The organism is Pirellulales bacterium, from assembly GCA_033762255.1.
Lineage (GTDB): Bacteria > Planctomycetota > Planctomycetia > Pirellulales > JALHPA01 > JANRLT01.
Map to the genome: position 1 here is coordinate 1 of JANRLT010000036.1, position 57,671 is coordinate 57,671.

Below are 57,671 nucleotides of genomic sequence, written 5' to 3' on the forward strand. Positions count from 1 at the left end.
AGAACCTCCATATGGTCGGAGATAAATCCCACCGGGACGACCACCGCCGCGGGGATCCCCTCGGCGTGGACTTGGCGCAAGGCGTCGCCAATGTCGGGTTCGAGCCAGGGTTGGGTGGGAGGGCCGCTGCGACTTTGATAGACTAACTGCCAGGGTCCGCGCCATTGTTTACCATGATGGCTGTCTGTGCATTTCCGTAGTTCCTCGGCAATCAAACGACAGGTTTCTTGCAATTGCGCCTGGTAACGAGTGTTTTGGGCCATGGCCACCGGGATGCTATGCGCGGTAAACAAGACCGCCGCCGAAGCCTGTTGTTCGGAGGATAGTTGCGCTAACGCCGTTTGAGTCTGCTCGAGCATTGGCTCAATAAAGCCGGGATGATTGTAAAACACTCGCAATTTATCGACTTGGGGGGCTCCCGGACCGATGGCATTAGCGGCGGCAAGTATATTTTCACGATATTGGCGGCAGCCGGAATAAGAGCTATAGGCCGAGGTAAAAAATGCTATCGCCCGCTGGATACCATCCGCCCGCATCTGGGCCAATGTGTCAGGGAGCAGGGGGTGCCAGTTGCGATTTCCCCAATAAATCGGGAGATTTGGGCCGTAAGCGGCTAATTCCTGCCGCAAAGCCGCGATTAACGCGCGATTTTGGGCGTTAATAGGACTGACGCCGCCAAAGTGGTGGTAATGCTCGGCAACCTCCAACATCCGCGCCCGGGGGACGTTTCGCCCCAGCAAGACGTTTTCGAGAAACGGCAGGACATCATCCGGGCCTTCGGGACCGCCAAAGGAAACAAGCAAAACAGCGTCGTACATGGGATGGGTTTTGTAAGTGATGATATTACAAGCGCTTAGGTCAAGTGGCGCAAGGTGGATAGGGGAAAAGGTTTCTTTGGGTAAATTCTTCTTTTATCATAGCCGCTGGTCAATTTTCGCAAACGACCCTCCCCCTAGAACTTTTTATGCGGAAAAATTTTATTCCGCCGGAGTGCGGGAATAATGTCAGCTAAAAATAGCGATTCTGAAAAGGCAGCAGCGAATCTACGTTTGGCGACTTCCCCATTATTTTGAAAAAAATTTCCCCGCCGACTGGGCCCTGGGGGAGCATATAATAGCGGATACGGTTACAAAAAGTGTGCTTTTGGGCGAGGTAATCATTCCCATGTTGCTGGTCGCGACGGAAACAACCAAACGCGGAAATGCGGGGGTACAATCCCTGGCGGAGGCTTCCGACCGGGAATTACTGCGGCAATTTGTCCAGGGAGAGGAACGTGCCTTTACCGCGCTGGTCCAACGGCATGCTTCCCTAGTCCAGGGGGTTTGCCAGCGGGTGTTGCGCCGGGCCAGTGAGGCGGAAGACGCTTTTCAGGCGACTTTTATGGTCTTGGCCCGCAAGGCCAATTCCTGGCAGTGGCAAGAGTCGATCGCGGGTTGGCTGCATCAGACGGCGCTGCGTAGTTCCTTAAAGCTAAGGGGTATGTCCGCGCGGCGGCGGCAGGTCGAGCAGAATTCCCCTTCAGCGGACGTCGGCGTGGAGTCCCTGGATCAAACGGATCCCCAGCAGGTCGCCAGTTTGCGCGAGTTGGCGGAACTACTGGATCAGGAATTAGCCAATCTGCCAGCTAAGCTGCGCGAAGTCATGTTGCTTTGCCAAATCGAAGGACTCAGTCGCGATGACGCGGCGGCCCGCTTGGCAATCTCGCCATCCGCGGTAAAAGATCGACTCGAGCGGGCCCGCGAGAATTTGCGCCGCGGGTTGACCCGGCGGGGAGTAACGCTTTCGGCGACTCTGCTAGCGGCGGTTCTGCTGCCGCAGGGGGCTTCGGCCGCGGGATTAACGGCGTTGGCCGGCGCGACCGCGCAATCCGCGACAGCTTTTGCAACCGGATCCTTGGCCGCGGGGACAGTCTCTTCGGCAGTAACTTTGGCACAAGGAGTTTTAAACATCATGGGACTAGAGAAGCTCAAATACGCGGCGATTTGCCTGATGGCCTGTTTGACCGCCGGGACGATTGCCTATGGGATGCTGCAGGATGCGCCCGATCGCTTTGAAAAAGGCCTGCGGGGCGAAGTCATCTCTGTGCAAACCAGCGCCCCCGCCAGCGTGACCGTGCGGCTGGAACATTTTGAAACACCGTTGTCGTTGGGGATCGCGCCCGACGCCAAATGCTGGATTTCGTTTGAAACGCATGACCTCAGCGGCATCAAACCGGGCCAATACGTGGCCCTGAACTTGGCCGAGGATCATCGCACCGTCAAGGAAATCCATGTCCAAGGGGAGCAGCGCCAAGTCCAAGTCCAGGCCGTTTCCGCGGGAAAAATCACAGTCAAAAATATCGACGAAGGAGACGAGGAACAAACCGCGCCGGAAGAGGAATTAAAGCTGGCGGAAGGGGCCATTGTGCGGATTGGCAACTTGCCGGCAACCCTGGCGGAGCTAAAACCGGGCATGCAAATTCCCGTGGAATTTGGGCCTAATGGCAAGACTGTCAACGCCATCGAAGCGGATGCCGCCCCCGAGGATTTGTACGACGGGGAACTACTGTCGGTTGACACTGCATCCTCCACGCTCAAACTCAAATGCGATAAGGATGACCAACCCTTGGAAATCACGTTCCATGTGCGGCCGGAAAGCCAAATCACCCTGGATGGCAAGCGGGCCACTTTGACGGATCTCAAACCGGGCTCTGTGTTGTATCTACGCGAGGACAAATTGCAAAACTATGTCCCGGCGATACGCGCCACGAGTCCCGAACCGGACTCTGTGGAAGTTGCTATGGTGGATGAACCGGAAGAAGCCGCGGCCCCCCAAGACAAAGCCGAACCCGCCGAGGCTGAAAAGGCTGACGAAGCGGCCGAACCCGCCGAGGCTGAAAAGGCTGACGAAGGGGCCGAAGCGGCCGAACCCGCCGAAAAAGATGACGCCGATCAGCCAGAGGCCGAACAAAAAGATCCTGAACAGTCCAAAGCCGAATAACCATAACGCTCTTCAAGAATCGTTATCCGGCTCTTTGTCAGTTCGCTAGATCATCTACATTCCTACCCCCGTCCGAGTCCCGACTCGGCGGGGGTTTATCTTTATGGTTGGCCACCCGGCAAGGTCCTCGAGGGTGTCTAAAGCCACTATTCGCGGGTTTTTTGCTGCTATAAGTCAAATTGCGGTAATGACTTGTGCTCTCTTTATACAACTTTGATACTGTCCCCCCCGGTCTTAACCCCGTTTTGATTTGGGTCTGGATAGGATTAGGTCGAAGTGCAGTGAGGCAAAAGAATTTTTTAATACCGAGGTGTGCGATGTGGGAAATGACAGTAATCGCCGTGGGAGCGGGTTTGTCCCTGGCAATGTTTGGATTGATCGAGCTTTGCGACCATTTACTGGGAGGGACGCGATGAACGCTGGCGAGGTGTTAACCCTCATTTTAGTGGCTGGCTTGGCCATCTGCTTGACTTGTGCGCTGTTAAAGCCGGAGTGGTTTTCATGACCAATTATATGTGGATCCAATTGATACTGTTTGTAGGATTGCTCTTGGCTTTGGTAAAACCGCTGGGCCACTACATGGCGGGCGTCTACCGGGGAGAGTTTCGCTGGGCCGCCCCCGTGGAAGATTGGCTGTACCGCGTGGCGGGTGTGAATCCCCAAACGCAGATGACTTGGCGAGGTTACGCGGCAGCGGTGCTGACACTCAACTTCTTGGGATTTGCCGCGTTGTACGGCATCTTGCAATGGCAGGAAATTCTGCCGGTCAATCCGCAACAGTTTTCCGCGCTGACTCCGGATTTGGCGTTTAACACCGCGATTAGCTTTGTCTCCAATACAAATTGGCAAAGCTATGGCGGAGAGACAACGCTAAGCCATGGATCGCAAATGTGGGGCCTGACAGTGCAGAATTTTCTTAGCGCTGCCACGGGCATGGCGGTGCTTATCGCGCTCGTGCGGGGTTTTACAGGGAAATTAGCCAACACAATTGGGAATTTCTGGGTCGATTTTACCCGGTCCATACTCTATATCTTACTGCCACTATCGGTAATTTGGGCGATATTGCTGATCGCGCAGGGAGTCCCGCAAACGCTGGCCGGTAGTGCGACAGCGCAGTTGATCCAGCCCCTGACGGATGCCAACGGCGCGACCGTGACCGAGCAAACGATTGCCCTGGGGCCGGTGGCTTCGCAAGTGGCAATCAAGCAACTAGGGACGAATGGAGGGGGCTTTTTTAACGTCAATTCCGCCCATCCGCTGGAAAATCCGACGCCCATTTCGAATTTCTTGCAACTGCTGGCCATATTGCTGATTCCCGCGGCATTGTGTTACACGTTTGGCGATCTGGTGGATGATACCCGCCAGGGTTGGGCGATTTTGGCCGCGATGACGATCATCTTTGTGCCGCTGTGTGTGGGAACAATGGCCGCCGAACAATTAGGCGTTCCCGCCTATGAAAAAATGGGAATTGATCAGTCGGCCAGCGAATTTCAGTCCGGCGGCAACATGGAAGGAAAAGAAACCCGCTTTGGCATTGCCAGTTCCGCGCTGTGGGCCACCGCCACGACCGCCGCGTCCAATGGAAGCGTGAATGCGATGCACGATTCGTTTACGCCTTTGGGGGGGCTAATTCCTATGTGGCTAATGCAACTGGGAGAAGTCATTTATGGGGGCGTGGGAAGCGGACTTTACGGAATGTTGGTGTTTGCCATCATCGCTGTGTTTGTGGCGGGACTCATGGTTGGCCGCACGCCGGAATACCTAGGCAAAAAGATCGAAGCGGCGGAGATGAAGCTGGCATCGCTGGTCATACTGATTCCACCGTTTTTGGTGCTGATTGGTACGGCGATTTCGGTGGCGGGGCCAGGGCTGGACTATATCGGGGCCACGCCGGAAGAGATCAAATCCAATTTGAATAACCCAGGCGCGCATGGCTTTAGCGAGGTGCTGTACGCCTGGTCGTCGGCGGGAAACAACAACGGCAGCGCCTTTGCCGGCCTGACCGCCAACGAACCGTTCTACAATACCGGCCTGGGCATCGCCATGTTTTTGGCGAGATTTGCCTTGATCGTACCGGTGTTGGCCATCGCCGGTTCGCTCGCCCGGAAAAAAGTTACTCCCGCCTCGACTGGCACGTTGCCCACGCATACACCCTTGTTTGTGGCGTTGCTGATCGGGGTGGTGCTGCTCGTGGGGGCGCTCACGTTTGTTCCCGCGCTGGCGCTCGGTCCGGTGGTGGAACACCTGCAATTTCTCGGCTAATTTCTCGCATTCCTAAGAGTCTTTTGGGCTTTATACTATGTCCTCGACAACACAACAACGTTCGCTTTTTGATCCGCAGATTTTATGGCCGGCGGTACGCCAGTCATTCGTCAAACTGGATCCGCGTTTGCAAATCCGCAACCCCGTGATGTTTACGGTGTTTTTGGGTAGTATCCTCACAACTTTTTTGGCAATCGCGACGGTTGGACAAACTAGCGGTGAGTCGGTTTGGTTTGTGGGGGGGATCAGTCTCTGGCTGTGGTTTACCGTGTTGTTTGCCAATTTTGCCGAGGCCATGGCCGAGGGACGGGGCAAGGCCCAGGCGGATTCGCTCCGCCAGGCCCGCCAGGACGTCCAGGCACAAAAACTTGACGCTCCCAGAAAGGATGCGGCCCGCACGGCGGTCTCGGCTTCACAACTGCGCAAGGATGACGTGGTTATTGTGGAGGCGGGCAACATGATTCCAGCCGACGGCGAAGTGGTCGTGGGCGTGGCCTCGGTCGATGAAAGCGCGATCACCGGCGAAAGCGCGCCGGTCATTCGCGAAAGCGGCGGGGACCGCAGCAGCGTTACCGGGGGCACACGGGTATTGTCAGATTGGCTGGTTGTGCGGGTGACGGCCAATCCGGGCGAAACTTTTTTGGATCGGATGATTTCCCTGGTCGAAGGGGCCAAACGGCAAAAAACACCTAACGAAATCGCCTTGGATATTCTGCTGGCGGCATTAACATTGGTCTTTTTGGTGGTGTGCGTCACACTGTTGCCATTTTCCAAATACAGCGTTTCCGCGGCGGGGCAGGGGACGCCCATCACCATTGCCGTGTTGGTGGCGCTACTGGTTTGCTTGATCCCCACCACCATCGGGGGGCTGTTATCGGCGATCGGCATTGCCGGCATGGACCGGATGATCCAGGCCAATGTCATCGCCACGTCGGGACGCGCGATCGAGGCCGCGGGGGATGTCGATGTGCTGCTACTCGACAAAACCGGCACGATTACACTGGGTAACCGCCAAGCGGTGGAGTTAATTCCCGCGCCGGGGGTCACCATCGAAGCCCTGGCCGATGCCGCGCAACTGGCCTCTTTGGCCGATGAAACGCCCGAAGGACGCAGCGTGGTGGTCCTGGCGAAGGAAAAGTATGGCTTGCGCGGAAGGGAATTTGCCGAATCACACGCTCAATTTGTGACCTTTAGCGCGCAAACCCGAATCAGCGGCGTTGATCTGGGCGTGCGACAAATACGCAAAGGGGCCGCCGATGCCATTATAAAATTTGTTGAAGAGCAGCGGGGAAACTTTCCCGAAGCTGCCCGTAAAACCGTGGAAGACATTGCCAAACAAGGGGGGACCCCCCTGGTCGTGGCCGAAAACGAGCGCGTCCTGGGGACGATATTTTTAAAGGATATTGTCAAGCGGGGGATCAAGGAACGCTTTTCAGAACTGCGCCGTATGGGGATCAAGACCGTCATGATCACCGGTGATAACCCCTTGACCGCCGCCGCCATCGCCGCCGAGGCGGGCGTGGACGACTTTTTGGCCCAGGCCACGCCCGAGGCCAAGCTCAAACTCATTCGCGAATACCAAGCCGGGGGGCGATTGGTGGCGATGACGGGGGATGGAACGAATGACTCTCCCGCGCTCGCCCAGGCGGATGTCGCGGTGGCGATGAACTCCGGCACGCAAGCGGCGAAGGAAGCGGGAAACATGGTTGATTTGGACTCTAACCCGACCAAACTGATCGAAATTGTCGAGATTGGCAAGCAATTGCTGATGACCCGGGGAGCGCTGACCACGTTTAGCCTAGCTAATGACGTGGCCAAGTATTTTGCCATCATTCCGGCCGCGTTTGCCAGCACCTATCCCGTGCTGAATCGCTTGAATGTGATGCAACTGGCTTCTCCCTCGAGCGCAATCCTGTCCGCGGTCATTTTTAACGCGATCATCATTGTGTTTTTGATTCCCCTGGCGCTCCGGGGGGTCAAATATCAAGCGCTCGGGGCCGACCGCTTGTTGCGCAATAATCTGCTGATTTATGGGCTAGGAGGATTGGTGGTGCCATTTGTGGGAATCAAACTCTTGGACATGATTTTGGTCGGTTTGGGCTTGGCTTAACCGCTGGACGGCTAGTGCATTCATTCAATCTATCACTGAAAATTTTGGGAGACTTTTGGCATGTTTGCTGTGTTACGCGCGGGAATGGTATTTTTGACGCTCTTTACCTTGATAACGGGCGTGATTTATCCGCTGGTGATTACCGGCATTGCCCAGGTGGTGTTTCCAGGCGGGGCAAATGGCAGCCTGCTCACCCAGGGGGGGCGGGTGGTGGGATCGAGCTTGATAGGCCAGGAATTTAGCGATGCCCGCTACTTTTGGGGGCGTCCATCGGCCACAGGGCCGGTCCCCTACAACGCCGCGGCGTCAACGGGGTCAAATTTTAGTCCGACAAATCCCGGGCAGTTGGAAGCGGTGCGGCAGCGGGCGGAGAAGCTGCGCGCCGCCCACCCCGCCGAACAAGGAGCAATTCCCGTGGATTTAGTAACAGCGTCCGGCAGCGGCCTCGACCCCCACATTAGCCCCGCCGCGGCTAACTACCAGGCAGCGCGGGTCGCCGCCGCGCGGAATATACCAGTCGAAAAAGTACGGGAGCTGATTTCAACGCATACGATCTCCCGCAGTCTGGGCGTTTTGGGCGAACCGGGAGTAAATGTACTGGAACTGAACTTGGCGCTGGACGCCAGTAAGTAACATACTTAGGAGTGATATCATGTCCCCAGCGTTACCTGTGATTGAATTGCATGGCGGGCCGCGCGATGGTCTAAGGATCATTTGGCAAGAACCGGATTGCGATATCGAAGATTACCCGATACTTCACGATACAGGGGTTCCGGTGAGTGTGGTATATAATTATGTCTATCGCGAGCCTCGTCGGCTTTCGGTGCCGAACAAGGTTAATCCCGACGAAATGGCCGCATCCCATTGTTTTTCGCCAAACAAATGTGTTCCTTCCATTGGCGGGCGATTAAGCATCAGGCTGCGGGGTTTGTGCCGCGCGGCCTTTTCCGCCGTCCGCGCTTGGCTGTTAAAACCTGTATCGTTTCCCATGGATTTGCGGGCCTACCAAGGCCAACCCCCCCTTGGCCGCGACAATTAATACGCATCCCATGTCCGTAGCCGACCAGCGACCAAATCCCGATCTGCTTTTGACCCAGGTGCAGGCGGAAGATCTGCAAGCGCGGCGCGGTCGGCTGAAAATCTTTTTTGGATACGCGGCTGGCGTGGGCAAGACCTACGCCATGCTCCAGGCGGGACAGCGGGCCAAAGCCGCGGGGGTAGATGTGGTCGTGGGCTATGTGGAACCACATGGCCGCCAAGAGACCGAGGCTCTCTTGGCGGGGTTGGAACAATTGCCCACACGCTCCTGCGAGCACCGCGGCGTGACCCTGCAAGAATTTGACCTGGATCGCGCGCTCGATCGTCGCCCCGCGCTGATTCTGGTCGATGAATTAGCGCATACCAACGCTCCCGGAAGTCGTCATACCAAGCGTTGGCAAGATATCCTAGAGCTGCTGGCGGCCGGGATTGATGTGTATAGCTCGCTCAATGTGCAACATATCGAAAGCCTGAATGATGTCATCGCCGGAGTGACGGGCGTTATTGTGCGGGAAACACTCCCCGACGCCGTTTTGGAAAACGCTGATGAGATCGAGTTGATTGACATTACGCCCGATCAATTGCGGGATCGGTTGCAAGCCGGAAAAATTTACCTGCCCCAGCAGGCCGAGCGGGCCATCAATAATTTTTTTCTGAAAACGAATCTCGTCGCCCTGCGCGAGCTGTCCTTACGGCAGGCGGCCAATCGCATCCGCCGCGATGTTGATTCCGCCCATCAACGTCGCGCGGCCAAGCAGCCCTGGCTGACCAACGAGCGGCTGTTGGTTTGTGTCGGTCCCAGCCCTTCCTCGGCCAAGGTTCTGCGCGCGTCCAAGCGGTTGGCCGCGTCGCTGGACGCGCCGTGGTTGGCGGTCTCCGTCGACACGGGTCACGGCTCCGCCGCAAATTCCACGGTCGCTGCACAAACTTCGGCCCATTTACATTTAGCCGAACAACTAGGAGCGGAAACCCATACCCTAGTCGGCACCAATGTCGCCGAAACGATTTTAAACTATGCCCGCGAGCGCAATGTTAGCAAAATCGTGCTGGGTAAAACAGCCGCTCCCTTATGGCAGCGAATGTGGAAGGCACCGCTGGTGGATCAACTGCTGGCTGAAAGCGGTGAGATCGATATTTATGTGATTCGCGGTGATGAAGCAGAAAGTCGGACTCCCCACCCCGCTCCGGCTGCTCCCGTGCCAGATAAACGACCTTATTGGTATGCGCTCGTGGCTGTCGCGGTTGGCACCATGATCGGGTTTGTGTGCGATTGGTTGGGCATGGGGGAGGGAAACCTCAGCATGCTGTTTCTTTTGTGCGTGGTCTTTGTCGCCACGAGGTATGGCGGCGGACCGGCCATTATAGCCTCGCTCGCGGGAGTTCTTTCATTCGATTTTTTCTTTGTGCCTCCGCGCTGGACCTTTGCCGTCCATGATACCCAGTACATCGTCACGTTTGTGGTAATGCTTTTTGTGGGCCTGCTGGTGAGCCGTCTGACCAACCAAGTCCGCGAGCAACTTCGCGCCGCCCAAGAGCGCGAGCGGCGCACGCACGCGCTGTACCGCCTCTCGCGGCAATTGGGCGAGGCGAACGGATCGGAATTTTTGGTGCAAATGGCCGGCCGCCAATTGCAAGAAATCTTTCAAGCCCAGGTTGTGATTTATTTACCACACGGCCAGGAATTAAGCCTCCGTTTTGGCGGGCATACGCAAATTGCCAAGGATTCCCAGAATTTCACCGTCGCCGAGTGGGTCAGCCGGCAACAACAGCCTGCTGGCTGGAAAACCGACACGCTGCCGCAGGCGACGGCCCTGTTTTTGCCCCTGGTGGGGACCCAACACAACTTGGGCGTGGTGGGAATCCGCCCCCAAGAGGAATGGCGGTTGCAAGATCCCGAGGAACGCCGCTTATTAGAGTCATGCGCCGCGCAAATCGCCCTCGCGCTCGAGCGCGATGAGTTGGCGTTGGCCGCGCATACGGCGGAGTTACGGGTGGAGGCGGAGGAACTGCGGAATTCGCTTTTAAGCTCGGTATCGCATGATTTGCGCACTCCGTTGGCGGCCATTGCGGGGGCGGGGACTAGTTTGCTATCCGCGGCAGACACGATTTCGCCGCAAACCAAGGCCGAGCTACTGGAAACGATTGTTGACGAATCGCAGCGCTTGACGCGGTTGGTCGAAAATTTGCTGGATATGACACGCCTGGAAGCGGGCAAATTGCAGTTGCACTTGCAATGGCAAGTGTTGGAGGAATTGCTGGGTTCGGCCCTGGCGCGGTTAAAAAAGCCGCTGGCCTTACGTCCGCTCAAGGTGGAAATTGCCGAACAATTTCCCTTAATCCAGGTGGATGGGCTATTATTTGAACAAATGTTGGTTAATTTGCTGGAGAATGCCGCGCGGTACACACCCCCCGATTCGCCAATTACCATCGCGGCCAGCATGACCGGCGGGGAGTTGCTATTGGAAGTACGTGATCGCGGTCCGGGATTACCGTCGGGAAAGGAAGAGTTGATTTTTGATAAATTTTACCGATCCGCGGGTCGACTGCCCGATGGACAACGGGGAGTCGGCTTGGGCCTGGCCATCTGCCGGGCGATTGCCACCGCGCATCAGGGGACCATTCGCGCGTATAATCAACCGGGAGGGGGCGCGGTCTTTGAAGTAAGACTTCCCTGCTCGGCCAATCCGCCGCAGGTGCCCAATCTGGAACTACCTGAATCCCCCCTCCCCCTGAAAAACTAATAAATACCCCCCTCGACGCGCCACGGTAATTTTTATGTCCGCGAATATGCCATTAATTTTAGTGATCGAGGATGAAGCGCCAATCCGCAAATTCTTGCGGGTGTCGCTGACGGCCCATGGGTATCACCTGGTCGAGGCGGAGACCGCCGAACAGGGCTTGCGACTGGCGGCGCAGCAGCCGCCGGATTTGGTGATCTTGGATTTGGGTTTGCCAGACCAGGATGGACTGGAGTTGCTGGCTCGGTTGCGGGAATGGTTTCGCGGGCCGATATTGATTTTATCCGCGCGGGGAAATGAGCAAGACAAGGTCAAAGCCTTGGACCAGGGGGCCGACGATTACCTGACCAAGCCCTTTGGCGTCGAGGAATTGCAAGCGCGATTGCGTGTGGCGCTGCGGCATAGCGCCTTGGCACGGCAGCCAACGGCCAGCCCGATCTTTGAAACAGGAGAATTAAAGGTGGATTTGGGGTCGCGGCGAGTCTTTCGCGCGGGAGAAGAAATCCATCTGACCCCGTTGGAATATCGCCTCTTGACGACCATGATTCAGCACGCTGGCAAGGTGCTGACCCACCGCTTTTTATTAAAGGAGGTCTGGGGACCGCAGCAAGTCCAAGAGCATCATTACCTGCGGGTGTATATGGCGGGCTTGCGCCGCAAAATCGAAAAAGATTCCGCGCTGCCGCAGTATTTACTCACCGAGACCGGAGTCGGCTATCGACTGCGGCAGGTTGATACCACTTTCGCGGAAAACGGGGCAAGTGCGCCGCGTGAATGACGCGATGTCGCCAGAACAAAAATTGTCACGCCAGCTCAATTTGAATCTGCCCGGCGGCGGGCAGGCTGACCGCAAATTCTTGCCCTTCGACTCGAATTGTCATTAGCCCGGATTCAGGCTGCAATACCGTAACTTCGCCGACGGTTCCCAGGGCCAGATGACTGGCGGTCAAATATCGTAAAAATTCGGGCGATTGGTCCAGCACCCGCGTGATACGAAACGATTTGCCCGGGGGGCAGGCCGCCAGCGACATCGCCGCCGTCGCCGCCATCGATCCATCCGCCCGCGGGATGGGATCACCGTGGGGATCGACCGCGGGATGACCCAGATAGTCATCGATTCGATCCACCAGCAAATCGCTGACGGCATGTTCCATGTGTTCCGCTTCTTCGTGGACCTCGTCCCACGTCAATTGCAGGGTCTTGGCCAGGAATAATTCGATCAGTCGATGTCGCCGTATCACCCGCAAGGCCAATGCCGAACCGGATTTGGTGAGGCTAACGCCGGAATACGGCTGATAGGTCGCCAATCCGCTTTCGTTCAGCGTCTTGAGCATGCTGGTCACCGTTCCGGGTGAAACGCCCAAGGCCGCGGCCAACTGACCAGTGGCCACGTTTGGCTGGTCCCCGCCCAGGCCAATTTGATAAATGGCCTTAACATAATTTTCCACAGTGAGACTGGGCATGCAATTCGCCTGGAGAGAGGGGAACTTCCCTTTGCCAGATGTCCAAATTCCGGCAAACGGACCTAGGATTTTACACATTTTCCGGCGGTTGAAAAGCTACAGGCCGGGACTTTGCTACCGATGAGGCAGATCAGGAGAATTTGTAACTGTTATTAACATAAAGAATCTTAATACCCCCAGAAGGAATTTTCTAAATGGGTATTATGAGGGTACTGAGAGAATTTTTGCGGGATTTAACACAGATTTGAAAGCGCGGCGCATAACCGCTCTATCTGGTCCACCGTGTTGTACAAATGAGCGGAAACACGCACAAAGCGGCGATTTTGCCAGTTCAAGACGGGACATTCGATGCCATATTGTTCCCAAAGCGCCCGTTTGATGGGGGGGGCGTCGCCAGGGGGTAATTCCACAAGCGCCATCGTCCCGCACCATTCCATGGTGGCGGGCGCTAGCGGGGGACGGCCATAAATGGCGGTCAAGCGCTCTTTAGCGTGGGCAGCCAGGCCAAAAGTGTATTCGCGAAATTGACTCCAACCCACCGTCTGACCTAAAAAGTCAATCGCCGCGGGAATCGTCAAATACGGCGAATGATCCCGTGTGCCCGGCCACAAAAATTCATCCCGCGGTTCTCGAGGCTGGGCCGGCGGGACGCGTCCCCAACTGAGAATAGGAGCGCTAAGATTCGCCTGCCACCGGGGATGCGCATATAAGAAACCGCTCCCCAGGGGCGCGCACAGCCATTTGTGACAACTGGCTACATAAAAGTCGCAATCCAAAGCATCCAGGCCTAAATCAAGCTGGGCCACGGCATGGGGACCGTCCACAACCACGATGACCCGCTCTCCATGGCAAGCGCGAATCGCCGCGGTGATATGCGCCACCGGAAGGGTCACGGCGGTGGCTGAGGTGATATGGCTCAGGACGACGATAGTCGTGCGGGGGGTAATCGCCGCTAAAATATCATCCACCACCTGTTGAGCCGTCGTAAAAGGAGTGGTTAACCGGGCAATGATTGGCTCGTGAGCGCCAGATTCCTGGCATTTGCGCTGCCAAATGCGCACAACAGCGCCGTATTCATGGTCCGTCAGTAGCACTTCGTCCCCTGTCCGCATGATGACCGAGCGGGCGACGGCGTTCATGGCGGCGGTGCAGTTTTCTTGAAATACCAGGTTGTCGGGGGATGCGCCGACCAGTTTGGCCAGAATGTCCCGCGCTGCAAACCAGGCTGGTTCCAACACGCGGTCAAAAAACTCCATGGGGTTGGCATTCATCCGCGCGCGCCACTGCGCCTGGCTTGCTTGAACAATCCGGGGGGGAGGTCCAAAGGAACCATGATTAAGATAGGTCACCCCGGGCGGAAACTGCCATTCCTCCGCCACCATTAAAGGGTTCAAACTGGCCATGATCTGTGTCACGCGGGGATGATCCACGGAAAAAAAGCGGTGCGACTAAAACTCGTATTTGCGAAACGACTGAATTCCCAACCACATCACGCCCAAGGTGGCCGCCAGCATGAGCAGCAAATTGACACCCTGCGAGAGGATAATCGCCGACGTGCCCCCCAGCCAGGTGATCCAGGAATCTGGCTGAAAGGCCATGATGCCCCGTTCGCGAATGATCCAGAGCTGGCAGGGGATGGCGGCAATCAGCACAATCAACAGGATATAACTGGCGCTGATTACTAGATTGAGCGTCCCGCCAAAGCCGGCGGCGATTTTAGAAGGGGACTCTTCGCGCAGATCGGGCATGATCGCCCCTAGTCCCACCGCCAATCCCGCCAAGCCCCAACAAAGCTGCAAGCAGGACAATTGGTGCAACAGCATCAACCACTGGGGCAAATCCAACATCCAATCGCTAAATCCGATCAGTAGCGCGCAGGGAATCCAGGACCCCAAGGAGGCGAATAAAAACTTGGCCATTAAGATCGCCCCCCGATCCACGGGGAGCAAATTTAAGATCCAAAATCGCTGTCCCTCCAGACTGATCATGGGATAAATAAAGCGGGTGGTAAACGTGCTGAGGATCAGTCCCACCACCGCCAAATTTAAAAAACCGATCAGTGCTGAATATTCACGCTCGTAGGGAAATCGCCGCAAATTGAGCAAATACAGCACCAACAATCCAAAAAACAACACCACTTGCAGCCATTGCAGGGGATCGCGGTGAAAGATTCGCCATTCCTTGTGAATCAATACCCGCAAATCCCTGGGAAAAAACCACAGCCAGCGCGACCGCCGCCACGGGTTGGGCTGCCGCGCGGACGGCGCAAATTTTCCCCGCGCGCCGGGCATGACTTGCAGCTTTTGATAGGCCTCCCGCACCAGCGGTCCCGCCAGATACGCCGCCACCAAATTTGTCATAAGCGCGTTGGAAATCAATACCCCCAAAAAGAGCAGGCTTTCCGACCAAGGTTGCGTGGCCAGGTCCAGTTCGGACTGTTGATTCTGGGCGTTGATCAAGCCCGCGCTTAACCAATAACTGGGCAAAAACCGCTGTTCGGTGTATTGCAATCGCTCTCCCAGATTGGCCCACCACGCGCGGGAGGTAAAATCCTGCTGGTCCACGGCCAGGGCAGACCAACTGACCCAAACCAAATAACCAAGAAAGATGGCGATCGCCCCCACCAAGACTAGCATCCGCCGCCGTGGCAAAAAATAGACCACCAACACGCAGACCAAAGCGCCGCAGCCCACGGGTATGTATAAAAACGAGACTAAAAATGGGAGCATAAGCGCGTAATAATACCACGGTGCATCCGTCGAGACCCCCGCCGCCACCAGCATCGGCGTGCTGGTCAACAAAAACCCCCAACCGGTAAACCAGATGGTTTCTTGGTATTTGTGGTGAAAGATGGCGTTTCCCGAGAGGGGTTGCGTTAATAGCCACCGCATTTCCGTCGAACGAAACAGCCCCCCATACATGATTAGCCCCGACGATATCGTTAACATCATCATCAGGGCGCTAAAATAGGTATTAAAGATGCTGGGCTTTAAATCGCCAAAGTTCGCTAAAAACACAAAGCCTTCGTGAAATAGCACATACAGTCCGATCCAAAAGCTGATGCTCAGCACGACGATCAGGGATAACCGCAGACGCGAAGTTTTGATTTTGTGCCAGATTGCGGCGCGCAACTGGCTGAGCCGCAAGCGGGAAAGCAGCGTATGTTCGGCGCGTAGTGATAGTCCCGCGCCAGCCTGGGCCAGTTCCGTGTCAAAGGGCGTCCGCCGGGCCGCGGCGGCATCCGGGGGAACGCTGTTCGCGGCTGGCGGGTCCAGGCTCATGCGGGGGGCGTGGGATCGGCGGTATTAGACACGGGTAAATCGCGATTGGCGATAAATCGCAAAAACAACTCTTCCAGGTTGAGCGTGTCCTGGGGCGCGGTTTGCCGCAGTTGGTCCAGGGTGCCGGTAAATCGCAATCGGCCTCCATCAATAATACCAATTCTGCTGGCAATTTGCTCGGCCACGCCCAGGGAATGCGTGGACATCAGGACGCTTTTACCGGCGGCGGCCATCTCGCCTAGTAAAATTCGAACCAGCCGCGCGCTGCGCGGGTCCAGGCCGACCATTGGCTCATCCACGATCAGGACCGCCGGATCATGCAGCAGGGCCGCGGCAAAGGCGACCCGTTGTTTCATGCCGTGGGAGTAGCTCTCGGCCAGTTCATCCAAAAAATTGCTTAATTCAAACCGTTCGGTCAGTTCCGCGACGCGGCTGGCGATTTTACCGCGGTCGAGCGCGTGAACCTCTCCCACAAACCACAAAAATTCCCGTCCGGTAAGCTTGTCATACAGGTAAGGCTCATCCGGGACATAGCCGACCAATTGATGCGCCTGGCGGGTCTGGGTGACAATATCATATCCGCAAATGCGGATCGTGCCGGCGGTGGGGCGCAATAAACCCACCAGCATTTTGATGGTGGTGGTTTTGCCAGCTCCGTTTGGGCCTAAATAGGCCAGCAATTCTCCGGGGTAAACGTTTAAGTTTAACCCGGATACGGCGACCTTGGAGCCATAACTGCGATAGACGTCCAGCAGTTCGATCATGATTGTAATGCCGCAAAGTTGCCGCCGGACGATTCCGCGGGAGACGGAAATGGAGGGGGGAACTGTTTGTTCCGTTCGCCATCCCCCGCGGTAAAGCGCCGCTTAATCTCCCACATCCGATTCTAAAAAGCGGGCCAGTTTATAAAAATCGCTTGTCGGAGAAATATACCGCACGACCGTGACCAGAGTTTCCGGATTGACCAACTGTTCAAAAGGGACATAGTTCAGGTCCAACTGGCCGCTGACGCTGACCATCACGCCATTAAGCCGTTGTTCCACCAAAGCCCGGTAGGCCCCCACGCCCAACTGGCTTCCCAGCATGGCGTCAAAGGCGTGCGGCCGGGCGCAGCGGACTTCGTAACCCAGTTGCATGCCGTTGACCTTGCGGGTTTTGCCGGTTTGCTTTTTAAACTCATCCGCGACAAGCTTACTAAACATCTTGCCCAGGTTGATTTCGGCAATGCTGATATGTCCGTGGTCGTCGCGACCGACCCCTTGCAAATATTTTTGGGGCAAAAGCTCGGCCAGGCCCTCGGCCATGACGATCACGCCGTATTGCTTGCCTTCGACTTCTTCGCGCAGCCGCATGGTCTTGATGATGCGGTTGACGACTTCATCCACATTCATGACAAAGCGGGTTTTGGTTTCGCCCGTTTTGGGGTCGGTCACTTGTTCCGTCGCCCGAAATTTACCGTGGATATCCTCGACGCTGATCACTAGCGACGCCTCGCCGGCGATGGCCGCTCCATAGGCCAGCCAACCCGCCGAACGGCCCATGGTTTCGCACAAAAAATACGCGCGCCCCGCCTCGGCGTCGTACAATAAGTTGCGAATCTCGCTGGCGAGCGTCTCTACCGCCGTAAAATAGCCAAACGTAAAATCAATCCCCGTATAGTCGTTATCGATGGTCTTGGGCAGGTGGACGACGGGGATCCGCCGCGCGTCGGCGGGGAGTCGATCCTGGAAGAGCTTAAATTTATTCGCCGTTTTAAGCGTGTCGTCGCCGCCAATGCTAATCAGGCAATCAATACCTAGCGAACACATCCCCTCATAGACGGTGCGCAGGGGTTTGACCCGTTCGGGATCATCCAGGTGGCTGGGATGGGAAACATTCTTGCCGGGGTTGGTCCGGGCGGTGCCGATCATGATCCCCTGGGAATTCCGCGTCCGCCGCAGCATTTTTTGGTCAATGACGATGTAATCCTGCCCCTGCACCAGCGGCCGTTCCGGTCCAAATTCAACCAAGCTGGAATACCCATGCAGAATCCCCACCACGTCGATGCCATTGCGTAAAAAAGAGATCGCGGCGGCGGAAATAACGGCATTGGCGGCTGGAGCCGGCCCACCGGCAAAAAGGATGCCGACACGACGAAACGGAGCTGCAATACGGGGAGGGCGTTTAAGGGTGGTGATATCGCTGGCCATGGGAGCTGTCAAAAAGGAGCGTGAGGGGGTGGAAAAGACCTGAATTTTAGCAATTCCAGGGAGCTTTTGCTACGCCTGCGCGGGAGGCGAGAGACGGAGACGGGAGGGTGGGTAGGGCTGAGCCTTAGCGAATACCCAGTTGATAGCAAAATGGGAGTTATCCAAGCTCTGAGTCAACCCATGATATCACTGAGGAAGGGGTTACAAGACTAAGATAACCCATTTTGTTGAAGGCTCATGAGGTTTAGTGCATGGCTATGAGGATAGTTTCATAATCATACAGCAAAAAAGCCCCTGGCTACAACGGTTTAGCCAGGGGCTGTAACACGGCATGGATACTCTACATTCTAAATCATTTTGACTACCGACCCTGCCGCCACCAAATTCCACACCCCGCGATCACCAACCCCGCCAACATCCAGCTTGACGGTTCGGGGATAAATCCCACGGTGATGTTATCCAGCAATACACCATCAAAGTCATTGCTTTCGACCAAGGTGATCTTGTTAAAGGGATCCGTGTCGGTCACGCCGATGAATAAGCGATTATTAAACGCCAAACCAGGGCCAAATGTCCCCACGGGGACGGTTTTGGAGGATGCGGTCACGGTATTTTCCAGGATCAGGCTCAGTGTGTTAGCATCACTATCACCGACGTTTGTCGCGTAAAAGCCAAAGCCCGTGACAGGCTTATTTAGGGCAAACCAGTCGGGAATACCAGGTTCGGTGGCGGAGGCCGGTCCCGCGTCCAGTAAGCTATTCGTTCCGCTCACAGCCAAAGCCGCAAATGCCGCGACAAAATTCACATCGGACTGAGCGGTCGCGCCCGTGCCAGGGAAAGTTAGGGTGGGATCCAGCGAAAAACCGGGATAGCTTTCCAGGTCATCCACGCCAAACAGCGCCAGCGCGGAGGTAAAGCTGCTGTTGGCCACGGCGGGCGTCACGGGACCGGCATCGGTTCCCAGATATAGTGTTTGGCAAAAACCGTCACAGGGGGCAAACACCAAGCAACAGAACGCAAAAAGACAAATGCCAAAACGGCGTAACACGGCGGGTGTGTGGCTCATGAGCAAATCTCCGGGGGGAATATCCAAGGTGGGGCAAAAACTCTTAGAGATAGTGTAATTTAGGCCGTTGGGGGAAACAACGGGCTGCAAACCCGCCGCGAGGGGTGTTTGGGGACAATTTGCCCGTCCCGCCGCTGCTTCTTAGAGGTTAGCCAGCAAAATATGGCCTACGCCCTCTCAGAAATTATCGGGGGAGGACAAAATGGGGCGAACTGCCGATACGGGATCACACATCCAGGTCCAGCGATCTCTCCCGTGCATTAACCCAAGAGTTCCCGTTCGACAAATTTGGTATCGATGGTTCCGCTGGCAAAGGCGGCGTTGCTGAGGATTTCTTGTTGTAGGGGGATGGTGGTAGCGATCCCTTCGATTTTCATCTCGCGCAATGCCCGTAGCGTGGTTTGAATGGCTTGCGCTCGGGTGGGCTGGTAGACAATCAGTTTGCCAATCATCGAGTCATAATAGGGGCTGACCGTGTAGCCGCTATAGGCATGCGAATCCCAACGCACTCCCGGACCACCAGGGGGGATCAGTTGGGTGATTTTACCGGGAGAAGGTTGGAAATTTTTTGCGGGATCCTCGGCGTTGATTCGACATTCGATCACCGCCCCGCGCGGTTGGACTTCTTCCTGGGTAAAGGGAAGTTTTTCTCCCGCGGCGACCATGATTTGAAGTTTGATCAAATCGACTCCGGTCAGTAATTCGGTCACCGGGTGTTCGACCTGAATCCGCGCGTTCACCTCGATAAAGTAAAAATTCCCCTGCTGATCGACGATAAATTCGACCGTGCCCGCATTGGTATATCCGGCGGTCCGCGCCAGATTGACCGCGGCGTCGCACATGGCCTGTCGGACGGCGGGATCCAGGCGGCTCGAAGGGCTTTCCTCGATCAATTTTTGATGCCGGCGCTGGGTGGAACAATCGCGCTCATACAGATGCAGAACATTGCCGTGCTGGTCGGCGATGATTTGCACCTCGACATGGCGGGGTTTTTCGATATAGCGCTCCAGGTAAATTCCCGCGTTGCCAAAGGCGGCCTGCGCCTCGGCGCTGGCTTGCTGGATCGCGCTTTTGAGGGTGAGATCGTTGCTGGCGACACGCATGCCGCGCCCACCCCCTCCGGCGGTCGCCTTGATCAAGACCGGAAAGCCGATCTCCCGCGCGACACGCACCGCCTCTTGTTCGTCGGTGATCAGGCCATCGCTGCCGGGAACCACCGGCACATTCGCCTGCCGCGCCAGTTTGCGGGCGGAATTTTTATCCCCCAATTTGGCCATCGCCTCGGGCGTGGGGCCAATAAAACCGATCTGGCAAGCGCGGCACACTTCGTTAAAGTGGGCGTTTTCGGATAAAAAACCAAAGCCCGGATGAATCGCCTGGACATCGCCAATTTCGGCGGCGCTGATGACTCGATCAATCTTTAAATATGATTCAGCCGCCTTGGGGCCGCCGATGCAATACGCCTCGTCCGCCAGGGTCAAATAATGTGCGCCGCGGTCGGCTTCGCTGTAAACCGCCACCGATTCAATCCCCAGTTCGCGGCAAGCGCGGATCACACGCAGGGCAATTTCTCCGCGATTGGCAATAAGTATGCGTTTAAACATAGGAGCTGGATAAAAGTATCAAGGAATCCCGGGTCGTCGCCGCCCCCCTGGGCCCATTTCGGGCGCGGTTGGGGCCGTTTGCGATCTTCTTTACCGACAGAATGGCAATCCATCCCCGCGACTTAGCCCGGGGAAAGTTTGAATAATGGCTGGCCAAATTCGACCGGTTGGCCATTTTCCACCAAGATCGCCGTGACTTGTCCCGTCACTTCGGCGGGTATCTGGTTAAAGACCTTCATCGCCTCAATAATGCAGACCACGGTTTCCGCGCCAATATGATCCCCAATTTTGACATAGTTGGGAGATTCGGGATTGGGACGCGAATAATATGTCCCGACCATCGGGCTTTTGATGACGATCTGGTTGGCGTCATCAGGGGGGGCGGATGAGGCGGCAGGCTTGCTTGCAGCCGCGGGAGCCGGGGCGGGAACCGAGGACATGGCCAGGGGGGGCGCGACCGTGCCGCTGACTTGGGGTTCATACCCCCGCCGCAAGCGGACCCGTTGCTCTCCTTGCTTAAGATCAATTTCCGAAAGATCGTGTTCCTTCATCAGTTCCACTAATCGGCGAACTTTTTTTACGTCAAAAATATCGCCCTGGCCCGCACCGGAATTCGTCATGAATCGCCTCCGCAAAAGTTCCCGGCATTGGTCTCAGCTAGCTGAATACCCAAAAAAGCCGTTCCCGAGGTATGAAGGGGAAAATGCTGTGAAATTGCCCATTATTCACAACTATTCTTGTAAAAAAGCCAGATTATACTCACTTTTGGCAATTTACGTAACCCAAGCCGCCCGTGTTGAATTCCAACTTTTTGGTAAAGTGCTGAGCACTTCATGTCCGTCTTTGGTCACCAAAACGTCGTCTTCTAACCGCACGCCGCCAAATCCCGGCAAATATATTCCCGGTTCCACGGTGACGATCATCCCTGGTTCTAAAATTTGGGTGGAGGTGGTGTTAAAACGTGGCATTTCATGGACATCCAGACCTATGCCATGACCCAGGCCATGCCCAAAATACTTGCCAAATCCAGCTGCGGCGATGGAGTTTCGCGCGGCGGCGTCGACGACGGAACATTCGACCCCGGGGCGAATTTTGGCGATGGCCGCTTTTTGTGCCGCCAGGACCGCGCGATAAATTTTTTCCAATTTGGGGTGAGTCTTGCCGGTAATGACAATTCGCGTCAGATCGCTGACATAACGATTGGCCCGCGCTCCCCAATCGACCAATAGCAGCGGATTTTCGCCTAATTTGGCATGGCTAGCACGCCCATGCGGCAAAGCCGCGCGAGGTCCGACAGCCACGATCGGCTCAAAACTATGACCGCTGCCACCGCGATTGCGAATTGCCTGCTCGAGTTGATGGGCAAAATCGATTTCCCGCTCGTCCGGGGAAAGTTTATCTAAACACGAGACAAAGGCCTCTTCGGCGATTTTTACCGCCTGGCGAATCTCGCGGATTTCCTGGGCATCCTTAACAGCGCGCAGGTTTTCAATGAGGGCGTGGGTACTGACCCAGTCTAGCTTTCCTTTGAGGTTTTCATCGATTCGCTCCCGCAGGCCCACGGTCATGGTGTCGGCCTCGCAGCCGCAGGACCGAATCCCTAGTTTTTTGAGGGTGCGCGCAACCGCCTGATCCATCGTCTGGGTCCCGCGACCGGTTTTGCGGACTACCAACTCCAAATTGGGACATTCATCCGCCAATTGGGTGACAAAGCGGGAGTCTGTAATCAAAATTTCGCGTTGCGGATCAAGAAAAAGGATCGAATCCTCGCCGGTAAACCCGGTTAACCAATGAACGTTGGTTTCGCGCTGCACCAACAAGCTGGGGATTTTTTCTTTGTGCAGGGATTTGCGCAACAATTCCCGGCGGCGGGCAAAACGATCGGTCATAGTTAAAATCGAGGCGGCGTAAATGGGAGGTGGCGATTCATACGATTACGTGGGCTTAGCATAGCACATTTTTAGCGAATTTGGCCACCAAAAGGCTAAAACCAACTCTCCCGGCGGAAAATTGACCTAATTTTACCCCGGAAGAGAAATCCGACAGATACGCGCTTGTATATATTTGATTATATTCTATACAGTATGCTGGCTAAGCAATTCCGGGTCATGACGTAGAATTGCAAGTGTGCATGGGATACGCCAGTAGGTAAAGCGGGGGCAGTGATGGTAACCCGCGCAGCATTTTTGTGAAATTATGTCAACTTCGCGCGTGGGGGACTTTCCAGAGGCGGAAAGAGCGGGAGGCACCATCAAACTCTGGTGGTGGCTCTTGGTGGGGAGTTATTTGGTCGGCCAAGCCGCGTTGGCGGTTATTTTATGGAAAATTGTCGCGGGGCGCGAGTTTAGCCATGACACCGCCGACTATCTAAAATATCTGGCCGATCCCTGGATGTTGCTCAAACCCGTTTCCGACCATGACACCGTGGGGGGGCGGATCGCTTCCCCCTTGTTGCCGGTGGTGATCTCTCCGTTGATATACGCGCAACGCATTTTAGGAATAAATACGTTTTTGGCTCTGCGTGGCACGATGATCATCTGCGCCACGATAGGCATGGGGATCGGTTGGGGGCTGGCCCTGCGGGATTATGGAGTACCACGCGGTTGGCGGCAATCTTCCTTGATGTGGCTTCTCTGGGCGTTGCCGGTCTGCTGGTTGGCGACTAGTTTAATGTCCCAGGATGACGCTATTGCCGCTGCCTGGTCGGGTCTCGCACTATGGGCATGGCGGCGGCACGGACCCATCGCTAGCCTGCATGTGGCGGGTCTAGGCATGTTTTGCGCTAAACCATTTCTAGTTCTTATTTTCTTGCCTTTATGGCTGGCCACGCCTGGCAAGCGCTGGACGTTGTTTCTGTATGGGACGATTTGGGTGGCGTCGTGGGTGGCCTTGATTGCCTGGCGGGATAGCGGGCTAGCCAGTTTTGGGCATTCCGTCCACCCTACCATGAGCGGCAATCTGTGTTCCATTTGGTGGATTTTGGCCGGCTATTCCACTCCCCAGGCCGCTCATGATTTTCGGATCTTGGCAAAACAACTGGGGTCATATTTGACATTGATCGTGTTGGGTGGCTGGACTGTGGCTGGATTATCCCGTCCGGTCCCGGTACCCCGGGGCGTGGTCATTACTTATTGCCTGTTTTTTGTGGCATTTGTGGGGATGATGCCCGAATATGAATTGTGGTACATGCCCTGGTTGATTTATGTGCTTTGGGAGGTGGCGCGGCGGGGGGATTATGCAACCTGTCTGGTGGGGTGGTCGCACAGCGCCTGGGGATATGCCTACAAGCTTCTTTATGCCTGCGATCATCGAATCTTTAATAAAGCGCTTCCGTCTCCGCTGCAAACCTGGTATGCCCGGACGGTGGACTGGGATTTGCGGTTACCATTAGTCATCTGCGCCGCGGCCACGATACTTTCGGCGTTGTGGTTGGCGTGGAGGTTATGGCGTACCCCTCCAGCAGCGGGGGCCTTATCAATGAAGTAAATTAACTAAAATGATATATTTGAATTTAATCATCATGGCTGTGGCTTTTTAGCAAGTGTTTTTCAGTAAGTCGCGGCTGCCCTGGGAAATGTGTGGTGGATTGCGCGAGAGCAAATAGGTGCAATCCATACTGGCCTAATCTTTTGTTGTTGCTTATTTTCCCCGTCTCCCGCTGATCAGCGGGCAGTTTTAGCCATCGGCATATTCGTAACGCCAACGTATAGCCTGGTAAGTATTTTTGCATCGGAGGCGGGTTAAATGGGGGCGTCCCGTGCGGGTAATACAGTAGTCATCGTGATTTGAGATATGGCATAAAAAATACCACAAGTTGCACTGGCGTAGTAACTTGCATCAATTTAGAATGTGCTTGTGAATAGTTTCACTAACCCTGATCGGGGAAAGTGTCAGCGATCATGAAAACGCTCGGCAAAAAATTACAACTCGGCGCTGTCAGCTACCTCAACACCAAGCCCCTTATCGAGGGACTGGCAGAACTAGCCCCTTACGCCAATTTGCAGTTGGATTATCCCAGCCGCTTGGCGGATCGCCTGGCCCGGGGGGAGCTTGACGTGGCTCTGATCCCCTCGGTCGAGTATTTTCAAAATCCCGCTTATCGGATTATCTCGGATGCGTGCATTGGTTGCCGGGGACCGGTCCTGAGTGTCAAGCTATTTAGTCGGGTGCCCATGGATCAGATCCGCACACTGGCCCTGGATGAAGGATCGCGCACCAGTGCCGCATTGACTAAAATTCTCTTGTGGCAGCGGTTTGGCATAAGGCCGCGGTTGCAACCCTTGCCGGTTATGGCGGGCTTGGCCGATGCCGACACCGATGCCGTCCTGCTCATCGGTGATCGCGCGATTTTTTCCCCAAGTGGCAAATTTGCCGAAGTTTGGGACTTAGGGGATGAATGGTGCCGTTGGGCGGAGCTACCCTTTGTGTTTGCCATGTGGGTGGCACGGCCTGAGATCGACACCACCGAAATCACCACTGCGCTAGAGTTAGCCCGTGACCGGGGGGTCGCCCAGTTGGGTCAAATTGCCCTCCGTGAAGCGGCGACGCTGGGGATGACCGTTCCACAGTGTCATAGTTATTTGCGGGACAACCTGTATTTCTACCTTGGCCCGCGCGAAGCGCGCGGCTTGGCCCTTTTTTATCAGCATGCGCAAGCGTTGGGCTTGGCGCCCGCGGGAGTCAACCTTGTCCGCCATGATTACGAAACTGTTGGATAAATCAATCGCGGGAGAACGGCTAACTCCGGCCGAGGGGTTGCAGCTCTTGCAGTCGCACGACCTAACGGCATTAGGGCAGGCGGCTGACGCAGTCACGCGCCGCCTGCATCCAGAAGACTTTCGAACCTACAATATCGACCGCAATATCAACTACACCAATATTTGCACGGCGGTTTGTGATTTTTGTGCTTTTTATCGTACTCCCCGACATGCCGAAGGATATGTATTAGACCGTCAGACACTATTGCAAAAAGTCCGGGAAACCGCCGAGTTGGGGGGGGATCAAATCCTGATGCAAGGAGGCTTGCACCCGGATTTTAAGCTGGAGTGGTACGAAGAATTATTATCGGATATCAAGCGAGAGTTTCCCCAGATTAACGTGCATGGCTTTAGCCCGCCCGAGATCCATCACTTTACCAAAGTCAGCAAGCTCCCCTTGCGGGAGGTGCTAACCCGGTTAAAGGCCGCGGGACTGGGAAGCCTGCCCGGCGGTGGGGCCGAGATTTTGGTCGATCGCGTCCGCGCTGCGATCACCCGCGGCAAAGTCATGACCGAAGATTGGCTGAATGTGAACCGCGTTTGGCACGAATTAGGGGGGCGCAGCACGGCCACCATGATGTTTGGACATGTCGAGACTTTGGCCGAGCGCATCGAACATTTAGAACGGTTGCGGCAACTCCAGGACGAAACCGGCGGCTTTACCGCGTTTATTTGCTGGACTTTTCAGCCGGAACATACGGATATGGCTCATCTGCCCCCGGCAGGAGGTTTTGAATATCTCAAGACCCAGGCGGTCGCGCGGTTGTATCTGGACAACTTTGCCAATATTCAGTCAAGTTGGGTCACCCAGGGGCTAAAAGTCGGGCAACTGGCGTTGCTGTACGGAGCAAACGACATGGGGAGCCTGATGATTGAGGAAAACGTGGTTTCAGCCGCGGGGACGGTGCATTATCTGAGCCTTAATCAAATGCGCGACGCTATCCGCGAGGTGGGGTACATCCCCCGCCGGCGAAATGTCTTTTATGAATTGCTGCCTGAGCCGGCTGATTCCGCCGCTTATGATGTCCCGGCTTACCAAGCGGTTTCGGTCCAACAACAAACGGCCCAGCAGGCTGCCCAGCAAATCCTCGACCCAAAATTGGCCCGGGCAAATGACCTGCTGCGGGTGGTCAACCAGGCTTAATGGGGTGGTAGGCAATTTTGGGTTAAATAAAGCCGCCGATGGCATCGGCGGAATGGAGACAGGAGGTAGGAGACGGGAGGAAAAAATTTGGATTTTGGTCTTTTTTGGTCAAAACAACGGGATTACCGACCCACATTGCTGGACCAGCCAGCGGTGGGACACGTTCTAAGCTACCTTTACGTTTGCGGAAAATCTCTTTGCCCCCGCTCCCTTTCATCGGTATGATACTCTTGGCAGATTTTGCCAATTCTATCATCGGGGGGCTTATCGCACTTTTGGGGGAAAGGATTTTGCATGGATCGGCGCATGTTCTTAAAGTCCAGCGGTTTGGGATTATCGTTGGCCGCCCAGGGGGGATTACTGGCAAGCGGGGGGGCCGCAGAAAAAACTATCGCGGTCAAAGCCCACGCCCTGGCCAAGGAAAAAGTGCCTCGGGTCGGCCTGATCGGCTGTGGCTGGTATGGCAAATGCGATCTGCTGCGGTTGATCCAAGTCACTCCCGTGGATGTGGTGTCGCTGTGCGATGTCGATAGCGAGATGTTGTCCAAGGCGGCGGAAATTGTGGCCAGCCGTCAACTGAGCAAAAAGCAGCCGGTCAAATATTCTGATTATCGCGAGATGCTAAATGAGCGGGATTTGGACATTGTGCTGATTGCCACCCCCGACCACTGGCATGCCCTCCCCGCGATTGCCGCCATCGAGGCCGGAGCGGACCTCTACTTGCAAAAGCCGATCAGCGTCGATATAGCCGAAGGAAAAGCCATCCTGGACGCCGCGCGTAAGCATCAACGCGTGGTGCAGATCGGCACGCAGCGCCGCAGCACGCCGCATTTGATCGATGCCCGCAATAAAGTTATTCGCGAGGGAAAACTGGGAAAGATTGGCCTGGTGGAAGTCTACTGCTATTACCACATGCGCACCCGCGATAATCCCCCGGATGCCGCGCCTCCCGCGAATTTGGATTATGAAATGTGGACCGGCCCAGCCCCGCTGCGTCCCTATAACAAATTGGTGCACCCGATCAGTTGGCGCGCCTTTAACGAGTACGGCAATGGCATCGTGGGCGATATGTGCATTCACATGCTGGACACTGTCCGGTGGCTGTTGGATCTGGGCTGGCCGGAAACTGTTTCTTCCCAAGGGGGAATCCTGATGGATAAGGCCAGTAAAGCCAACATTACCGACACCCAGACCGCCACTTTTAACTTTCCGGAATTTCCCGTCGTCTGGACGCATCGGACCTGGGGCGATCCGCCCGACCCGGAATATCCCTGGGGCTTGACCATTTATGGCGACAAGGGAACGTTGCGGGCCAGCGTGCACAAGTTTGACTTTAAACCCCACGGCGGCGGCGAAGCCCTGCATCAAGATGTCAAAATGGAGTTAGAGGAATACCCCGAGGATAAAACCGAAGAACGTCTGGAACAGCACGTCGCGCCGGCGATCCGGGGCCACATGCGGAATTTGCTGGACTGCATTGACAGCCGCAAGCCGCCAGTCGCCGATATCGAGCAGGGTTACATCTCCACCGCCAGTTGCATCATGGCCAATTTGGCGCTGGATGTGGGCCGGACGTTGCACTGGGACGCCGACCAGCATCAGTTCAAAAACGACGACGCGGCCAACGCGCGGCTCCGTCGGCCGTATCGCGCCCCGTGGGTGCATCCCGCGGAAACTGGATAATCCAACTAAGCACGGGCCTCTCGCCGGCAAAGAATCACGCATGTCCCTTGCTGGGCGGCAATCGCAAAGGGACAAAACATTTTTTAAATTTGAGAAACGACCATGCGCTCGACTCGTCAAGCCTTTACCTTGGTGGAATTGCTAGTGGTGATTGCCATTATCGGCATTCTGGTGGCGTTATTGTTGCCCGCGATCCAGGCCGCGCGCGAGTCCGCCCGCCGCACCGAATGCCTGAATAACTTGCGTAATATCGGCATCGCCTACCAAAACCACGAAAGCGCCAACAAGTTCTTTCCCACCGGGGGCTGGGGGTGGTTGTGGACCGGCGACGCCGACCGCGGTTACGACGTGGCCCAGCCCGGTGGTTGGGCGTATAACATTTTGGACTATACCGAGGCCAAAAACATTCGCCAATTGGGTAAAAGCCTGACCGGAGCGGCCAAGAACAACGCCAATACCGAAGCGATAAAATCCTCTGTCCCTTTATATCTGTGTCCCACCCGTCGCACTAAAACCGTATTTCCCAATAAGCTGGGCGGAGGCCGCAACTGGAATAACACCCCGTTGGTGGCCCGCAGCGATTACGCGTCCAACGCTGGCACCCGCAGCGAGAATCAATCCGGCGATGGCCCCGGCAGCCTGAACGACGCGGAGAATTTCTTTAAGAACAATTGGCGCGACACCCAGACTAAATCCGACGGCTTATCGTATGTCCGCTCCCGCGTGCGGACCAAGGCGATCACCGACGGTCTCAGCAAAACCATCGCCGTCGGCGAAAAATACCTCGACCCCCGTTACTACGAAACCGGCGACGACGGCGCCGACAACGAGCATTGCTTTACCGGGTGGAATAACGATATGTATCGCACGGTAAACAACAAAGCCGAAAGCGATCCGGTCTCTGACTATAGCATATTCAGTGGCAATCCCTATAACCGCTTTGGCGGACCGCATACTTCCTCGTGGAATTGCGTCCTGGCCGATGCCGCCACCATTCAGCTTTCGTTTGAAACAAATTTTAACGTTATCAAGGCGCTGGCGGGGCGGGCCGATGGCAAAATTTTTACCCTGCCCAAGTAATCGTTCTTATTCAATCGGCGTCCGCCGCGGTTAACGCAGCGCCCGCACGATCCAATAGGATTTGCTTGGTTCGATTTGCAGATTTTTAAACCAATCGCCCAGGTGTTCCTCATACCAGTTGGGCATTTTGGTCACGAGCAACAATTCTCCACCGGGACGGAGCGCTGTGCGGGCCGCCAGCACAAATTTGCGGGCGATTTCATAATTGGCGTAATAGGGCGGGTTGGCCAACACCAGATCGAACCGCCCCGCGTCCGTGAGCAGCAATTTAGCGGACAATTCCGTTGAAATGCCCGTTAAACTGTTCTTTGCCGCACCAGCCAATACGCACTGGACCGCCCGGGCCGCGGAATCCACGGCCAGAATTTGGACATTTTCCTCACGGGCCGCCGCGGCCAGACTGGCTATACCCGAACCGCAGCCCAAATCCAGCACCCGCATGCCCGGCATGATGTGCATGGCGTTAAGCAATTGGCGACAGCCGGGATCTATCTTGCGATGGGCAAAAACTCCCGGTCGTGTGACGGCGGTTAGCAACCGTTCTCCATCGCGAAAGACGACATCCGCCGAATAGTTTTTGACTTTTTTAAGCGGGCGATCCTTGCTCGCAAGGTACACAGTCCCTTTTTTTGTCGCGCGGCGGGTGACTTTGACAAACAGGGCGTCGATCACTTCCGCTAGCCAGGTGTCACGGGGATTATCGGTTGCGGCGATCAGCTTTCCCCCCACTTGCAAGGCTTGATGCGCGGCCTGCAGTTCCTCCCGGGCAAATTCGCTCTCCCCCTTGGCCGAGAGGGGCAACGCTACCAGATCACAGTTCTGCTCCGCGAAGTCCGCCAGGCAGACCACATTGACGCGCGATCCCGCCGCGCTCAATGACGCGCGGGCCAACTCAAACGGATGCAAATCATAAAAATGGCACGTGACTGCGGCCTCCGGCCAGTGACTTGCCGCCGCCTGGGCCAGTTGTCCCCGCCCCAAGCTGGTGCAGAGCAGTCGCGTGGCGGCCACTTCCGGCAAAAGATCGATGAGCAGTTGCTCGGAGGGAAGCGGGGGAAGCGGCCGATCGGGGGAAGCTGATTCGCGGGAACGTTTCATGTACGGGCGTGCCGGGATTTATTGAGAAAGAAGGGACAAAAGCTACCGATCGACTGGGAATGGTGAAAAAATTTATTCGCTCGGGGAGTTTCCCGGCAGGCGGTGGCCCAGCTTGTCCCGTTTGGTGGCCAAATATTTGGCGTTATGTTCGTGGATCGTGGGGAGAATCGCCACCTGATCGACCACTTCCAAATCAAAACCGCCATAGATAAAGGCGTCGGTCTTTTTGGGATTATTGGTCAGCAGGCGCACTTTGCGCAGGCCCAGGTCCTTTAAGAGTTGGATGCCGACGCCGTAGTCGCGGGGATCGGCTTTAAAGCCCAGGGCCAGGTTGGCTTCGACGGTGTCGAGTCCCTGGTCTTGTAGGGCGTAGGCCTTTAGCTTTTCCATCAGCCCGATGCCGCGTCCTTCTTGTGGCAAATAAACCAGAACGCCGACTCCCTCGCTGGCGATTTGCGCCAGAGCCAGATGCAGTTGGTCTCCGCAATCACAGCGCATCGAGTCGAGCAAATCGCCGGTAAAGCAGGACGAATGCAGCCGCACCAGGGGGGCTTCGACCGAGGTCAGGTCCCCCATGGCCAAGACAAGCGGTTGCTGCGATTCAAACTTGACTCCGTAGCCAATGATGCGAAAACGACCGTGGCGGGTTGGCAGATCGGCCTCGGCCAGGCGATAGACCAGTTTTTCGCGCAGGCGGCGAAAGCGAATGAGATCCTCGATCGTGATGATCGGCATGTCATATTGTTTGGCCAATTCGGTTAACTGCTCGCGGTTAGCACGATTGCCTGTTTCATCTAAAATTTCGCACAGGACCGCCGCGGGAGCCAGGTCGGCCAGGCGGGCCAAATCGACGCCAGCCTCGGTATGCCCCGCCCGGCGCAGCACGCCCCCTTCTTTGGCCAAGAGGGGAAAGAGATGCCCTGGCCGGACAAAATCCGCCGGCACGCTGGCGGGATTGAGGATTTGCTGGATCGTGGTGGCTCGTTCGGCCGCAGTGATCCCCGTTCTGGTTGAACGGTGATCCACCGGCACCGTATAACTAGTCCCCAGGGGGGTGGTGTTGGCATCCACCATCGGCGGCAGCTTCAGCCGTTCGGCCACATCCGGCAAGATTGGCATGCAAAGCTGCCCCTTGCCATGCGTGATCATAAAATTGACAATCTCCGGTGTCACCTTTTCGGCCGCGCAAATAAAATCCCCCTCATTTTCGCGGTCTTCCGCATCCAGCACAATGACCACCCGCCCGGCGCGCATGGCCTCCAGAGCGGCATCGACAGAAGCAATTCTTAGAGGCATAACCACAATTTTTTGCTATGTTAAGGGGAAACTTGGCCTGGAATGATTGCCAGCGGCGATAAAATCAAGTGCGGTGAGTTTTGCCGTTGGCCCCTATGATTATAGTGTGCCCGGCTCGTTTCGCAGAGGAGTCGCATGCCACCTAAAACTTTCCCCCCTCCGCCAATTGACAAGACCAAACCATGCCTATCCTGGATCGCGCCGAATACATCGAGCAGGCTTATCTGTTTCGGATTTTAGCCGACAGAATGGAGCAGCAATTGGCCACCCAAGAATTACTGGCCAGCGTGCGGCATGAACTGTTGGCAAGCACGAATTTGCCGCTGGCGATTGATTTTTTGTCAGCGGAACTCCGGTTAACGGGCTTTTTCGCACCCGCCATGCGCAAGCTGGCCCATTATTTTACCCCTTTTCAGACATTTTGCGTGGCGGAGGCCGAGCGTGAACGGGGTAAATTTGACTTAAACCAGGCACTAGTGATTTTGGCCCGGGAAGCGGGGTATCGCGCGGAAAATCCTAGCCGCCAGGGGCTATTTTTGTTTCAGTTGGAATGCCTGTGCCGCAATCGCTTAAACTATGACCGGGGCTTGACGGCCGTTGCCGATGACCCCTTTTATGACGCCGCGTGGCGGGATTGGCTGATCTTTGTGCGGCGCCAGGTCGGATTTATCGATCTGGCCGATTTGATTTACGAACGAAGCGAGTTTGCCCGCCAAGAGCGGCTCCGACGAGGCGTGGAACAAACCGAGGATGATATCCCGGCGCCGCTTTTTGGCGAAAAGGAGGGGCGCATCGCCGCCGCCAATCGCCGCCGGGACCCGCTCTTACTGTTTGCGGCGCTGCATCGGCATTTGGGTTATCCCGCGGTGCCGGTCCCCAATTTTCATGATCGCGCGCCGGATTTATTGCCAGCGCTTGTGCGGCGCATCGAGCGGCTGGAAAGCCGGATTAAAATGTTGGACGAGGAACAATAAGGAACGTTTGATCTGAGCAAGTTTTATGTCAAGCCCGACAGGCCTCCCCCCAGCGATTTGGACAACTGGCTCACTCAATAATCCAAAAATGATTGAGCCTGATGAACTGTCGTGGGTGTGTTATTTCTTGCTAAACCCGGCATTGCCTAACAGCGCAAAGCAGTCCTTGCCCCCCAATTTAATCGTCAGTGTTTTGTGGCCAGGGGGGATCTCCACGACAATTTGTTTTGCGGCGGCGGTCCGATTAAAGTCGGTGGGGTCGCGCCAGTGAGGTTGGCCATCCAATAAGATCTCGTAAGGGCCGACGCCTTGCCAGCCATCGCACAGTCCAATGACCGCCGTGAATTTACGCCATTCGGGCCGTAGTTCAAAGGTTAACTCCGACCCGGTCTTGACGCCCACGCCCGAGTTAAACCGATAACCCCGAAAGACCAACGGCTGGTCATCGGTCCGTTTGCCGTTTTCCCATTTGGCTTGGTCATCGGGCAGCTTTTGGGGTTTGACGCTGGCGAGTGGAATTTCCGGCGCCAGGGGTTGGCCGGATGCGGGCAGATCGGTAATCAAGGGTCCGACTTGAATTTTATCTATCACCACTCCGGCCTGGTGTCCCCCCCGATCTTCTGGGATGAACGCCAAATTCAACTTTCCTGTTTGGCCTAAAATTTCTCCCAAGCTCCACTCGCGCGTGACGTATTCGCCGCGCCGCGCGTCCCGCTCGCCAGTCTGGATGTTGCCATTCATGGCGGAGTCGAGGTTTTGTTCGCCAAATTTTAGGCCCACTTGGTGTTTGCGTCCGCCATCTCCATCATGCGCCGCCGTTATTTCCACCCGGCCATGCAATAAATTGAGGGGAACCGCGCGTGATAAAATTAATTGGGCTTTTTGGTCGTGATCCAACGGCACCAGGGCAAATCGCCACCCCTGTTCCGTCCAAGTGGGACGCAAACTGATTTTAGTCCGATCAGCCTCCGCCACGGTAAAACCCCGCAGGGAAGGAATCCAATCCTCCAACGGTTCGGCGGTGGTGCGCAGTTGCGCTGGATCGATTTCGACTGTCGGCCAAAGCCAGTTGACTTGATCCCGGATATCATACGGATCGGCTCCATTGGGTCGATTTTCATGCGCCTGATCAACCACCAAGACCAGGTTTTGCGCGCCTTCGATCGAGAGCGGCCCGATCCGCACGGCAGGTTGATTGCCCCGTAAAAAATCGCTCTCCCACAAGACCGGCCCGGTGGGGGAGTCGCGCCGCACCGAGACCTTTGCGCAGCCGCCAGTTCCCACGCCGGGGTCCAGGCCCACCCATGCCGAGAAACTTTTGCATCCCGCTGGCAGCGCGTGCTGCAAAATCGTTCCCGCGTGCGTGCCATATCCCCACTCGGCCATCAGGTCGCCACAGCGCAGTTCCTGCCCCGTGGCGCTGGCGTCAATTTGCACCGGCCACCGCCGCGCGGCGGATAACGTGTAGGTCACTTGCATCGGCAAGAGGCTCAGGGGGATCTCGTTTGGTTTGCGCCAGCTAACCGCGCGAATTCTTTCTGGCGCGATTTTCAAGGTTTGAGTGGTCCAATTTGGCCGCAGGTTCAGCAACTCTTGCTCGCGCTCGGGTTCGCGGTGGCGACGAATCACTTCCCGCCCCGCGGACAAGATGGCTCCGCGCGAGGTGCGAATTCGAATCACCCCCGGCTGTTGCGGCTGGCCATTCCATAACCCTTCAGCCAGGTAGTCGGTTTCCGTTCCCGCCGTGGGCCAGGTGGCCCCCCGCAACTGCGCAAATTCCACATGGACCAGCCCGGATTCGGTCAGGCAGTCCAGCCCGGTCTCGCGAAAGCGCAGCGCCTTGGCCAACAGTTGGCGTCCGTCCATTAGCTCTACCTGGCCCGGTTGTGACCGGCTGGGCCGGGCGTTACCCATCCACACGCGTCGAATCGCGGCGGGGCGGATTTGGCAGGCCAGGGGGGGAATATCCCCCTGGGCGCCGGGGCCTTCCAGGGTGGCCACCACCAGCGCGGGTTGGCTGCCATTTTCAGCCGGAGGTACCCATCGGCTTAATCGCGCGGGCAGCAGGTCGCCATTGGTCATTTCTACCCAAGCGCCCGACGCAGGCTGCCAACTGACAGGCAGAACCAGGACGTTTCGCAAAAAATTATCGGGGTTGCCATGATCCCGGTTGTCAAATTTTACATACAAGTCATTGCCCGCAAAAAAAGGGGTGATCCCCGCGGCGGTGGTGCGCTCACCGTTTTTGGTCCAGCCCTCGTAGCGTATATCGTCGGCGCGGAGGATGGCGGGAGATCGTGGGAAAGTGGTAAATAAATGACTTCCCTCCAAAATCAACCACAAAATTCCTAATTGACGCAACCCACGGTTGGCTATTTTGGCGACGCGGGGCAAAACTTGGCTGCAAAGATCACACAAGCGTGGCATAATGCAAATACGTCAAAAGGAATAAAAAGCCGAATTTTGTGTCGTCCGCGTCAATTTCCCGCGAAGGCACATGGTTGTATGACCCCCGCCCAGGCGGCGTTACGCGGCTTCCTTCCAATTATACCAAGCCTGCCCACGCGATGAACGCCAAATCCCCCAACCTGCTCAGCCCCCAATTGCTCGCCCAATTAGAACGGCTGGAGCTAACCACGCGTAAAATCTTTCGTGGCCGGATGAAAGGGGAGCGGCGCAGCAAGCGCAAGGGGCAAAGCGTGGAGTTTGCCGATTTTCGCAACTACGTGCCGGGGGATGATCCCCGGTTTATTGACTGGAACACGTATGCCCGGTTGGATAAGCTCTTTTTGAAAATGTTTTTAGAAGAAGAGGACCTGCACTTTTTTTGTTTGATTGACGATAGCCAGTCGATGGATTTTGGCGAGCCGAATAAGCTGGAATACGCCAAGCAACTGGCCGCCGCGCTGGGCTTTATCGGCCTGACACGGACGGATCGCGTAAAAATAGAGACCCTCAGCCAGGGACTGCGCGTACCCGCGCCGGTGTTGCGTGGGCGAAAATCATTGTGGCGAATGTGTGAACAACTGGAAAACTACCAGCCCGCGGCGCGGGTTGGCATGGCCGCGGGAATAAAAAACTTTTGTCTGCGCAATCCGGGCAAGGGGATTTTAGTCATTATCAGTGATTTATTGGATAAAGCGGGGTACGAATCCGCGCTCCGTTACCTCACCGCCCGGGAACTGGACGTGTATGTTATTCAGGTGCTCTCCACCGCCGAAGTGGAGCCGGATTTGGCGGGTGATTTGCGTTTGGTGGACTGTGAAGACGCCGAGGAGGCCGAAATTACCGTTAGTGCCCCTTTGCTTGCCCGTTATAAACAAACCTTGGCTGGATTTATCGAAGGGGCGCGTGCTTTTTGCACCAAACGGGGAATGACCTACATGCTGGCCCGGACTGATCTCAGCGTGTCCGATCTGGTGGTGAAGTATCTCCGTCAACGGGGCTTGGTCCGCTAAATTTACCTTTTATCTCCTTATTTTTGCCTCCCGTCTCCCGTCTCCCTTCTCCCTTCTCCCGCCTCCAACCTCCCACGCTTACGATTATGTTTTTTCCCATGCTGGCTTGGTGGCAGTGGCTGATACTGGGGCTGATTCCCCCGGCGATTGTCGCCTTGTACTTTCTCAAGCTCCGTCGCCAACCGCTTTCCGTCCCCAGCACGCTGTTATGGCGCAAGGCAATCGAAGACCTGCATGTGAATAGCTTTTGGCAACGTTTGCGGCAAAGCCTGTTACTGTATCTGCAAGTCCTGTTTGTCTTGATGTTGATCTTTGTGCTATTGCGGCCAAGTTGGAACACACGGCAAAGCGTGGACGAGCGGGTCATTTTTTTAATCGATAATTCCGCCAGCATGGGAGGGACCGATCAAAACCCCAACCGGCTGGCCCAGGCCAAGGAATTGGCCATCGCGCGGGTGAATTCGTTGGGCTATAACGCGGTGGGGATGGTGCTCAGCTTTTCGGACAGTTCCCGCGTGGAGCAAAGTTTTACCGGCAATAAATCCCTCCTGCGCCAAGCCATCGAAAAGATCCAACCCACGCAACGGCGGACAAATATCCATGAGGCATTAAAACAAGCGGCGGGGCTGGTTAATCCCGGCGGCGGGGAAGAGTCCCCAGGCACGGATGACGCCACCCCCCTGGCCGCCACCGCCACGGCCATCATTTATAGCGACGGGCGTTTTCCCCCGGTGCAGGGTTTTACCCTGGGAAACTTGCGCCCCATTTACGTCCCCGTGGGCAAACCCACCGCCAAGAATCTAGCCATTACGCAGTTTAGTCTACGGCAAAACGAAGAACGCCCCGCCGAGCAACAGGCGTTTGCCCGGATCGAAAATTTTGGCAAGCAACCAACGACGGTGACCCTGCAGTTATTGCTGGATGGAAAATTGTGGGACAAATCCGAGCTAAGCCTGAACCCCACGGCCAGCCAGGGGGCGGTATTCAACTTGCAGGGCGTTACCGAGGGTGAATTGGAACTGCGCATTACCAATCGAGACGATTTGGCCGTGGATGACCGGGCGTTTGCGGTGCTGCAAGCCACCCAGCCGATTCAGGTGCTTTTAGTCAGCGCGGGAAATCCCGATCTTGAACGCGCGCTCAGCACCAAAGCCGTGCAAAAGTTGGCGCGGGTCCGGACACAGCGGCCAGCCTTTTTGCAACAGCCCGAGTATCAGCAGGGAGCCTTGGCCGGTAGTTGGGATTTGATAATTTATGACGGTTGCCAGCCCCCCCAACTTCCCCGAGGCAACACGCTGTTTTGGGGATCGGTCCCCCCCATTGGCTGGCAAACCGGCCCGGTCGTAAATGCGCCCCAGGTTATTGACGTGGATCGGATTCATCCCCTTTCCCAAAATTTAGACCTGCAAGAAGTCTTAATCGCCACGGCGCGTCCCCTGACTCCCCCCGCGGGGGCGACGCGGCTGATCGATAGCAATCAAGGTGTGCTGGCGGCGATAGCCCCGCGCGGGGGCTTTGAGGATTACGTGATTAGCGTGCCGTTGAGCGCGGCGGGGGAAGGTTATAACACCAACTGGCATCTCAAGGCCAGCTTTCCCCTCGTCCTGCAAAACGCCATGCAATATTTTCATGGGGGGGGCCCCTTGGCCGAATCGCTTAGCGTGCAGCCGGGCCAAACGATCGAACTCCGCCAGGAAGGAGCGCGGGAATTAACCATTCTCTCTCCGGCCGGAGCGGCCACCACGGTCCTCCTGAGTCCGCAAAGCACATTCCCCTACAGCGCCACATCGACCACCGGCATCTATCAGGCCCAGGTTGCCGGAAAAACAGTCCAGAAATTTGCGGTGAACCTGTTTGACAGTTTAGAAAGTAACCTGGCCCCCGTCCCCGACGGCGGCGTGCAAATTGGTTTTAACGACATTCCACCAGCCGAAAGCTGGCAGTTGGGCGAGAGCAATTTTTGGAAATGGCTGCTCTTAGCCGGGTTGGTGCTGCTGTTGGCCGAATGGTACGTGTACAACCGGCGGGTGTATGTGTAAAGTCACATTTTAACGGCAGGTTTGATTCCGTTAGGCCGGATGGGATCGGCTACTTCCGCCTGCTGTGGAAGATTCTCGGCGGCCCGCGCTAGATTTCGCAACATGCCGGCAAAAACAAAGAGATGCAGCGGATAAATCCCATACCAATACAGCAACCCCGCCAGTCCCAAGGGATCAAAAATCGCTGTTTGCCGAATGGTGCTCCCGTCGCTACCAGGAGTAACTTCAAATTCCAGCCAGCCGCGGCCTGGCATTTTCATTTCGGCTTGCAGCCGCAGGCGTTTATTTGGTTCAAAAATCTCGACACGCCAAAAATCAAGAGCTTCTCCAACATGCAGGTTCTCGGGATCGCGCCTCCCGCGGCGCACGCCCACGCCTCCGCAAAGTAAATCGAGAAATCCGCGCAGGTTCCATAGCCAATTTCCATAATACCAGCCGGTGGCGCCCCCGATGCGACGAATGGGCGTAAACGCTTGGGCGGGGGGGACCGAGACCGTGATCGTCCGAGAATCCACCAGCCGCGATCCATAGCGGTTTCCCCCCCAACTTTGGGGATTGCCGGCCGCTGACAAGGCATCCGACCAGCGCGTTTCGGCAAATTCCTGATCTTCATTTACCAGCGCCCGCGCGATGGCGTCCCGGACAGGGCGAGGACGGATGGCAAAAACGGATTCGGCCAGGTTATTGGAGACCAGCGTCGGATTGCGTAAACTTTCCACCAGCTTGCGTCCAACCCGGGCATAGAGCGGGGTCACCAATCCCAACCACAAACTTGACAAGTAGGGGGTTAAAAAAGGGACCGGGATCATCCAGCGCGTTAGCCCCCGTTGCCGGGCGTATTCATGCATGATGTCTCCATAAGATACCTGCTGGGGGCCGCCAATTTCAAAAATTTGCGATGCTGAATCGGGAATATCCAAGGCGGCAATTAAATATGCCAGCAAGTCCTCGATGGCGATCGGCTGCGCCTTCACGCGCACCCAGCGGGGACAGATCATGATTGGCAATCGTTCGACCAGGGAGCGAATCATCTCAAAGGACAAACTGCCCGAACCTATCACAATCGAAGCGCGAAACTCGATCACATGGGCGTGGTGGGCCCGCAAAATATCCCCGGTCTCTTGGCGACTACGCAGATGTTTAGAGAGATGTTCGTCGGGATTGCCCAAGCCTCCTAGGTAGATAATTCTTTTCACTCCCGCTTTTGCGGCGGCTTGGGCAAAATTTTGCGCGGCGATGCGATCTTGTGATTCAAAGTCGCCGTGATCCCCCATCGAATGCACCAAATAGTAGGCGATGTCAATTCCCTCAAAGGCTCTTTCCAATGACCCCGGATCAAAGACATCCCCTTCCACGACACTTATCGTATCGTTGACCCTCTCACTCAAGGCGGCAGGCCGACGGGTGAGGCACCTGACATGACGATTGGATTTTTCTAAAAGTGTAAGTAACCGCCCTCCCACATACCCCGTGGCCCCGGTCAATAAAATCATCTTGCGGTTCCATTCCATTAAATACAGTGTATCCTCGCCGGTGCTCCATCCACGCATGATTGATAGGCACAATACGTCGTCCATCCACCATGAGCGGGCAAATACTGTGAGTATGAGCAAAGAGGATGATCTACTTAATCCAAACCAAGCCTCTGACCTGATATTAATAACATTCTTATCGACCCAAAGCGATAAGGACTCTCATCAAAAAAGAGGGATGGGGCAGGACTTCCACGCCCCCCAGCCAATTGTGATGAAAAAACAGGCGAATCCCTGAACGTTGGGAGAAATCCTTCGCCCAGGTTCTCCAGAATGGGAAATATTTACACAGTAAAAAAACTGTTCGCCAGTCCGTCACGCTTACGATCAAACGATCTCCTTCGCCACGCAGCGCGACGGGCCGGCCGGCAATTATCGCGTCGATACGGCCGGCCAAAACTACTTTGGGTATTGCCCCGCTTCCCCCGTGCGGATCTTCATGGTTCCATTCAAAATCCATTCCGCATGTTCCACCCCGGTGCCGGTACCGCTGGGGATTTTTACGTGTAGATCCACAAACTCGTACGAAATTTCCGCTTTTCTACCGGTCAAACGATCATACAATCCAATAGCCAAGTCCGGCCAATTTGTGGTGTGTTCCGCCGACATAGATTCTCCAGTAAAATCTGAAAAGTTGGATTATGGCAAAGTCAAAGATGCTCTTTCGCGGGATGCTGATCAACAAACCAGATTGGATGTTGATCAGTCACCCCAGGTTATGGCGTATGGTATAGGTTAGAACTGCCGATGAATGGCATGTAAACCGATTACTGGGGAAGAAGCACCGCATCAATGACATGGATCACGCCATTCGAGCAAAGAATGTCGGTTTTGGCGACATTCGCGCTATCAACTTTCACTCCGGCTTTGGTGTCGATTTTTAAGTTTTGACCCTGGACCGATTTTGCGGTTTGCAACTTGACAACATCAGCGGCCAGCACTTTGCCGGCAACCACGTGGTACGTCAAAATTCCCTGCAATTTTGCCAGATTTTCCGGCTTTAGCAATTCCTGCACGGTCGCGCTGGGGAGTTTTGCAAACGCCTCGTCGGTAGGCGCAAACACCGTAAATGGTCCCGCTCCCTTCAGTGTCTCCACCAAGCCCGCGGCCTTGACCGCGGTAACCAAGGTGTTAAACGATCCCGCCGCAACCGCTGTCTCCACTATGTCGTGCATCTGTTTCGATTCCTATGAAAATGTCCTGACTCGGTACAATTTGCCCGCACTCTTGATACTGTGAAGAGCAAGCATACTTAACACCTAAGGACGGAATATTTGGTGTTTTAGGGAAACTCACGTGGTTGTCCCCGGCTACCGGCGGAGTGTGCAAACTGTTGGGCCTGGTTCGCGTCATGGAAACGAAATCTTGCCCACGTGCCGATGATTCTTTTCGGATTGCGGAGATGCCTCATTTTGGCATGGGCTTTAGTCAAGTCATCGATTTAGTGCTTCTGTAAGTTGTGTGCTGGGGGTTGTGCGAATGCCCCAGCGTGCTGCTGCCGGGTTGAGCGCGGCCGTGGCGATGTTGAAGGCGATTCCCGCCTCGCCGCCGACCTGGTAGGCCCCGGAGTTGTAATCAACCGCGTCAAACCCGCCAAACTGGCGTACCCGCGCGGTCAGGCCAAAGGTGATCGCGTCCCCAAACCCGGCGGAAGCGTTGGTCAGGCGGGTAAACCAATCCCCCTGGGAGGGGTCGGTCAGGGCGTAGTAGCGGAATTGCAGGCCCGCGTACAACGCGCTGCCGGCTTGGCCCGGATTGGCCAGGGCATCCACAAAGTTATTGCGGGCCTGATAGGCCGTGTCAAACCACCTGCCCGCGACCCCCCACGGATCGCGGGAATCTTGGGGCCTACTCCCGGCCGCCGTAAAGCTCCACTCGATGAGCCGGATTTCCCCCTGGGGAGATGTCCGCAGGCGTTCCAGAAAGCCCGTGATTTCGGCGGAATGTCCCGTGTTGGCGGTGAGAATGTCGTCCGCCAGGGGCTGGACGCCCAATTCCCGCACATTGACAATCAGCGGAGTCCAAACGACATCGGGGAGCGGCATGCCGCTGTTCCCTCCGGCTTCGGCGGCATGAATCTCTTGGGCGGCGGAGAGGCTGGTGGCGAGCGCCTGATCAAGCGTTTCCCGGGCGGAGCGGGAGGTTTCGGTTACCAACAAGCCCTTTTGGACTAGATCGGCGTTGATGAGCGTAATATTGCGGTCGCGGGTCGCCGTGGCGCTGGCCACTTGGGTGTCATATTCCTTTTGGGCTTGGCCCGGTTGGCCATTTTGACCGGCGGCCAGTACGTAATCGGCATTGCCCAGCGCGGCCTGTTGGGCGGCGTAGGGATTCCCCGCCAGTTGGCTATTGGCGGGGAGGGGGGCGGTAAGATTTTTCCAACTGGTCGCCAGATCGAGCGTCAGATCGCGCTCCTCGGCAAAGATAGATTGAAGGGTGGAATGGCATAGAGATAACGTTGCGTGCTGGTTAATGCTCATCACGCGGATGCCAACCTCTTTCCAGGTCGTAAATGAGAGCAATGTAATTTAAGATATGACGAATAGGCAATTCGCGTTGTTTTTTACTGATTTTACCCACTTTCCATTCCTTATTCGTCACAGAATCCCATAACCACCATGTGGCTATATTCTGATTTTTGGGATCTTTGGAACCACCCCTAAACAAGGTAGGGATAACACAGTCTTTGGGTATCTGTAATCGCCCCACTTTGTAAACTATGTCTCGATCCACGTATTTATCCCAATAGAAAAACGTGAAATAGCTTTCCTTCTTAGAGACAATTTCTTCAAGATCGGTAATTGACCGATGATAAAACCCGGGCAAAACCCTGATTAAATTACCGAAAAACGGGAGTTTATTTGCGCATTGCACATAAGCGTAACCCCGACTGGTTTTAATTTCCAGTACGTCACCGATCAAAAGATTGCGTTGGGAGATTGGCCTTTTTGGCATGACTAGAACCCTGGATAGCTGATTAGCTTAAGGAGTTCATTGCCATACGCCAGCATGCGAGTGGAAAGGCGTGTGCCTCTATAAATATTATCTAGAGTGCCAGTGCCATTTACTGTTCGTCCATGGTGCTGTATGAGTGCCTGTTCAATGGCATAGGCTTGTCGCGGTGTGAGATTGTCTGCGCCAAAGATTTTTTCGCCAGCGATCCCCGTTCTATTTAGCGCTGTCCTAGCGCGTTGGGGAAAAGTTCGTGTGGAACCACTATCCGCAATACCGACATATAGCACTTGGCCCGTGATCCGATCCCTCGATTCATACACGCACGCGTTATGCGCCCAGACGGACCAGCCCCAGTCGAGTTCTCCGACGAAGTAGGTATGATAATCGGCGACGCGGAGGTTGTAAACCGTGGCCCATTCGCCGGTGTTTTTTACCGATTCGACAGATTGCGTTACTCCATTATGGCTGCCCAACTTGTCGCCAGGTTGCAAATCCCGCGCATTTGTCCAGCCCTTGTCCGGCAAGCCGGACCCAACCCCTCCGCCGACCACCCAGAACGGGTGTTCGGCCGTGGTGCGGACGGTTTTGCCCGCTACGCGTAGTTCCCAAATACATTCCCGTCCCTCAAATACCTCCTCCACGCGTTTGTAAACCACCGGCCCGTGTGGGTCGCTCTCATTCCGCGTGGCGACAAAATCGTCTTCGCGGATTTGCTCGATGAAGCGGCCCCCTAGATTTGTCAACAGCGGCGTCCCCGCCGCGAAGCAGGCTTTACTGGCCCTCCAGGAGCTGGCGGCGGATTCGCCGATGGTCAGGAGACCGCCGACGATGTCGCCGTTGGACATTTGTTGGAGTCCGCCGTAGGCGCCGACGGCGGAGCCGGAGTTGATCACCCCCTGGCGCAAAACTTCCCTCCAACCGGTGGTACACTTGCTAAACCGGGCCAGACCCATCCCCCCGGCGAGCAGCAGTTGCGAATAATCGCCGGTCGCGGTGGCGGCGCTGACTCCCTGCGTTACTCCGCCGACGGTCTGGATGCCGTTGATAATCTTGAGGCCGACCTGCCCCCATTGGGTTACCTTGTATCCGGCATTGATTAGTCCCTGCGGATTCACCAGCAGCGTGGCGATGTTAAAAACCTGTCCGGCGTAGCCGCCGATCTGGTACGCCCCGGACTTGTAATCGACGGCGTCAAAGCCGCCTAAATGACGAATTCCCGCTGTGATCCCAAAGGAAATCGTGTCGCCAAACGCGGCGCCCAGGTTGGTGATGCGGGTGAAGGCGTCCCCCTGGGACCGATCAAAGAGCGAATAATAGGTAAAGCGGGCGGCCTGGGAAAGGTAGGGGATGGCAGCTTTGTTGGTAAAGTAATGCTGTGCCGCGCCGGGAACCAGGATAAAGCTGAGCAGGGTTCTCTGGTTTTCATACGCCAGGTCGTACCATTTGCCAGCCACGCCCCAGGGATCGTTGGCTATTTGCGGCCGCGTCCGATCATGGACAAATCCCCAATGGTTGTGATTGGCCTCTCCCTGGGGATGCTGTCCCGCGGCTTTGGCCAAGGCCGCGATTTCGGCCGAGGGGCCTCCCTCTGGCGTCGGTGGCCCTGGCGGGGTCAGCGTCTCCAGGGCCAGCGGGGCAACGCCCAGAGCGGTGATCTGGACGGCAACGGGCGCCCAGGCGACGCCGGGGAGGGGGATTTCGCTTTTGCCCTCGAGCGCGGCGGTCAGGACAACGCCCGCCGCGGCCAGTCCCTGCGATAATTTGAGTTCCAGTTGTCCCCGCGCCGCGGCGGACGTTTCGGTCACGAGGCGGGACTTTTGTTCGATGTCGGCGTTGATGAGCGTGATGTTGTGGTCCCGCGTGGCCGCGGCCTGGCCCAGGTCGCTGTCATATTCCGCCTGGGCCAGGCCAGCCTGTGCGGGTTGGCCATTTTGCGCGGGGACCCCCACGATCCGCTGGTATTCCGCCTGGCCTAGATTTGCCTGATGTTGGGCGTAGGGGTTGCCCGCCAGGGCGGGATTGGCGGGGAGGGAGGCGGTAAGATTACGCCACCCGGTCGCCAGATCAATGGCCAGGTCGCGCTCCTCGGCGAAAATAGTCGCGAGCGTGGCATAGTACTGTTGATTCTGTTCCAGTCGGGCTTGCCACTCGCCCCCGGGCGTGTTGGGTTGTGGATTGGTCCCCTTCAGAAACGCCTGTTGCTGGTCGCGGTGCTTTTGCAACAGACCCGAGGCAAGATCATATTCCAAATTGACCTGGCCCTGGAGTAAATCGAACCTGGCCCGACCCTCTGCCTGGAGAAACGCGGCCCGGGCATCGGTCAGCGCCGCCCCCCGGCGGTCGTCATGATTTTGCAGGTGGTAATAGTAATCATCCGGTGCGAAGGTGAAGGGAAAATAGAGGTATTCGAGTAGCGCCTGGTCATTTGCGGCGTTCTTTTCGGCGCTGGCGACGGCGGCGCGGTATTTTTGGGTAGCGCCGCCACCCGTCCCCGGATCTCCCGCGCTGGGCGTGGCGGCGGGGCTTTGACCGCCACCGCGGAGCGCGGAGACATAGGTAAATTCCAGTTCCACGCTCCGTTTGACCAGTTCTTCTTGTTTACGCAATGATTCGGCGCGGAATTCCTGTTCCTTGTCCAGGGTTTCGACGCCAATCGCGTGGTCTTGGTCGGCTTGCCAGACAGAGAGTGATTTCCAGGCGGCGGCGATGTCGGCGTGGGTTTGCAACGTTTGCGTTTTGGCGGAGCCCCGCACCCAGGCAAGCCCGGAACTGGACCGGGTCACAAGCAGATTTGTCACCAGTTGCGCGCTGGGGGAAGCCAATTGGGGATCATTATCGAGCGATTGTAACCGCAATAATTGTTCGGCGGCCGCGGAATCGAGAAAGTCATAATAGTCGGCCGCGGCCTGGTTGGCGCGGGCGCGTTCCTGTTCCGCGAAGCCGTTACTCACCGTGCGGCGCTTATCCAGGATAAGCTTTTCGACGCGGGTCTCCTCGGTGGAGGAAGAGAGTCCCGTTGCCAATTCCTGGGCGGCAAGACGCTGCTTTAGATCACGCTCGCCGCTAGCCAGCGACAAGATGTTTTCGTCCTCGATTTTTCCTTGTTCAAGGCTGGCCTTTTCCGCGATTGTGTGATTGGCAAGGCTTAAATTCTTTTGCGCGAGGCGGGTATCGTGGGTAATTTTATAGTGATAACCCAGATAAGATGGATCGGAGGGCAGACTGGCATCGGCGGCGACACGAGCCGCGGCTATCTGAATTTCGCGTTCCAGCCGGTCGGGAGCCTGGGGAGGGATCGCGGCTACTTTCAGGTGATGAATTCTAGCGTTGGTGGCCCGGGCGGCGGAGATACCCGCCGCTAATTGGGCATAGTTGTCACTGCGGGTTTGGATCAGTTCGGCGTATGACGCGCGCGGCCCGGAAAGCGCGGAGGCGTACTCCAGGGAAGTGGATTCTTGTAATTTGTGCATTTTCATGGCCAGTTCCTCGGCGGCCAGAAGTTGCATTTCGGCATATTCGAATTTAGAGCGCGCGGAGTCCACCTCTAGCTTTTTGGCTAGCTCACCCAGGGTATTTTGGGCCGAGTCCACCCGTAGTTGGGCGATTTGAGATTCCATTTGTTGGTTGGCGGAGCGGATGCCCTGCTCGGTGGTTCGCGAGTCGGCCAGGACGTCGAGCTTGTATTCGGCATATTCGTCCGCCAGGCCATTGATCCAAGCTAATTTCGCTTGGGCATATTTGGATTGGAATATCAAATTGAGGTTCGTGGGATTTGCCGCCAGGGCACTGTTGGCCGCGGTGACTTCACTGGTAACGATCGAGGTGATAAAAGCCCACTCCGCCGCGGCGACATCCTCCTCGAACGAAGTTTCCGCTTGGCGCGCGATCATACTGTCGACGTAATTGTTTTCGGCGGTATGGAGTTCGTCGAGATAAGTAAGTTCATCCGCGGCGGAGGCGATCAAATATGCTTTTTGGGCATTACCCAGGGTGTTCGCGGCGGTTTGCGCAGCCGTTTTGACGCTTTGCAGCCAGGTTTGATTGGCGGCTTTGTTGGCCTCCAAATACCCCTCTCCCGCCTTTGACGCATCCTTAATTCGTGATTTATCAATTTCAGTCAATGCGTCGACATGTTCCGTGAGCGCGGCGCCATACGCGGAGACATGATCCAGAAATCCCTGTAGCAGGCCAGGCGTGGCGAGACTCGTGGTTGTGGGCGCGGTGACAAAGTTGGACGCCGCGGTTACGGACAGCGCCGTGCCGACCATGTACTGGAAGATCGCTTTGGTTCTTAAATCCGCAGTCACCGTGGTGCTGGCCGGGCCCAGCGCGCTTCCCGTTACTTCTTTTGTACGGCGGTCCTCGTATTCAAATTCCGCAAGGGGGGATTCTAGACTCTCCCATTCGGCGGCTAGTGCCAGCCAGGCGACATCCGCCGATATTTGGTTTTTGCGGAATGTGTCGTCCGCCGTTAAATAATCCTTGGTCAAATTCGCGTTTTCGATCTGTACGTTGATCTGCGCCGTTAGCTCCGCGGCATTCTGTTTTAGCACCCGCTGACGATTGGCGTCGGCCAGGGCGGACGCGCGGATTTTGTCGGCCTGGGCGTTGGCAAACACTTCTTCACGATTTGCTTTTGCGGAAGCCTCGGCCAATAAATAATCATTGTTTGCGCCGCGAAGGTCTTGCTGAAAATCGGCGGCGATCGTTGCGTTCGCGTAATCCAGGGCCGCGGATTGGATGGCGACTGTTTGGGTCGCGGCGGCATCCGCTAGATCGGCGACCAGGTGGCGTAGCCGGCTGGTTTCCGCGTCAGTCGCGGCATTGGCCCAGGCCCTGACCTGGGCGGGATACTCGTGAATGGTGGCCGTGGAGTAAGTGTATTCCAGTTCCGCGATCGTTTCGGAATAATCGCGGATTTTTTCGGCTAGCGCGTTGGCGGATATTTTGGACGCGTTGGCGATTCCCAACGAATGGGTGTATTGCGCCTGCGCTAGCCCGGTGGTGTGGTTTTTAAGCAAGTCGGCTAAATTCCGCTCACGTTCGGCATGGGTCGCGGTGATAAGTTCCAGCCGCCCTTGGGGAACATTTACGCCCAAGTCCAATGCCCCCGCAAAGAGGCCGGCGATTTCCAGGTTTGCCATGGCCTTGGCGATTTGGATGTTTTTATCCGCCGTCGTCACGGCGTAATCCTTGCCGCGTTGGGAAAGGTATTCCTGATGTTGTTTCCACAATAATCCGCTTGAGGCGGCAAAATTTTGACGTAAACCGTTTCCGGTGGTTTGGTAGTTTGCTTGAATGTCGCGCACTTGATTTAAAAACAACAGGCCCGCGGGTGTCGTCCAATCGACGTGATAGTAGGAATCGTGTTGATTGACTTCAATATCCCGGTCACGATCCTCGTAGAGTTTATCAAGGCTAGATTGAAAGTTTTTCTTAGCGGCGATGAAATCCGTATAATAGGCCCCGGTATCATCGAGCGTGTCGATGGAATACAAGTAAAGTTCGTGTTCGATGTCCGCTAACGGGCTGGAATTGCCACCGCCCGTCCCCGAATTAATCGTGTGGAATGTATTGTGGAATGATTCCTGTAGTCCAAACTCAGCCTGGGCGGAGTTTACCTGGATCGACCGGATTTGTTCGGCGTTGGCGGTGATGGTGGCGGTCATGCCCGCCAGAAATTCGCTAGTCAACCTCGCTTCTTCATACGCCAGGCTGGCGTCCAAGAGGCGTTCATGGCTGTCGAGTTGTTTTTCGGCGGCGTAGACGTGTTTGACATAGTTTTCCCAAGCTGGCGGATAGTTGTTGTTAGCGGCCCAGGCATCGACTTTTGTGAGGTATGCGTTCCAGACACTTGATACAAATGTCGTAAGCGATCCCTGTTCGTTTTGCGAGAAAGTTTGCTTGGCGGCCGCGGATTCCTTGACATAAGCATGTTCCGCAATCCGAATCCTCTTGTCGCGCGCCGCCGCGTCAATTTGATTTTGCTTTTCAGCCCTAGCGAATTCCAAACTGGTGGGATTACCGCCTTCGAAACGAACCTTGGCGAGTGCGATTTTGTGTGATTGATTCAGGGCGGCCAGTTCGCGTTCTAGGGATAGTTTGCGGTCGGTGAGCGCGAGGTCCTGCTCCGCCAGGAGGGCGTTATGCGAGGTAAAATAGACCTCCTCCAATTCATTTCGCGCGCGAAGGTAATTCACGTGATCGTCAAAATGGATTATTTTATATCCAGAGGATTCCACGAAGTCGTGCCCGGTGATTCGAGTGTTTCCCAGCAGAGGTATGCTCATCACCGGATGGTTGAGCGCGAACTGAATTCCGCCGAATTGCTGATTGCCATTGAGTTTAAAATCAATAAGCGTGTCAGTGGGAGCGAAGTAGTAGGGGATTCTTGGTTCAAAGACGGAACCGTTGACAACGCCATTCTCGCGCCCCAGTTGCTTGAGTTTTCCCTCTGAAAAGTTAGCCGTGACAATTCGGGGATTATCGATTCCCGCCATGGGAGCTAAGGAGGTAAAAGCGCCGCCGTTGTAACTTTTAGCCTCCAAATTCGAGAGGTTCTGGACTAGGGTCTTCCGCAATTCGATTTGCTTGACCTGAAATTCGGCGGCTTCGCGATTTGCGTCAACCGATTCCCCCAATTCGGTCAGCAACCGTTCGCGTTGCTGACTATACGTCAGATTGATTTCATCCCGCATTCCCTCGGCATGGTTCCTGATTTTTTCCAGGTTCGCTGCATGATTGTTGGCGATCTGTTTTTTCTCGAACTCGTAATTAGACTCCAGTACTTCCAGTTCGCGAACATTTAAGGCCGTGGCCTCATCAACCAACAAGTTTTGTTCATGGATGACTTTATCCGCTTGGCGGGTAACCGGCGCTTGTTGGATGGAGTTTCGCCAGTTCGTGGCCCTCTCGATCACCTCGCTCGCGACGTCCACGACTTCCCTGTATCGGGCATTGATGATTTCTTTGGCATTGAGATATTTGGCCTCGGCCTGCCTCAAATGCCATGCTTTTGTGACTTCCGCCGATTCCCGTTCGTAGGTCTCCTCGATGGTGGCATATTGCAAGTCGCGGAATTTGGACTGGAAATAGCCCAGTAATCCCGGAAATCCGTCACGACCAACCAAAAAATCATGGTTCAAACCGTTATGGGTTATGTCGGCTTGGCGGTTGATCATGGCGATTGCGTGGGCCGCGTATTGCCCCGCCAGCCAGCCATCAAACTGATTAAATGTTTCCGTAATGTCTTTGTTAAGCGCAAACCAATCATTACGATGAGTTGTAATGTTATAATCAGGCGTTAGCGAACCAAGGGCATATTTCTCCAAATAAATTTTGATACGACCTGAAATAAACAACAGGGGATTGCCTTCAAAGATGACTTTTAGTTCCTCAAAACGCGCCTGTACACGCGCCTGAAGCGAATCATCGCTTTCAATATCTGGCACCAAGACGGCCTGTTCAAACGGCGCGCGATCGCCCGCGGGAATATCATTCTGAATCAGGTTATTGGCATTCTGGACCGCGTTTCGGTCTCTTTCCCGATCAGCAACTAAGTCCTGCATGTCAGTCAGATATTGCTGATAATAAGGCTGAAGAAATGAATTTACGCTGTAACCGCCGTCCCCATTGGCGCCGTAGTGAGAGTTCGCGTTGGCAATCTCGTTTTCTAACTCCGTATGATTCAAATCGCGAAAACTGTCGATGCCAAGCAATGATAATTCCGGCAAAGAAAAGTCGGGGCCGTAACCTTGGTCGGGACCGAACTTTAAGTCCGTGACGATCGGCGCTGGAGGTGTCGGCAACTCGGGGATTTGTGGGATTTTCCAAGGTTCCGGCAAACCGAGGGGAATCAGCGATTGTGTCGCCAGGACAGTCGATAAATGTGTGTTGCTGGAGGACATCAAGCCGTTATACGCCGGAACCAAAACATTGTTAATGTAATTCGTCAAAGCGGTCTGGTATGCGCCGGTGGCCGTCCGCAGGGTTGCGTCCGCGGTGGTGATCAGCGACTGCAAATTACTGGCAATTTCCGTTAGCGAAAATTGCGCTCCGGTCGTGGCGGCTTTTGCCTGGGTGTTGTACTGCCGGCGCAATTCATCCAATTGATCTTGGACAGAGTGCCCGCCAGTGGCGACGCCGGGCGATTCGGTGTGTATGAAAGTTACCGTGCTCCATAGCGCCGATTCTTGATCGCGAGGTCGTATACCGATGACAATTCTGCCCAGGGGCAAATCCGCCGGGGCATAGGTAAACTCGCCATAGGCCGCGAACGTTGCGTCGGCCAGGCCATCTTGATTGGTGTCGACGATTAAATCCACGCTTTGTCCTGCGGCCAGCCCCGTGACTTTCCCATTTAGCGTGGGTTGGGAAATAAACGGAAACGTTCCCCCTGCGCCAGTTACATTTAAGCTCTCAATTCTTCGCGCGCCGTCCGCGGGTTGGGAGTTTGGGGCACCGGATACCGTTTGCCAGGCGCTAAATTGATAAGTTAAACCAACTTTTTCGCGTATTCGGAGTTTTAGCGGGATATTCGCGACGGTTTGATATTGACTGTCTTGAATACGGAACTTTCCCGTGGAGTCGGCAAAGGTCTGGATCTCGGGCTTACCGTCGTTGTTTGTGTCGATTTCAATGGTTTGCCAACCCTTTTGGGCCTGTTGGGTGATAACTTCCCCCCGAATATCAAGTTGTACCGCCGATCCATTCGCCAGTTGGGATGGAAAAGTAAGGTTATCCGCCCGTAATAATTGTGGGGCGACCGTGGCCGCGACCGTGAATGTAAGCGCGCGAGTCACATACATACCCTGACTATCCGTGACACGGATTGTCAAAACTGCCGTACCGGGCATTGTCGCGCTGGGTGTGATAGTTAATACGCCCGTTGCGGGATCAATTTGCGGCGCGGAACTAAATATCGCGGAGTTAGAATTACCCGTGATTGCGAAGAGCAGTTCGGTGTCGGAATCGCGACGGTCGTCAAAATAATGATACAGACTTACTTGTGAAGCGCTGTCACCCGTAGCGGCTATCAGTTTTGGCAACTCAAAGCTAACTGGGGGAGAACCATTCAACGAAACTTTGAAGTATGCATCCGCGCTTAATCCCACGTCGTTATACGCTCGCACGCGCAACGTGGCCTGGGCGTACGTATTTGCCTGTAGAAAATTTTGGAATCCTGAAAAATCGCCATTTAAAACCAAACGATCCGTGATCCGATTGACATCCGGTGAAATCGAAACTACCCCAAAATGCTCCAGGTGATCGATTTCGAGCACATATCGTAGGATTTGGCTCGGATGGGTAAAGTAATCACGCAGATTCAAAGTAAGGCTGGGGGTGTTTTCCGATATCTCCAGGGGGATCGCATCCCCAGGCGCGAGTCCGCCGGGACCCGTGGCCGACACAATTCGATCCGGGGGCTGGGAACCAAGATAACCGTCCACGGCGGAATAATCACCGCCATTGACTTGGGCGCTACGGTCATAATCCCCCAGCAATCTGGCGTAATGAGGGGGCAGGACGCTGCCAAAAGCGGAATCAATTGGCGAGTAATCAGCCCCATCAACTCTAAAATCAAAATTTCCATCTCCGCTATAGGTATAAACCATGATTACATCTTCAGCCCGTAACTCGGATATTCCCGGGAACAGAGGGCGGAAATTTAAATTATCCTCAAATGTAATAATCGGCGCGCCGGGACTTGAATCAAAAAATTCATTAAGGAACAGCGCGCCTGCGGTCAAAGCTGGGTTAATCAAGCCGGGCGCTTCAATAAACATCCCGCCAAAGCTGAGCATATCAAAGACTTTATTAAATACTGTTTGGCCTGCTTGGCTGGACGCGGCCCGGACGATCAGATTGTTATTCCTCGTATTCAAGAAGCCGTTGTAGACGGTTTCCTCCGGCGTACTGTGTTGTGAATCAATTTCTAAGTCAATTGTGTTCAGCGCTAGGACTTCATTGCCTCGAAATGCCATTTCCACGATCCCGAATTTATTGATCGTTAGATTGTCCAGATAATCGCTGCCGCCGAGGATCACCTTGGAAACGAAAGGACGCCCGGGATCGGCTGGGTTCCCTCTTCCCGCGACAAAAATAGATAATTTGTCCTCGGTCTCGGAATCGGGAGAGGTGGAACAAGCGAAATAAGAATACCCCTCCAGGTTGCGCCATGTCGTGTTAGCGGGTGTGTGTGCCCAATCGTCGATAAACAGGCTTCCCGAACCATTCTTGGTGACGAGAAATTCGCCCCCGTTCGATTCCAACTCCAAGGTATGCGATCCTTCGCTGGTTACCACGAATGAAAAATTGCCACGTGTGATTTTTACCGCTCCCAGACCCGAAGTGTTAACAAAATCGAGGGTGCTTTTTGCGGTTAACTGGACCGCCATGTTGACCGTATCATTCCCAAAAGCGAAACTCTCGAACAGGATGCGATCATTTGTGCTAACCGAGATAATGTCATTTCCATGTCCTCCGGCAATCGAGTCATTTCCCGGACTCCCCACGATATTGTCATCGCCTCCCCGTCCATCCACTGAAATGTTCCAGGCCTGCGCATGGCTGCCCGCCAATCCACTTAAATCAATCGTCTCGGAGTCCTCGCTACCCAGTATGACTAAACCCGCCAAAGTGGACGGGTCGAGGGGCGTCGGGTCGGTATTTGACTTGGTAATCCATTGTCCGTTCACAAGAAGTGTGGGTGTTGGATTAGAACCCCCAATCGCCAAATGTAGGCTATTATCCGTGTCCGCCATCCGAATAGTCAGCAGATCATTGACGATCGAGTGGGAGTACATTAAGTGCCGAGGTTCCAGCGATTCCAAAGAGATCCGCCGGGAGAATTTTTCGCGGCGTGAAATCGCGTTACGGCTAACTGTGACGGCATTAAGCCGCCGACGAAGACTGCAAGGCACGCAAGCCATGATGTATGTCCAGCTTCCGTGGCAAAGTCCACAACTAAAGGAAAGAAACACATGATCGGAGTATCTTCCAACTGACAGAATACCTACTCGCCCGGCATGGCTCGCAATTCCACTATCCCCATATCAAACACCGCCGGGGAATCTATCCGCTTTTCAAACTTCGGAAAATAACCATGAATGTTAAAACTGGCCGTGGGTCGTTAACGCATTTTCATTTATTAATTTGGAGAAAACTTTGACATTTTAACGCTGTCACACCATGCCGTCAATAAATTACTGGAAAAAGAATTTCATTAAGAACGGACAATTTTCTTGAGTTCCCAAATCGGGATAACGCTATCCGGGTAAATTCTCGACCGAGCCGGATTAATTAAGGGCCGAAAACACGATCTGCCCGGGCGTAAATGATAAGGCCAAAAATAAAGAAGCCTGTCAAATCGCCACCAACGGGCTATAGATTCTCAAAATTTATAGACGGGCTAATTTAAGAGTATCACGAGAGAATTTGTGCTCGCGATTAGATCGAGAAAACGTTACGTCAGAAACCCCCACTGCAAAATGCGCTGCGACCAAACACGGAATCGGGTAGTTTTACATCGTCAACCGTTCCCGCAACCAGCGTTTTTCCCAGCAATTCCACAGGTGACGATAAGTGTACATTTGTTTACCGGATGGGGAGGGATTCGAACCCACGGTAGGGGATACCTACAACGGTTTTCAAGACCGTCGCCTTAAACCACTCGGCCACCCATCCTAATCTATCCCTATTATAACTATCTCTTGACTATTCGTCACGCCGAGGTGCGGAGAGGTTCATTATGCGTGGGCCGCGGGCTTAGCGACAATCGCGGCAAGAAGCCATAAATTGTGGCTTTTACTGAAAAAAATGACGATAATCGTGGCAGTTGTCCCTGGAATGGATTTTCGTTAAGATAACTGGTCGGTTTAAGTTGCCAAGATTTCCGGTCAAGCTTGGCAATGTCTAATTTCGTATTACCAGACATTACTTTGCAAATTACAAGCGGAGCCGTAGATCATGGGTGGAATTAGCGATCGTCATCAAGAAATCAAACGCCGCCGTCATCGTCGCCAAAAGATCACGGTCTTTAAGCGTAAACTGGCCAAAGCCAGCGCGTCGGAAAAAGCGGCCATCGCCGATAAGATCCGTCGGCTGACCCCGGGCGCGGAGCAGGTCATTCTCAATCTGGGCCTGGAAAAGGTGTAGCGGACTTGCCCCAGCACTATTTTTCTGTGCTGAGTGAGTAACGATCGTAGTTCGGGCTTCCACCCGAAACCGAGGGGACTGATATCTATATTCGCTGGTCGAACGGGATCAATCGGGCCGTTGGCCTTTCCATTGATTTCTTTCCATTTGCCCAGTTCGACACTGCGCTTGCCACAATTTTCAAAAAATCACGGCTGGCATAGGTTGGGCCTTTAGCCCGCAAATAATTAAACGCACTTGGCCCACAACTGCTTGAACAATAATCTTCGCATTTTGCGAAGATTTGCAAGGTTGGTAGTGCGGAGTGGCATCCACGAATTTAGGGCTAAGGACTAAGGTCGGTATTACGTGATCTCAAACACAAACTCGTCATTGCGAAAGTCGATGCGGATGGTTGAGCCTTCCGCTATCGGCTGCCGCAGCATCTCCCGGGCCAGCGGATTTTGAATTTGCTGCTGGATCACGCGCTTGAGGGGCCGTGCTCCATAAGCGGGATCGTAACCCCGATTGGCAATCTCGCCCAAGGCGGCGGGTGTGATGTCGAGTTGTAAATGATGCTGGGCGAGTTGCTGGCGCAGGCGTTCGGCCTGGATGTCCACGATTTTGCGGATTTGAGCGGCTTTGAGTGGATGAAAGACAATGATTTCATCCACGCGATTCAAAAATTCTGGCAGAAACCTCCCCTCGAGAGCTTCCTTCACGGCGGTTTTGATTTCGTCGTCGGACCCCCCCTCACGCGAGATTTCTTGGATAATCTGGCTGCCGATATTGCTGGTCATGACGATAATGGTGTTCTTAAAGTCCACGGTGTGCCCCTGGTTGTCACTCAGGCGGCCATCATCCAGGACCTGCAATAACACGTTAAACACGTCGCGGTGGGCTTTTTCAATTTCATCCAGCAGCACGACCGAATACGGCCGCCGCCGCACCGCCTCGGTCAAAGCGCCGCCTTCCTCGTAGCCCACATAACCGGGGGGAGCGCCAATCAGGCGGCTCACGCTGTGCTTTTCCATGAACTCGCTCATGTCGATGCGGATCATAGCGTTTTCATCGTTAAATAATACCTGTGCGAGCGCTTTGCACAGTTCGGTCTTGCCCACGCCGGTAGGACCCAAAAAAATGAACGAGCCGATGGGACGATTGGGGTCTTGCAGGCCGCTGCGGCTGCGGCGGACGGCGTTGGCCACGGCTTCAACCGCTTCGTCCTGGCCGATAACGCGCTGATGCAGACGTTCTTCCAGGACCAGCAGTTTGGCCCGTTCGGTCTCTAGCATGCGGGTCACGGGAATGCCGGTCCAGGCGCTGACCACCTCGGCGATTTCCTCTGGGCCGACTTCTTTGCGCAGCAGTTTACGTCCCGCCTCGGGTTTGTCGCTGGCGGGTTTGGCCGCGGGTTTTTCGGCTTCTTCCGCTTCCAACCGGGCGCGGAGTTTTTTTCTTTCGACGTCCAATTCGTACAATTTTTGGTAGTCGGCTTCGGCGATGGGCTGGCCGCTGGATTGCTTTTCCTTGATGGCGGCGGTGGCCTGTTGAAAAGCGAGATCCAGCTTTTCCAGGTCGGCCCGCACTTTTTGCACGTCCCCCAGGCCGAGTTTTTCGGACTCCCACTGTTCGCGCAGGCTGGCCAGTTTGCGGCGGAGGGTTTGCATTTCCTCCTGGATCGCGACACGTCGTTCGCGGGCGTGTTCCTCGGTTTCCTCGGCCAGTTGTCGGTCTGCCAGTTCCAGTTGGGTGATGCGGCGCTGAATCTCGTCGATTTCCGTGGGAACGCTTTCCAGTTCCATCGCCAGGCGGCTGGTCGCCTCGTCCATCAGGTCGATCGCTTTGTCCGGTAAAAAGCGGTCCGTGATGTAACGGCTGGAAAGCTGTGCCGCGGCGACCAGCGCGCTATCCTTAATCTTGACCCCCTTATGATGTGCCTCGTAGCGGGGTTTGAGTCCGCGCAAAATGGCGATGGTGTCCTCGACGCTAGGCTCGCCCACCATGACCGGTTGAAAGCGGCGTTCCAGGGCGGCGTCTTTTTCGATGTATTTGCGATATTCGTCCAGTGTGGTCGCTCCGATGCAGCGCAGTTCGCCGCGAGCCAGAGCCGGTTTGAGCAGGTTGGCGGCGTCGTTTCCCCCTTCGGCGGCCCCCGCGCCGACGACGGTGTGTAGTTCGTCAATAAACAAGATGATCCCCCCCGCGCTGGCTTCGACCTCGCGCAAAACCGCTTTCAGCCGATCCTCAAACTCCCCGCGGTACTTGGTGCCGGCGATGAGCGCGCCCAGGTCGAGCGCGATGACGCGTTTGTTTTTCAGGCTGGAGGGGACGTCCCCCTGCACGATGCGCAGCGCTAGCCCCTCGGCAATGGCGGTTTTGCCGACGCCCGGTTCGCCAATCAGCACGGGGTTGTTTTTTGTCCGGCGGGAAAGAACCTGGATCACGCGGCGGATTTCCTGGTCGCGGCCAATAACGGGATCCAACTTTCCCGCTTGTGCCCGCTGGACCAGATCAATGCCGTATTTTTCCAGCGATTGAAATTTCCCCTCCGGGGCCTGGTCGGTCACGCGGGTGTTGCCGCGAATCGCCTGCAACCCCTTAAGAATATCTTGTTCCGTCAGGGCGTGCAGTTTCAGGATTTCCTGGGCCTTGCCCCCGGTTTTAGCAAGTCCTAACAGCAGATGCTCGGTCGAAACAAAGTCGTCCTTCATGGTCCCCGCTTCGCGCTGGGCGGTTTCCAGGACTTGCACAAATTGCGGACTAGGTTGCGGCGTGCGTCCGCCGCTG

At 55.5% G+C, this 57,671-nt stretch carries 36 protein-coding genes and 1 tRNA gene (1 of these 37 running past the window's edge); 16 read left to right on the plus strand and 21 right to left on the minus strand.

What is annotated here, in order from left to right; translation table 11 throughout:
* Positions 1–818, minus strand: an 818-nt coding sequence (locus tag SFX18_10210) for a ferrochelatase (GenBank protein ID MDX1963517.1), incomplete at its 3' end; no start/stop codon positions are given.
* 346 nt (positions 819–1,164) lie between these two features.
* Here SFX18_10210 and SFX18_10215 point away from each other — a divergent pair.
* The 7 genes from SFX18_10215 to SFX18_10245 all read left to right on the plus strand — a co-directional run bounded on the left by SFX18_10215 (position 1,165) and on the right by SFX18_10245 (position 11,905).
* Positions 1,165–2,979 carry an RNA polymerase sigma factor gene (locus SFX18_10215; GenBank protein MDX1963518.1) on the plus strand — a complete coding sequence of 605 codons (1,815 nt, stop codon included), beginning with the start codon at positions 1,165–1,167 and terminating at the stop codon, positions 2,977–2,979.
* 501 nt (positions 2,980–3,480) lie between these two features.
* Entirely contained in the window at positions 3,481–5,241 is a 1,761-nt protein-coding gene (gene kdpA / locus SFX18_10220; GenBank protein ID MDX1963519.1) for a potassium-transporting ATPase subunit KdpA, read from the plus strand.
* Between the two features lie 37 nt (positions 5,242–5,278).
* Entirely contained in the window at positions 5,279–7,351 is a 2,073-nt protein-coding gene (kdpB, locus tag SFX18_10225) for a potassium-transporting ATPase subunit KdpB (protein ID MDX1963520.1), read from the plus strand.
* A gap of 60 nt (positions 7,352–7,411) precedes the next feature.
* Positions 7,412–7,984 (plus strand): potassium-transporting ATPase subunit KdpC, encoded by a 573-nt coding sequence (kdpC, locus tag SFX18_10230; GenBank protein MDX1963521.1) that lies wholly within the window; start codon positions 7,412–7,414, stop codon positions 7,982–7,984.
* 19 nt (positions 7,985–8,003) lie between these two features.
* The gene (locus tag SFX18_10235; protein ID MDX1963522.1) at positions 8,004–8,390 is read left to right on the plus strand and encodes a hypothetical protein; all 387 of its coding nucleotides are present in this window, start codon (positions 8,004–8,006) and stop codon (positions 8,388–8,390) included.
* A gap of 10 nt (positions 8,391–8,400) precedes the next feature.
* Entirely contained in the window at positions 8,401–11,130 is a 2,730-nt protein-coding gene (locus tag SFX18_10240; GenBank protein MDX1963523.1) for a sensor histidine kinase KdpD, read from the plus strand.
* Positions 11,131–11,164: 34 nt separating this feature from the next.
* Entirely contained in the window at positions 11,165–11,905 is a 741-nt protein-coding gene (locus SFX18_10245; GenBank protein MDX1963524.1) for a response regulator, read from the plus strand.
* Positions 11,906–11,930: 25 nt separating this feature from the next.
* Here the strand turns inward: SFX18_10245 and SFX18_10250 are convergent, their stop codons facing one another.
* The 9 genes from SFX18_10250 to SFX18_10290 all read right to left on the minus strand — a co-directional run bounded on the left by SFX18_10250 (position 11,931) and on the right by SFX18_10290 (position 22,619).
* Positions 11,931–12,590, minus strand: a complete 660-nt coding sequence (locus SFX18_10250; GenBank protein ID MDX1963525.1) for a metal-dependent transcriptional regulator — start codon at positions 12,588–12,590, stop codon at positions 11,931–11,933.
* A gap of 233 nt (positions 12,591–12,823) precedes the next feature.
* A complete protein-coding gene (locus SFX18_10255) occupies positions 12,824–13,993 on the minus strand; it encodes an aminotransferase class V-fold PLP-dependent enzyme (GenBank protein MDX1963526.1) in 1,170 nt (389 codons plus the stop codon).
* Positions 13,994–14,038: 45 nt separating this feature from the next.
* Complete coding sequence (locus SFX18_10260; protein MDX1963527.1) at positions 14,039–15,871, minus strand: hypothetical protein; 1,833 nt, start codon at positions 15,869–15,871, stop codon at positions 14,039–14,041.
* Positions 15,868–16,635, minus strand: coding sequence for an ABC transporter ATP-binding protein (locus tag SFX18_10265; protein ID MDX1963528.1), 768 nt, complete (start codon positions 16,633–16,635; stop codon positions 15,868–15,870). Before SFX18_10265 ends, SFX18_10260 begins: the two co-directional genes overlap by 4 nt.
* Before the next feature lie 102 nt (positions 16,636–16,737).
* The gene (locus SFX18_10270) at positions 16,738–18,060 is read right to left on the minus strand and encodes a 6-phosphofructokinase (GenBank protein MDX1963529.1); all 1,323 of its coding nucleotides are present in this window, start codon (positions 18,058–18,060) and stop codon (positions 16,738–16,740) included.
* Between the two features lie 361 nt (positions 18,061–18,421).
* Positions 18,422–19,126, minus strand: a complete 705-nt coding sequence (locus tag SFX18_10275; GenBank protein MDX1963530.1) for a PEP-CTERM sorting domain-containing protein — start codon at positions 19,124–19,126, stop codon at positions 18,422–18,424.
* A 260-nt stretch (positions 19,127–19,386) separates the two neighbouring features.
* The gene (gene accC, locus SFX18_10280) at positions 19,387–20,730 is read right to left on the minus strand and encodes an acetyl-CoA carboxylase biotin carboxylase subunit (GenBank protein ID MDX1963531.1); all 1,344 of its coding nucleotides are present in this window, start codon (positions 20,728–20,730) and stop codon (positions 19,387–19,389) included.
* A 122-nt stretch (positions 20,731–20,852) separates the two neighbouring features.
* A complete protein-coding gene (accB, locus tag SFX18_10285; protein ID MDX1963532.1) occupies positions 20,853–21,350 on the minus strand; it encodes an acetyl-CoA carboxylase biotin carboxyl carrier protein in 498 nt (165 codons plus the stop codon).
* 153 nt (positions 21,351–21,503) lie between these two features.
* Positions 21,504–22,619, minus strand: a complete 1,116-nt coding sequence (locus SFX18_10290; protein ID MDX1963533.1) for a Xaa-Pro peptidase family protein — start codon at positions 22,617–22,619, stop codon at positions 21,504–21,506.
* Positions 22,620–22,926: 307 nt separating this feature from the next.
* On the opposite strand from SFX18_10290, the gene SFX18_10295 reads away from it, so the two are divergent.
* The 5 genes from SFX18_10295 (at position 22,927) to SFX18_10315 (ending at position 29,394) form a co-directional block, all read left to right on the plus strand.
* On the plus strand, positions 22,927–24,216 hold the full coding sequence (locus tag SFX18_10295; protein MDX1963534.1) for a hypothetical protein: 1,290 nt from the start codon (positions 22,927–22,929) through the stop codon (positions 24,214–24,216).
* A 413-nt stretch (positions 24,217–24,629) separates the two neighbouring features.
* On the plus strand, positions 24,630–25,448 hold the full coding sequence (locus SFX18_10300) for a menaquinone biosynthesis protein (protein ID MDX1963535.1): 819 nt from the start codon (positions 24,630–24,632) through the stop codon (positions 25,446–25,448).
* Positions 25,426–26,631 (plus strand): cyclic dehypoxanthinyl futalosine synthase, encoded by a 1,206-nt coding sequence (gene mqnC / locus SFX18_10305; GenBank protein MDX1963536.1) that lies wholly within the window; start codon positions 25,426–25,428, stop codon positions 26,629–26,631. Before SFX18_10300 ends, mqnC begins: the two co-directional genes overlap by 23 nt.
* Before the next feature lie 294 nt (positions 26,632–26,925).
* Positions 26,926–28,314, plus strand: coding sequence for a Gfo/Idh/MocA family oxidoreductase (locus tag SFX18_10310; GenBank protein MDX1963537.1), 1,389 nt, complete (start codon positions 26,926–26,928; stop codon positions 28,312–28,314).
* Between the two features lie 102 nt (positions 28,315–28,416).
* A complete protein-coding gene (locus SFX18_10315; protein ID MDX1963538.1) occupies positions 28,417–29,394 on the plus strand; it encodes a DUF1559 domain-containing protein in 978 nt (325 codons plus the stop codon).
* Positions 29,395–29,424: 30 nt separating this feature from the next.
* On the opposite strand, the gene SFX18_10320 is transcribed toward SFX18_10315, so the two are convergent.
* Together SFX18_10320 and ribB are read right to left on the minus strand one after the other, a co-directional pair.
* Entirely contained in the window at positions 29,425–30,492 is a 1,068-nt protein-coding gene (locus SFX18_10320; protein ID MDX1963539.1) for a methyltransferase, read from the minus strand.
* A gap of 72 nt (positions 30,493–30,564) precedes the next feature.
* The gene (ribB, locus tag SFX18_10325; GenBank protein ID MDX1963540.1) at positions 30,565–31,794 is read right to left on the minus strand and encodes a 3,4-dihydroxy-2-butanone-4-phosphate synthase; all 1,230 of its coding nucleotides are present in this window, start codon (positions 31,792–31,794) and stop codon (positions 30,565–30,567) included.
* A gap of 176 nt (positions 31,795–31,970) precedes the next feature.
* Between ribB and SFX18_10330 the strand changes: the two genes are divergently transcribed.
* Entirely contained in the window at positions 31,971–32,762 is a 792-nt protein-coding gene (locus SFX18_10330; protein MDX1963541.1) for a hypothetical protein, read from the plus strand.
* A 120-nt stretch (positions 32,763–32,882) separates the two neighbouring features.
* Here the strand turns inward: SFX18_10330 and SFX18_10335 are convergent, their stop codons facing one another.
* Complete coding sequence (locus tag SFX18_10335; GenBank protein ID MDX1963542.1) at positions 32,883–35,189, minus strand: NPCBM/NEW2 domain-containing protein; 2,307 nt, start codon at positions 35,187–35,189, stop codon at positions 32,883–32,885.
* 140 nt (positions 35,190–35,329) lie between these two features.
* Between SFX18_10335 and SFX18_10340 the strand changes: the two genes are divergently transcribed.
* Positions 35,330–36,220, plus strand: coding sequence for a DUF58 domain-containing protein (locus SFX18_10340; protein ID MDX1963543.1), 891 nt, complete (start codon positions 35,330–35,332; stop codon positions 36,218–36,220).
* Positions 36,221–36,306: 86 nt separating this feature from the next.
* Positions 36,307–38,259 (plus strand): BatA and WFA domain-containing protein, encoded by a 1,953-nt coding sequence (locus tag SFX18_10345; GenBank protein MDX1963544.1) that lies wholly within the window; start codon positions 36,307–36,309, stop codon positions 38,257–38,259.
* A gap of 2 nt (positions 38,260–38,261) precedes the next feature.
* On the opposite strand, the gene SFX18_10350 is transcribed toward SFX18_10345, so the two are convergent.
* The 7 genes from SFX18_10350 to SFX18_10380 form a co-directional block, all read right to left on the minus strand.
* On the minus strand, positions 38,262–39,809 hold the full coding sequence (locus tag SFX18_10350) for an SDR family oxidoreductase (protein ID MDX1963545.1): 1,548 nt from the start codon (positions 39,807–39,809) through the stop codon (positions 38,262–38,264).
* 381 nt (positions 39,810–40,190) lie between these two features.
* Positions 40,191–40,400, minus strand: coding sequence for a hypothetical protein (locus SFX18_10355; GenBank protein MDX1963546.1), 210 nt, complete (start codon positions 40,398–40,400; stop codon positions 40,191–40,193).
* A 158-nt stretch (positions 40,401–40,558) separates the two neighbouring features.
* A complete protein-coding gene (locus SFX18_10360) occupies positions 40,559–40,966 on the minus strand; it encodes a fasciclin domain-containing protein (protein MDX1963547.1) in 408 nt (135 codons plus the stop codon).
* Positions 40,967–41,224: 258 nt separating this feature from the next.
* A complete protein-coding gene (locus SFX18_10365) occupies positions 41,225–42,313 on the minus strand; it encodes a hypothetical protein (GenBank protein ID MDX1963548.1) in 1,089 nt (362 codons plus the stop codon).
* Positions 42,261–42,746, minus strand: a complete 486-nt coding sequence (locus tag SFX18_10370; GenBank protein MDX1963549.1) for a hypothetical protein — start codon at positions 42,744–42,746, stop codon at positions 42,261–42,263. The genes SFX18_10365 and SFX18_10370 overlap by 53 nt, the downstream gene beginning before the upstream one ends.
* 2 nt (positions 42,747–42,748) lie before the next feature.
* Positions 42,749–53,443 carry a polymorphic toxin-type HINT domain-containing protein gene (locus SFX18_10375; GenBank protein MDX1963550.1) on the minus strand — a complete coding sequence of 3,565 codons (10,695 nt, stop codon included), beginning with the start codon at positions 53,441–53,443 and terminating at the stop codon, positions 42,749–42,751.
* Positions 53,444–54,345: 902 nt separating this feature from the next.
* Positions 54,346–54,431: transfer RNA gene (locus SFX18_10380), tRNA-Ser, on the minus strand.
* A gap of 282 nt (positions 54,432–54,713) precedes the next feature.
* Between SFX18_10380 and SFX18_10385 the strand changes: the two genes are divergently transcribed.
* Positions 54,714–54,902, plus strand: coding sequence for a DUF6800 family protein (locus SFX18_10385; GenBank protein MDX1963551.1), 189 nt, complete (start codon positions 54,714–54,716; stop codon positions 54,900–54,902).
* A gap of 344 nt (positions 54,903–55,246) precedes the next feature.
* Here the strand turns inward: SFX18_10385 and clpB are convergent, their stop codons facing one another.
* On the minus strand, positions 55,247–57,671 hold the 3' portion of the coding sequence (gene clpB, locus SFX18_10390) for an ATP-dependent chaperone ClpB (GenBank protein ID MDX1963552.1). Its footprint extends 230 nt past the window's final position; the window shows 2,425 of its 2,655 coding nt (coding positions 231–2,655); its start codon lies off the right edge, out of view — the gene reads right to left on this strand; it ends in the stop codon at positions 55,247–55,249.

Bases quoted from the DNA above. Each gene is read 5' to 3' on its own strand.
- SFX18_10215 (MDX1963518.1), top strand. From the start codon at position 1,165: ATGTTGCTGGTCGCGACGGAAACAACCAAACGCGGAAATGCGGGGGTA.
- kdpA (MDX1963519.1), top strand. From the start codon at position 3,481: ATGACCAATTATATGTGGATCCAATTGATACTGTTTGTAGGATTGCTC.
- kdpB (MDX1963520.1), top strand. From the start codon at position 5,279: ATGTCCTCGACAACACAACAACGTTCGCTTTTTGATCCGCAGATTTTA.
- kdpC (MDX1963521.1), top strand. From the start codon at position 7,412: ATGTTTGCTGTGTTACGCGCGGGAATGGTATTTTTGACGCTCTTTACC.
- SFX18_10235 (MDX1963522.1), top strand. From the start codon at position 8,004: ATGTCCCCAGCGTTACCTGTGATTGAATTGCATGGCGGGCCGCGCGAT.
- SFX18_10240 (MDX1963523.1), top strand. From the start codon at position 8,401: ATGTCCGTAGCCGACCAGCGACCAAATCCCGATCTGCTTTTGACCCAG.
- SFX18_10245 (MDX1963524.1), top strand. From the start codon at position 11,165: ATGTCCGCGAATATGCCATTAATTTTAGTGATCGAGGATGAAGCGCCA.
- SFX18_10250 (MDX1963525.1), bottom strand. From the start codon at position 12,590: ATGCCCAGTCTCACTGTGGAAAATTATGTTAAGGCCATTTATCAAATT.
- SFX18_10255 (MDX1963526.1), bottom strand. From the start codon at position 13,993: ATGGCCAGTTTGAACCCTTTAATGGTGGCGGAGGAATGGCAGTTTCCG.
- SFX18_10260 (MDX1963527.1), bottom strand. From the start codon at position 15,871: ATGAGCCTGGACCCGCCAGCCGCGAACAGCGTTCCCCCGGATGCCGCC.
- SFX18_10265 (MDX1963528.1), bottom strand. From the start codon at position 16,635: ATGATCGAACTGCTGGACGTCTATCGCAGTTATGGCTCCAAGGTCGCC.
- SFX18_10270 (MDX1963529.1), bottom strand. From the start codon at position 18,060: ATGGCCAGCGATATCACCACCCTTAAACGCCCTCCCCGTATTGCAGCT.
- SFX18_10275 (MDX1963530.1), bottom strand. From the start codon at position 19,126: ATGAGCCACACACCCGCCGTGTTACGCCGTTTTGGCATTTGTCTTTTT.
- accC (MDX1963531.1), bottom strand. From the start codon at position 20,730: ATGTTTAAACGCATACTTATTGCCAATCGCGGAGAAATTGCCCTGCGT.
- accB (MDX1963532.1), bottom strand. From the start codon at position 21,350: ATGACGAATTCCGGTGCGGGCCAGGGCGATATTTTTGACGTAAAAAAA.
- SFX18_10290 (MDX1963533.1), bottom strand. From the start codon at position 22,619: ATGACCGATCGTTTTGCCCGCCGCCGGGAATTGTTGCGCAAATCCCTG.
- SFX18_10295 (MDX1963534.1), top strand. From the start codon at position 22,927: ATGTCAACTTCGCGCGTGGGGGACTTTCCAGAGGCGGAAAGAGCGGGA.
- SFX18_10300 (MDX1963535.1), top strand. From the start codon at position 24,630: ATGAAAACGCTCGGCAAAAAATTACAACTCGGCGCTGTCAGCTACCTC.
- mqnC (MDX1963536.1), top strand. From the start codon at position 25,426: ATGATTACGAAACTGTTGGATAAATCAATCGCGGGAGAACGGCTAACT.
- SFX18_10310 (MDX1963537.1), top strand. From the start codon at position 26,926: ATGGATCGGCGCATGTTCTTAAAGTCCAGCGGTTTGGGATTATCGTTG.
- SFX18_10315 (MDX1963538.1), top strand. From the start codon at position 28,417: ATGCGCTCGACTCGTCAAGCCTTTACCTTGGTGGAATTGCTAGTGGTG.
- SFX18_10320 (MDX1963539.1), bottom strand. From the start codon at position 30,492: ATGAAACGTTCCCGCGAATCAGCTTCCCCCGATCGGCCGCTTCCCCCG.
- SFX18_10330 (MDX1963541.1), top strand. From the start codon at position 31,971: ATGCCTATCCTGGATCGCGCCGAATACATCGAGCAGGCTTATCTGTTT.
- SFX18_10335 (MDX1963542.1), bottom strand. From the start codon at position 35,189: ATGCCACGCTTGTGTGATCTTTGCAGCCAAGTTTTGCCCCGCGTCGCC.
- SFX18_10340 (MDX1963543.1), top strand. From the start codon at position 35,330: ATGAACGCCAAATCCCCCAACCTGCTCAGCCCCCAATTGCTCGCCCAA.
- SFX18_10345 (MDX1963544.1), top strand. From the start codon at position 36,307: ATGTTTTTTCCCATGCTGGCTTGGTGGCAGTGGCTGATACTGGGGCTG.
- SFX18_10350 (MDX1963545.1), bottom strand. From the start codon at position 39,809: ATGCGTGGATGGAGCACCGGCGAGGATACACTGTATTTAATGGAATGG.
- SFX18_10355 (MDX1963546.1), bottom strand. From the start codon at position 40,400: ATGTCGGCGGAACACACCACAAATTGGCCGGACTTGGCTATTGGATTG.
- SFX18_10360 (MDX1963547.1), bottom strand. From the start codon at position 40,966: ATGCACGACATAGTGGAGACAGCGGTTGCGGCGGGATCGTTTAACACC.
- SFX18_10370 (MDX1963549.1), bottom strand. From the start codon at position 42,746: ATGCCAAAAAGGCCAATCTCCCAACGCAATCTTTTGATCGGTGACGTA.
- SFX18_10385 (MDX1963551.1), top strand. From the start codon at position 54,714: ATGGGTGGAATTAGCGATCGTCATCAAGAAATCAAACGCCGCCGTCAT.